Raw genomic sequence first — 57,245 nt, 5'->3', positions numbered from 1 at the left:
TACCAAAATTTCAATAGCAGAAATCACGGACAAGGGAATAAGACCGTTGCCGGAGCATTTTGGCAACTTTGAAAATCTCATTAAAGACTTTTGTGTCCACGTTGGACAAACGATAAAAAGCTCAAAAAAATTGGCAGGGATGATGGCGGGCAAAGCCCGCTTGCTTTCTGATATTATTGAGAAGTCGTTGACCAGTGATGAAGAAAACCAAGAAAACAGTACGCTGAAAGAACAAATGTTGGCTTTCAAGCAGATTCTGATTCACGACATTACACCACAAGGTTTTGCAGACGTTTACGCTCAAACCATTGCTTACGGAATGTTTGCGGCTCGTTTGCACGACCCTACTTTGAACAATTTCAGCAGACAAGAAGCCGCTGAACTGATTCCAAAATCGAATCCGTTTTTGCGAAAACTCTTTGGCTACATTGCAGGACCTGACATTGACGACCGAATTAAATGGGTAGTTGAGAACCTCTCGGAAATCTTTTTGGCGTGTAACGTAGAAGAAATTTTGAAGAACTACGGGAAATCCACCAAAATGGAAGACCCGATCATTCATTTTTACGAAACCTTCCTAAGTGAATACGACCCAAAATTGCGCAAATCCCGTGGCGTATGGTACACACCACAGCCTGTAGTTGATTTTATAGTAAGGGCGGTTGACGATATTCTTAAAACGGAATTTGATTTACCGCAAGGACTTGCCGACACCAGCAAAACAACCATAAAAGTAAACACCCAAACCGCAGACAAGCGTTCTGCAACTGGTTACAAACAGATGGAGCAAGAAGTACACAAAGTGCAGATTCTTGACCCAGCCACAGGAACAGGCACTTTCTTGGCAGAAGTGGTAAAACACATTCACAAAAAGTTTCAAGGACAACAAGGCATTTGGAGCAATTATGTGGAAACGCATTTATTGCCACGCTTAAACGGTTTTGAGTTGCTCATGGCGAGTTACGCAATGGCGCACTTGAAGTTGGATTTGCTTTTGACCGAAACAGGATTTAAACCCACTGTCACTTCGAGCGGAGTCGAGAAGCACCAACGCCTACGCGTGTATTTGACCAACAGTTTGGAAGAACACCACCAAGACACAGGAACGCTGTTTGCCAATTGGTTGAGTACAGAAGCCAATGAAGCCAACCACATTAAACGAGATACACCTGTAATGTGTGTCATTGGAAATCCGCCATACAGCGGTATTTCTTCCAACAATGGCGAATGGATTAGCAATTTGATTGAAGATTACAAATATGTTGATGGCGTTCACTTTAATGAACGCAAGCATTGGCTAAATGACGACTACGTAAAGTTTTTGCGTTACGGTCAGAATTTTATTGAAAAAAACGGAAGTGGTGTTTTGGCGTTTATCAATCCGCACGGATATTTGGACAACCCAACGTTTAGGGGAATGCGTTGGCATTTGCTGAAAACCTATGATAAAATTTATGCAATAGATTTACACGGCAACAGCAAGAAAAAAGAAACGGCACCAGACGGAAGTGCTGATATAAATGTATTTGATATTCAGCAAGGTGTTTCAATCAACATTTTTGTAAAAACAGGAAAAAAGAAAGCCAACGAATTAGGTGAAGTGTTGCATTACGACCTTTATGGGAAAAGAGAAATGAAATATGATTTTTTGGCTGAAAACTCTATCAAAACAGTTGATTTTATCAAGCTAAAGCCTGAAGATCCATTTTACTTCTTCATTCAGAAAAACAAAGAAGGACTCAAAGAGTATAACAATGGATTTAAAATTGACGAACTATTTCCCTTAAATGTAACAGGAGTTGTAACGGCAAGAGATTCTGTAGTTGTAGATTTCAATGCGCAAAGTCTTATAGACAGAATACAAAGGTTTACAAGTAGGGAATTTTCGGATAGTGAGACAAGAAGTTGGCTATTCCCAAAAAAGAAGAATGGAAAATATTTAGCAGGTGATTCCAGGGGTTGGAAACTCGTTGAAGCAAGAGAGAAAATTGCTAATAATCATCATCAAGAATTTATTAAAAACTATGACTACCGTCCATTTGATACTCGCAAAATATATTACTCATCTGATATGGTAGATTGGGGTAGAGAGAAGTATATGTATAACATTATTACAGGGGTGAATTTAAATCTTATTACAGCAAGACAATCGACAGACGTTAATTGGAGTTTAGTCCAAATAACTGAAAATATGATTGACAATCGTTATCATTTTAGCTATAAAGGAATACCATCTCAATTCCCTCTTTACGTATATGCGGTATCTGATGGACAACAAACCATTGATCAATCCACAGAAAGAAAACCAAACCTAAAAGCCGAAATTGTAAATAAAATAGCAGAGAAATTAGGGTTGGCTTTTACCAACGAGCCCTTAGTCTCCGCTCAGGGTTCTCCCAAAACAACTTTTGCCCCAATAGACCTATTGGATTACATCTATGCAGTTCTGCATTCGCCAACGTACCGAGAGAAATACAAGGAGTTTTTAAAAATTGATTTTCCGAGAGTGCCTTACCCAAAAGACCAAGCCACGTTTTGGCAATTGGTAAAGTTGGGCGGAGAAATTCGGCAAATCCATTTATTGGAGAGTCCAAAAGTGGAGCAATACATTACGCAGTACCCTGTTGATGGAGATAACATAATCACTCGAAAAATGTCAAAAACAAGTCCGGGTTATGTACCTTCTGTCACTTCGAGCGCAGTCGAGAAGCCCCAAATGGGCAGAGTTTACATCAACGACACCCAATATTTTGACAACGTGCCATTGGTAGCTTGGGAGTTTTACATTGGTGGCTACCAACCCGCACAAAAATGGCTAAAAGATAGAAAAGACCGAAAATTGGAGTTTGACGATATTTTGCACTATCAGAAAGTATTGGTCGCCCTAAGTGAAACCGACAGGTTGATGAAAGAAATTGATAAAATTGGGATTGAATAAATGACAACCCACGCTGGCGCGAGCGTCACGCTCGTGCCCGGTACTGTGGTGTGTTCCCCACGATGGCGAGAGCGTAACGCTCGTGCCCCGTACGGTTCATACAGATCCGATAGCAGACTTGTAAATGAAATTCTGTGATATATTATCTTGCCTTAAAAAGAAAACAATGGGAAGCTTAACCATATCAAGTAAAATTTTGGACAAGTATTTCGGTTATTTGAAAAATTTGGACATACAGACCAAAAAAAGTCTTATCATTAAATTGACCAAATCAATTGAAACAAAGCCGAAAAAGGAATTCGACCCGAATTCAATTTTTGGTGCGTGGGTTGATAGCAGGACTTCTGACGAGATAATTTCTGATATTAGAAATTCCCGTATTGAAAAAATCAATACCGCAAGTTTGGAATGAAATACCTCTTGGACCCCACGCTGGCGCGAGCGTCACGCTCGTGGCCCGTACGGTTCCTATAAACCGTAATCAAAAGCCAAAAAAAACAGCATCATGAAAAGCAAAGGATTCATAATGGCACTTATTGGAGTAGTAATTATGGGTATCGGCGTAGGATTTAGTTTGTTCAGCGATAATAATTTATGGTTAATATCTTCTTCCGGCATCGGTTGGGTGCTTATACTGTACGGTGCCTACGTGGAATACAAAAAAAAGAAAACCGCCAAGAGGTAAGCCAAGAAAAATAATTCGGTTTGCACAGATGGACTTACATCCTAGGGGGAGATAAAATAGGTAATCAAAACTTGCTTACCCCCACACTGGCGAGAGTCTCACGCTCGTGTCCCGTACTGTGGTGTGTTCCCGATGGGCATCGACCTAAAAAAAAATCGCCCCGGGCCAAAAAGTTGGCCCCAGAAAAGGTTCCATTTTTGTCACGGTGCGGGTGTATTTTGGGGTGATACGGGAACGAACAAAAAAAGCCGGAATGTACATCCCGGCTTTTTTTGGTCTGTTGCTTTGTTACCAGCTTATGGGCACGGCCACCCGGGTGGTGTCCCAGCCCATGACCATGTGTGCGCCCCCGGAGACTTCCTTGAAGGTTATGGAGAATTCTTCCAGTACATTGCCATCCGTGGTGGCCGCCCCTGTGGTCCTGGCCACATCGTTGCCCTCTTTGTAGAAGTAAGAGCCCCATTGGTTTAGGCCGTTGTGCAAGATCACCGTCCACTCACTTTCCCCTGGAATGGTGAGCAGGGCATAGGTGCCGGCCTTTACCTCCTTGTCCCCAAAGGTAACGTCTTGGTAAAAGGTGATCTCGGGCGCCTCATTTGCGCCCGTGCGCCACACTTGTCCCACGGGGGCCAATTCCTCCAGGGAACGATCGTTCAGCTGTGGGCGTCCGTAGGTGATGCGCACCACCTTGTCCGATACTTTGTAATCACTGGGGAAAGCGGCCATGTCCAGTGGGCTTTTGTCCAGTCCGGGGAATTTCTGGGCGTTTAGCCCCGTGCTCAATGCCAAGGCCAATGCGAAGGTGCTGATAGCAAGAATTTTTTTCATTTTTAAAAGGTGTTTTAGTTTTTCCCAAAGCTAATGGGTACGGAGCATAAAGAGAACAAAAAGAGCGTTATTTTTTACCCTACTTACAAACAGTCATATAAATAAAGCTGTTTGCCCTAAAAAAAGAAAAATATTTATCAAAAAACCTATTTATGGTTTTTTATTGTTAGCATATATTTCATATTTGTTTATATATTGAAATAAAAAATTCATCTTTGCCCTTCAATTGTTAAAAACACCAGTTATGTGCGGAATAGTGTGCGCCTTCGATCTTAAGGAAAATGCAGCGGCCCTGAGGCCACAATTATTGAAAATGAGCAAGAAACTCCGGCACCGCGGACCGGACTGGAGCGGTATCCACGCCACGGACAAGGCCATATTGGCTCATGAACGTTTGGCCATTGTGGACCCTGCCTCCGGCAAACAGCCCATACTGAGTCCGCAGGGCAATCTGATCCTCGCCGCAAACGGGGAGATCTACAACCACGCCGAGCTCAGGAAACAATTCGAGGGCCGGTACCTTTTCAAGACCGCGTCCGATTGCGAGGTGATCTTGGCGCTGTACCAGGAAAAGGGCACCTCTTTTTTGGATGAGCTCAACGGTATTTTCGGGTTCTGTATCTACGACACCGAGACCGATGACTATTTTGTGGCCCGCGATCACATGGGCATCATTCCCTTGTACATGGGCTGGGACAAGCACGGCACCTTCTATGTGGCTTCGGAATTAAAGGCGCTGGAGGGCGTCTGCACCACGATAGAACTTTTTCCGCCGGGACACTACCTGCACAGTGCAGACGGTGAACTGAAGCGTTGGTACAGCCGGGATTGGATGGAATACGATGCGGTAAAGGAAAACGAGACCAGCATACGGGCCATTAAGGAGGCCCTGGAGGCGGCCGTGCACAGGCAATTGATGTCAGACGTGCCCTATGGCGTGCTGCTCTCCGGTGGGCTGGACTCTTCCGTCACTTCTGCCATTGCCAAAAAATATGCCCAGAAAAGGGTGGAGAGCGGGGACACCGCCGAGGCCTGGTGGCCGCAGTTGCACTCTTTTTCCGTGGGCTTGGACGGCTCCCCGGACCTGGCCGCTGCCCGTAAGGTGGCAGACCACATAGGCACCGTGCACCACGAGATAAAATTTACCATACAAGAGGGGCTGGATGCCATACGCGACGTCATTTACAACCTGGAGACCTATGACATTACCACCATCAGGGCGTCCACGCCCATGTACCTCATGGCCCGGGTGATCAAGTCCATGGGCATTAAAATGGTCCTGTCCGGGGAGGGCGCGGACGAACTGTTCGGGGGCTACCTCTACTTCCACAAGGCACCCAGTCCAAAGGATTTCCACGAGGAGACCGTTCGCAAGCTGGACAAGCTGCACATGTACGATTGCCTCAGGGCCAACAAATCCCTGGCCGCCTGGGGCATTGAGGGCCGTGTGCCCTTCTTGGACAAGGAGTTCATGGACGTGGCCATGCGGATCAACCCAAAAGATAAAATGATCAACGGGGAGCGCATGGAGAAATGGGTGGTGCGCAAGGCCTTTGAGGACATGTTGCCCGAAAGCGTGGCCTGGCGCCAAAAAGAGCAGTTTTCCGATGGGGTGGGCTACAGTTGGATCGACACCCTGAAGGAAGTGGTGGAAAAAGAGGTCTCCGATGAGCAACTGGCCAACGCGCGGTTCAGGTTTCCATTGCAGACGCCCACGTCCAAGGAGGAGTTCTATTACCGTTCCATATTCGAGGGTCATTTTCCCAGTGATGCCGCTGCCCTCTCCGTTCCCCAGGAACCTTCCGTGGCCTGTAGCACCAAAATAGCCTTGGAGTGGGACGCCGCCTTTAAGAACATGAACGACCCCTCTGGGCGTGCCGTGGCCAATGTGCATGACGATGCTTACGTAAAGGGATAATGCCCGTCCCGTCCCTTTGGGGGCCCCACCCCGTTTTCCGTACAAGGTGCTTCTATCCGAAGCGCCTTTTTTTATGTTGTCTCCACGGCCTTGGCCCGGGGTCTTGCCGGGCCGCTCCAAAGGGTGCCGCCCCGGTCTTTGTGGGTGGCTTTTTCCACAATTTTTGTTGATAACTTAGACTTCCCAAAACCCCATAAACCCCATATTCGGTGGGGTATTGCGTATATTTGTAAGATTGCAAAATCCGAAATGAACACAACCTTATATTTATGAGCGAAGAAGCGAAAAACGAAGAAGGTACCAATGAGGGGAAAAAGGGCGGGAAACAGAAAGATCAGCCCATAAAGAACTACTCTGCGGACAGCATTCAAGCGCTGGAGGGAATGGAACATGTGCGCATGCGCCCCTCCATGTACATTGGTGATGTTGGTGTGCGGGGCTTGCACCACCTGGTCTATGAGGTGGTGGACAACTCCATTGACGAGGCCATGGGAGGGCATTGCGATACCATCAGTGTCACCATTAACGAAGACAACTCCATTACCACCAAGGACAACGGTAGGGGCATCCCGGTGGACATCCACAAGAAGGAGGGTGTGAGCGCCTTGCAGGTGGTCATGACCAAGATCGGTGCCGGGGGAAAGTTTGATAAGGATTCCTACAAGGTCTCCGGCGGGCTCCACGGCGTAGGGGTCTCCTGTGTCAATGCCCTGTCCAGCCATTTGCGGGCCACGGTGTACAAGGATGGCAAGATATGGGAGCAGGAATACGAGCGCGGTAAGGCCCTCTATCCGGTTAAGAGCATCGGGGAAACCACGGAGCGTGGCACCGTGGTCACCTTTAGGCCGGACGAGACCATCTTTACCCAGACCATTGAATACAGTTATGAGACCCTGGCCAACAGGATGAGGGAGCTGTCCTTCCTGAACAAGGGGGTCACCATCAGCATTACCGATAAAAGACGTAAGGACGAGAACGGGGAGTATGTCTCGGAAACCTTTGTGTCCACCGAAGGCCTCAAGGAGTTTGTCCGCTTTTTGGACGGCACCCGGGAGTCCTTGATCAAGGAGGTGATCTCCATGGAGACCGAGAAGAACGGCATTCCCGTGGAGGTGGCCATGATCTACAATACCAGTTACACGGAGAACCTGCATTCTTACGTGAACAACATCAATACCCACGAAGGGGGCACCCATTTGTCCGGTTTTAGGAGGGGCCTTACCACCACCCTGAAGAAGTATGCGGATGCCTCCGGGATGTTGGACAAGTTGAAGTTTGAGATCCAAGGGGACGATTTTAGGGAGGGGCTTACCGCCATTGTGTCCGTAAAAGTGGGAGAGCCCCAATTTGAGGGCCAGACCAAGACCAAGCTCGGCAACCGGGAAGTCTCCTCTGCCGTGAGCCAGGCCGTTTCGGAAATGCTCTCCATTTATCTGGAAGAGCACCCGGATGATGCCAAGACCATTGTGCAAAAGGTGATCCTGGCGGCGCAGGCGCGCCACGCGGCCACCAAGGCCCGTGAAATGGTGCAGCGAAAGACCGTGATGAGCATTGGCGGACTGCCCGGAAAACTGTCTGACTGTTCGGAGCAGGACCCGGCGCTGTGCGAGGTGTTCCTGGTAGAGGGAGATTCTGCCGGCGGAACGGCAAAACAGGGTCGAGACCGAAATTTCCAGGCCATATTGCCGCTTCGCGGAAAAATCCTGAACGTGGAAAAGGCCATGCAGCACAAGGTCTTTGAGAACGAGGAGATCAAAAACATCTATACCGCCCTTGGGGTCACCATTGGCACGGAAGAGGACAGCAAGGCCCTGAACCTGGAAAAGTTGCGATACCACAAGGTGGTGATCATGTGTGATGCCGATGTGGACGGTAGCCACATTGAAACCCTCATTCTCACCTTTTTCTTCAGGTACATGCGCGAGCTCATTGAGGGCGGGCACGTGTACATTGCCACGCCGCCGCTCTATCTGGTAAAAAAAGGCAGCAAAAAACGCTACGCCTGGTCCGATGCGGAACGGGACGAGATTGCGGCCAGCTTCAACGGCAACGTGAGCATACAGCGCTACAAGGGTCTTGGTGAGATGAACGCGGAGCAATTGTGGGACACCACCATGAACCCGCAGTTCAGGACCTTGAGGCAGATCAACATAGAGAACGCCACGGAGACCGATCGTGTCTTCTCCATGCTCATGGGCGATGAAGTGCCCCCAAGAAGGGAGTTCATTGAGAAAAACGCCATTTACGCCAACATCGATACCTGATCATTGGCGCAAGTTTACCCTATGCAACGACCTGTGCCCAAAGCGCGGGTCGTTTTTTTTGTGATGGTTTGCGGGGCCGCTGCCGCAAGGTATTTTGGGTGATACCAGTTCTCTTTTGAAATTCTGCCAAAGAAATTGAATTGTTTTTTTTGGCAGGGCGTAAAAAGAAACCGTTTATCGGCCTATTTTCAATGGGGAAATGGTATAAACCATTAGAGGTCAGTAGATAAATACTTATCAATCAAACAAGGTAATTATTTGATTATAATACGGTTAATAATTTTTACTATTGCCAGTTTGAGCGCTCCCGAAATTTCGGGAGAGAACCATTTGCCATCCAAGGGGAGACTTCGACTGCCTGCCTCGACTACAATTCAGGCGGGCGCTCAGCCTGACATTTAAGCTAGCAACTCGATTTAAAGTAGGTAACTATCTACTGACCTCTATAAAACATAAAGAGCCTGCAAGGATTTCTCCAAACAGACTCTTCCCCATGGCCCTGTAAAATTGGTCACTCTTTTTTGGCCAATAGGCTACCGTTCATGTGGTGCAACTGATCACCGTTTTTGCTCGTTTTCAGGATCAGTTGGTCTTGGGGTTTGTTTTCCAGGCCGTTGTACGTGACCGTGTAAACTTCTTCCTGCTTGGACCAGCTAAAATCGGTCACAATGGTCAACGTGCCGTTCTGCCGTTCGTGGTAGCGGCCCAAGAAAACATCATTGAAGATCCATTCGCGCTGCACCTGCATCCTGGCAGTGCCATCCGTTTCGGTAAGGTCTTGTAACCAAACACCGATCACGGGATCGTTGTTCTCATCTATGCGTGAACAATTCGCCGAAAGAATAATGGCCAGGATGGCCACTACGTAGAGGAATTTTTTCATCATAAGTAGGTTTTTTGCGGAATTTGGGGTTCCACAAACAAAAACGCCAAGGGAACGGTTAATCGTATTATTTTTCGTTGTACGGCATGGTATTTTCAAATTCTTCGTTCAACGGTCAGATTTCATCGATATAGGGTACGGTAGTTAAGAACCTTCATCAAGAATAAATGCCTTTGAACCTTCCTTTTTTAGGTGGATATTGAGTATTTTTGCACCAGTGAAACATCGGCCTAAAATTGGGCCCATGTTGGGAAATAAATCAACGATAATACCATACACATGAAAGTAACAGTAGTAGGAGCCGGAGCAGTGGGAGCGAGCTGCGCAGAGTATATCGCCATAAAGGATTTTGCTTCTGAAGTGGTCCTGTTGGACATCAAGGAAGGATACGCCGAGGGCAAGGCCATGGACCTGATGCAAACGGCCTCTTTGAACGGTTTTGACACCAAGATCGTTGGGAGCACCAATGATTATGCAAAGACCGCCAACAGTGACATTGCGGTGATCACCTCCGGAATCCCCAGAAAGCCCGGGATGACCCGTGAAGAGCTGATCGGCATCAATGCCGGCATAGTCAAGACCGTTTCCTCCAGTTTGTTGGAGCATTCCCCCAATGCCATCATCATTGTGGTGAGCAACCCCATGGACACCATGACCTACCTGGTGCACAAGACCACCAAGCTGCCCAAGCACAAGATCATAGGCATGGGCGGCGCACTGGACAGTGCCCGTTTCAAGTACCGTTTGGCAGAGGCCCTGGAAGCTCCCATCTCCGATGTGGACGGTATGGTCATAGGGGGCCACAGTGATACCGGAATGGTGCCCCTGACCTCCCACGCCACCAGGAACAGCGTCAAGGTGTCCGAATTTCTGGATGCCGATCGCTTGCAGCAAGTGGCGGACGATACCCGTGTGGGCGGAGCCACCCTTACCAAGCTATTGGGCACCAGTGCCTGGTACGCCCCGGGTGCGGCGGTGTCCGCCTTGGTACAGGCCATTGCCTGCGATCAGAAGAAAATGTTCCCGTGCAGCACCTATTTGGAGGGCGAGTACGGTCTGAACGACATCTGTATCGGGGTGCCCGTGATCTTGGGCAAAGGGGGCATTGAGAAGATCGTGGACGTGCCCCTGAGCGATGCCGAGAAAAACAAAATGAAAGAAAGTGCGGCCGGGGTTGCCAAGACCAACGGCCTATTGGAGCTTTAGCGCTCCCTTCCTTTCACAGACCAATGGGCCGGGGGAGAAGATGTGCCAACATCCTCTCCCCCAGCCCTCTTTTCCAAATACCTCAAATATATTGTCAGATCTAGGGGTAAATCATATATTTGCACGCTGTTGCAAAAAGCATTCATATAATAATCGTAACCAATGCAAAACAAAGGACTTATAAGGCTTTTCGCCTTATTGTTTGGGCTAGTGAGTATCTACCAGCTATCCTACACGTTCATTACCAACAAGGTGGAAAAAGATGCCGAGGTATTTGCCCAAAGCCGGGTTTCCGAGTCTGAGGAAAACTACATTTCCAAACTGGAAGAGCTGAAAACCAGGTATTTGGACTCCATTGGGGACGATGCCATTTTAGGTTACACCAGCTATGACGAAGCCAAGAAGAAGGAACTGAACAAGGGGCTGGACCTGAAAGGGGGCATTAACGTTACCTTGCAGATCTCCGTGAAGGATATTCTAAGGGGGTTGGCCAACAACACCAAGAACCCCGTTTTTAACAAAGCCCTTGCCGATGCCGATGCCGCATCAAAAAACAGCGATGAGACCTACTTGGAACTCTTTTTTGACGCTTTTGATGCCATCAAAGGGGAAACCAAACTGGCTTCTCCCGAGATTTTTGCGAACAAGGGGCTTAGCGATGTCATCAATTTTCAGATGTCAGACAGTGAGGTGAAGCCCATCATCCGCCAGAAAATAGACGAGTCCGTGGTTTCCGCCTTTGAGGTGCTTCGCGAGCGTATTGACGGTTTTGGGGTCACCCAGCCCAACATACAGCGTGAGGGCAATTCCGGACGTATTTTGGTGGAGCTGCCCGGTGCCAGGGATATTGCCCGTGCCCAGAGCTTGCTCTCCAGTACGGCCCAATTGGAGTTTTGGGAAACCTACAAGCAGAGCAACCCCAGTTTCAGTACCTTTATTATCCAGGCCAATGAAAAGCTAAAGGAAATTGTGGATGTTGATGTTCCCGATCCCGTAAAGCCCGAGACCGAATTGGATTCCCTGCTGTCTGATGTTGCCCAGGATTCCTTGGACATGGCGTCCCAGGTAAATCCCCTGTTCGATCTATTGATGCCCGCAGACCCCAACAGCAATGCCATGTTCAGGGCCGCCATCCGGGATACGGCCACCATCGGGGCCTATTTGAGAATGCCGGAGATACGCAGGTTGTTGCCCGCCGATATCCAGTTCACCAAATTTGTTTGGGAGCGCCCATCTACCGAAGATGTGGAGATCATTGACCTGTATGCCTTAAAATCCAACCGTGACGGGGTGCCACGCATCAGTGGTGACGTGGTGAGCGATGCCCGATCGGAATTTGATCAGTTTGGGAAACCCGCGGTGTCCATGACCATGAACACCAAAGGGGCAAAGGAGTGGGAGGAGCTCACCGGGGACGCCTACAACAACCAGACGGGCATTGCCATTGTACTGGACAACAAGGTCTATACCGCACCTGGCGTGTCCACAGGGCCCATTTCTGGCGGACGTTCGGAGATTACAGGGAACTTCACCGTAAACGAAACCAAGGATATTTCCAATGTATTGCGAGCAGGGAAGCTGCCCGCCTCGGCAGAGATCATTCAATCCGAGATCGTGGGGCCCTCTCTGGGTCAGGAGGCCATTGACAGTGGTTTTACTTCCTTCTTGATCGCCATGGCCATTGTATTGGTGTGGATGGTCTTCTACTACGGCAAGGCCGGTGCCTTTGCCGATGTGGCACTTTTGTTGAATATCCTGTTGATCTTTGGCGTGCTCACCAGCCTCAATGCCGTGCTTACCTTGCCCGGTATTGCAGGTATTGTCCTTACCATTGGTATGTCCGTGGATGCCAACGTGCTCATTTTTGAGCGCATCAAGGAAGAGTTGGACAAGGGCAAGGGCAAGGCCCTGGCCGTGGCAGACGGTTTTAACAACGCCCTGTCTTCCATTTTGGATGCCAACATCACCACGGGGCTCACGGCCATTATTCTTTTTGTGTTCGGTTCCGGACCCATCAAGGGCTTTGCCACCACCCTGCTCATAGGTATCGTCACCTCCTTGTTCACGGCCATTTTCATTACCCGTTTATTGGTGGATTGGTACATTGCCGGAAGGGGAAGAAAACTCGATTTTTCAACGGCCCTCACCAAGAACCTGTTCAAGGGCTTGCACATAGATTTTTTGGTGAAGCGCAAGATTGCCTACGTCATTTCTGGAATTTTACTGGCCATTGGCATCTTTTCCCTCTTCTTTGGACCCGGTTTGCAGCAGGGAGTGGACTTTGTGGGAGGACGTTCCTACACCGTACGTTTTGAGAAAACGGTGAGCGCCTCTGAAATTGCCTCTGAGCTCAACGATGTCTTTGGTAGCGGCACCAACGTTAAAACCTTTGGGGACGCCAACCAGATCAAGATCACCACGCCCTACAAGGTGGATGTGGAGGGCATAGAGGTGGATGAGGAGATTCAGGACAAACTGTTTACCGCCCTGCAAAAGTATTTGCCGGACGGCACCACCAAAGAACAATTTACCGTGGGCAATGACACCAAGGCCATAGGCATCATGCAGTCCATTAAGGTGGGCCCCACCATTGCAGATGATATCAAGAACAATGCGTTCTTGGCCATATTGGGCTCCTTGGCCGTGGTCTTCCTCTACATTTTGTTGCGTTTCCGTAGGTGGCAATTCTCCTTGGGCGCCGTGGCGGCGGTGTTCCATGATGTATTGATCGTATTGGGCGTCTTCTCCATTTTGGGCAAGATCATGCCCTTTAACATGGAAGTGGACCAAGCCTTTATTGCGGCCATACTTACCGTGATCGGGTACTCCCTGAACGATACCGTGGTGGTGTTTGACCGTATTCGGGAAATCATTGGGGAGAAGGGATGGAAAGGCGGAGACAACATTAACCTCGCCGTGAACAGCACATTGGGAAGAACCCTGAACACCTCGCTCACCACCTTGGTGGTATTGTTGGCCATCTTCATCTTTGGTGGGGAATCCCTGAGGGGCTTTATGTTCGCCATGATCGTTGGGGTCATCATAGGAACTTATTCCTCTGTGTTCATAGCCACCCCCATCATGTTCGATGCTTCCAGTAAAAAATTAACGGAGGGAACCACAAAGAAGGCCTAGTTAGGTCTCCCCAAGCCATAGCATATTGCCATACGTCCTTAAAAAAAGGGGTATGGCAATTTTTTTGCCCACCCGTGGCCCAGGGAACCGCACCCGGGCATTTGGCGCAGCTGCCAAGGGTTCTGCACCGGATCAAGGGGGTGTTGGCCTGGCGGCCCTTGTGCAAATGTGGTGGCATCAAGGCGCCTGGGCTTGTCCCGCTGCGGCCTAATTTAAACCCGATCAAAGGATGCTCCCCACACTTCCTGCCGGGGTCATCTCCAGCGAGAACACCGATCGGGGTTCCAGGCCGGGCTCCTCGCGGTGAGACACAAAAACAATGGCCGTATTGGTCTCCTGGGCCATTTTGTTCACCAGGGCCACAAGTAGGGCAGCGGAGGCATCGTCCATGCCTTCGGTGGGCTCATCCAAGATCAACAAGGGCGGATGTTTTACCATGGCCCTGGCCGTCATCACCACCCGCTGCTCCCCAAGCCCAATGTCTGCAAAAAGGGTGTCTTTCTTATGGTGGAGCCCCAAGAGCTTTAGCCATGCCGCCGCAATTCTTTTCTGTCCCTCCGTGGCCTGGGTGTAGAGGCCAATGGAGTCCAACAGCCCGGAAATGAGCATGTTCTCCAGGGTGTGCCTACCGGCGAACTTGTCGGTCATGGCCGGGGAGTAGTAGCCTATTTTTTGTTTGATCTCCCAAACGCTTTCCCCACTGCCCTTGGCTTTGCCAAAAAGGCAGATGTCCTGCCCGTAGCCTTTGGGGTTGTCGCCAGTGATTATGGACAGCAGGGTGCTCTTGCCACTACCGTTGCTGCCCAACAGTTGCCAAAACTCCCCTTTGCGTATTTTCCAGAAAATGCGGTTTAAAATGGGCCGCTCCCCATAGGAAACGGAAACGTCACGGAAGGCCACCAGGACGTCTTCGTGTTGCTCAATGTGGCCCAAGGGAGGTGGTATGCTCCCCTTTAGGGGCCGTTTGGCGCTCACCCGGACGTCATCCTTCATCGGAGGAGCTTCCAGTATGTTCAAAGCGCCTTCCTGGAGCGCTCCATAACGGGTCATATAAGGAAGGATGTCTTTTCTTCGGTTCACGATCTGTATAAGGGCAACCCTGTGTTGCATCTCCTTCAAATGGGCCATCAACCTCGCCTGGCCTTCAACATCAAGATTGTCAAACGGCCTGTCCAAAAGCAAATACTCGTGCTCGGTTTCCAGGAGGTGGTGCAGCAAGGCCCGTTTTTGTTCCCCACTGGACATGCTCCTCAACAGGCGTCCGCCCGTGTCCAATCCGCTCTCTCCGTGCCGATCTTCCTTTTCCAGAAAACGATCTAGGGCCAATTTTGAGAACACCCCACCCTTTTTACCGGCCAAATGGTGAAAAGGCGATTGGGGGCGGCCCTGTAAAAAAGAACGTACAAACTGCCTGGTGTGCGAATGGTTGTCCGTGAACACGGCCCAATGTTCTAGCATGGCAATGGGGTGTTAATTCTGTAAATATGTACTGGATTGCCTTTGTAGCGCGTTGTGCCGTCCAAACGCATGCCATTTTTTAGGGCCACTTTTTGGGAAGGCAGGTTGTGAATCTGTATGATGGAAATGAGGGAGGGCCACCATTGTCTGGAAAAGGCCACTTCCTTGCATTTTGTGGCGGCCTCAGTGGCCAGGCCCTTTTGCCAATATTGGGGCAGGATGCTATAGGCCACCTCCAGTTCCTTTGCTCCATCCACTACCTGTAGCAAAGGTCCGGCAAGACCTACTAGGTTTCCGTTTTCCTTTAAGGTCAGGGCGTGCAGACCGCCAAGGCCCTTGGCATAGCGTTCAAAGGTCCGCTCAAACTGTTGTTGGCACGCGGTAACGGGGTCTTGGGGCAGGCCTTCCCAATATTGCGAAGAACGGGGGTCTTGGTGAAAAGGGAGCCAAGCGGCAAAATCTGTGGGCGCCAATGGCCTAAACCGCAGTCTTTGCGTTTCTTCGCCTTGCAAGCCGTAGTTCATTTCTCATTCATTTCTAGAAAATGCAATGCGGTCGCCCACATCCAGGGTCCATTTTTCGGCAAGTCCGGCATTCACTTCCAGTACATATTGTATGGGTACCTGGGAAGACAAGCCGTCTTCGCTGTACGGTTGGGCATTCTCCTGGAAGCTGGCAATGTTCAGCTGGTCGTCTATAAAAATGAGGTCCAAGGGAAATTGGGTGTTCTTCATGTAAAAGGAGTGCATGGCCATGTCCGGGAAAATGAAGAGCATGGCTTGGGTGTCCTCCATCCCTTCGCGGTACATGAGACCGGTCTGGGTCTCATAGTCCGTTTCCGCGATCTCAATGTCCAATTGGGCCACAATGCTATCGGTCACAGCCTTTTTAATGGTCAGGGTGCCCTCCTTGGTAAAGGTGACCGGTTCCGTTTTTATCTTGGTAGTGCCACCTTCCTTGCAGCCCATCCCGATTAGGAAGATGCAGCAACACAAAAAAAGGCCTCCGCTGCGCTTGGAAATGTGCATGGTCTAGGCGGTTTTTCTGGGTTTGAACATAAAATAAAGTCCTATGAGGATAAAGGGGATGCTGAGCCACTGTCCGGTGGACAACAGTCCCAAGGACTCCTCAAAGCCGCCCTGGCTCTTTTTCACGAACTCCACAAAGAAGCGAACCGTCCATAGCAGTACCAGGAAAAGGCCAAAAAGGTAGCCCAAGCGGTTTTTCTTTTCCGTTTTCCAATACAGGTAATAGAGCAATATAAAAATAAAGATATAGCAGATGCCCTCATAAAGTTGGGCCGGGTGGCGGTACGGGATCTGGGCCAGGTATTCTGAGAACTCCGGGTTGTTTTCTATGGCATCGTAGGCGGCGTTCAAGGTCTTTTCCTTGGTAACGCCCAAAGCCTTTGAGGGGTGCAGGTCGTCCGAATCCCTGATGAAGCGTGTGGCAAAAACAAAGGATTCATCCACCACTTTCCCGTTGATCTCCGAGTTGAAAAAATTGCCCAGGCGCACAAAAAAGGCGCCAATGGAAAAGGGGATCACCATGCGGTCCAAGATCCACAGCACGTTGAACTCCCGATACTTGCGGGTGTAGAGGTACATGCCCACGATCACCCCAATGGTGGCCCCGTGGCTGGCCAGGCCCGTAAAGCCGGTAAATTGGTAGCCTTCTATGAGGCCAAAGAGGATGCTGCCAGAATCGCTCTCCCTTATGGGCAAAAGAATCTCCAGCAAGTGGTCCTTGTAATAGGCCCAATCATAAAAAAACACGTGGCCCAAACGCGCGCCCAACATGGTGCCCAGCACGGTATGGATAAAGAGGGAATCCAACTGTTCCACGGACTTCTTCTCGTTGTCAAAAATCCGCTTCATGATGTACCATCCCACAACAAAGGCAAGGATCCATAACAGATTGTAGTATTTGACCTGTATAAAACCAATGTTAAAAAGGGTTTCGTTGGGGTTCCAGGTAATTCCTAAAAAGTGCATTTGCGTTTTTTTATCGGGCTAAGATAAGAAAATACCAAGGTACCCTGCCTTCACCGGGTCTAAAATAAACACTTTTTAAGGGTTTGGCACTGTAGGTGGGCGGCTGTTCCAGGGATAGGGGCCGCCCGGCGGTAACCCTGGCTCACGGCACCGGGTCGTACCCTTTTCCGCCCCACGGATGGCAGCTGAATATCCGTTTTACGGCAAGCCAGCCGCCCTTGAAAAGCCCGTGTTTTTTTAGGGCTTCCAGGGTGTATTGCGAACAGGTGGGGGCGTACCGGCAACTGGCCGGGGTGTAGGGAGATATGGCCACTTGGTAAAAGCGTACCAAGAGTACCAGCGGGGCGATCAAGATCGTTTTTAAGCTGCCCATGGGCGGTCTGTCCTCATTTTTCACGGATAGGGAAAGGTGTCAGAGCACACTGAAGGTAGTGCCCTCTTTCCCGTCCTTTAGTTGAATTCCCAGGGCGGCCAGCTCATCCCGAATGCGGTCCGAGGTGGCAAAGTCCTTGTTCTCCCGGGCGGTCTTTCGCAGGGCAATGAGCAATTCCACCACGCCGCCGAGTTTCTCGGTGCTGGCCGGGTCGGTATTGTTTTGCTCCAATCCCAAGACATCAAAAACAAAGGACTCCATGGTCTCCACAAGTGTTTCCTTGTCTTTTTGGGTCATGGATGCCTTTCCTTCTTTTGTTAGGTTGATGTGCTTCACGGCATCAAACAGCTTGGCAATGAGGATGGGGGTGTTAAAGTCATCGTTCATGGCGTCGTAGCAGCTTTGTCTCCAAGCGGCAACATCAAAGCTGGAAGCGTTCCCCACGGGAAGTTGCTTGAGCTGGGTCATGGCTTCCATTAATTTGTTGAAACCTTTTTCCGAGGCCAAAAGGGCATCGTTGCTCATGTCCAGGATACTGGTGTAGTGGGCCTGCATCATAAAGAAGCGGACCATGGCGGGGGTAAAGGGCTTGCTAAAAATGGCATTTTCCCCTGAGAAGATTTCCCCGGGCAGCACGCTGTTGCCAGTGGACTTGGCCATTTTCTTGCCGTTCAGGGTCAGCATGTTGGCATGCAGCCAATAGCGTACCGGTGGTTTGCCGTTACTGGCTTCGGCCTGGGCGATCTCGCATTCATGGTGGGGAAATTTAAGGTCCATTCCCCCGCCGTGGATATCAAACGTCTCGCCCAAATATTTGGTGCTCATGGCGGTACATTCCAGGTGCCAGCCGGGAAAGCCATCTCCCCAAGGGGAGGGCCAGCGCATGATGTGCTGGGGTTCGGCCCTTTTCCAAAGGGCAAAGTCCTGTGGGTTCCTTTTCTCGTCCTGGGCGGTGAGTTGGCGGGTATTGGCGATCATGTCCTCCAATTTTCTGCCGCTGAGCTTCCCGTAGGTATGTACTTTGTTAAACTTGGCTACATCAAAATATATGGAACCATTTTTTTCATAGGCAAAGCCCTTGTCCAGAATATCGCGGATGATCTCTATCTGTTCTATGATATGGCCCGTTGCCGTGGGCTCTATGCTCGGTGGCAGAAAATTGAACTTTTCAAGAATGTTGTGGAAATCCACCGTGTAGCGCTGCACCACTTCCATGGGCTCCAGTTGCTCCAGGCGGGCCTTTTTGGCTATTTTGTCCTCGCCGTCCTCGGCATCGTCCACCAAATGGCCGGCATCGGTAATGTTGCGCACGTAGCGCACCTTGTAGCCCAGGTGCTTAAAGTAGCGGAACATCATGTCAAAGGACATGAAGGTGCGGCAATTGCCCAAGTGCACGTTGCTGTACACGGTGGGCCCACAGACGTACATGCCAATATGGCCGGTATTCAGGGGCTCAAAGATCTCTTTTTTGCCGCTCAGGGAATTGTGAACACGAAGGGTATGTTGCTCGTACAGGGGCATAGGGTGCTGGGATTAAAATTTGGTGTCCAGGTTCAGGTAGTCCAAGAATTCCCTGCGCACCTGTTCTTCCTTGAATTTGCCACCGTACTCCGCCGTTACCGTACTGCTCTCTATGTCACGGATGCCGCGTGAATTTACACAAAGGTGCTTGGCGTCTATGACACAGGCCACGTCCTCGGTGCCCAAAACGGACTGCAGTTCCCTGACTATTTGCAGGTTAAGGCGTTCTTGCACCTGGGGCCTCTTGGCATAATAGTCCACAATGCGGTTCATCTTGGAGAGCCCCACTACGCTTCCGTTGGAAATATAGGCCACGTGGGCCTTGCCCACAATGGGCAAGAGATGGTGCTCACAAGTGGAGTAGAGCGTAATGTTCTTTTCCACCAACATTTCACCGTACTTATATTTGTTGTCAAAGGTGGATGATTTTGGTTTACGGTCCGGATGCAGACCACCAAAGATTTCGTTCACGAACATCTTGGCCACCCTGTTGGGCGTTCCCTTAAGGCTGTCGTCTTCCAGGTCAAGGCCAAGGGTGAGCATGATCTCCCTAACGTTTTCGCGTATCCTTGCTATTTTTTCGGCATCGTCCAGTACAAATGCATCCTCCCTCAGTGGGGTCTCCTCCGCGGCCGAAACGTGGTCATTTCCAAGTTCTTCAAAGGGATCTTCCAATGTGCCTTCAATTTTCATTAACCATTCATTTTACAGGCCGCAAAGATAGACATTATATGGCACTTTATGGCAGGTATGGGATTTGGGCGCGCTTAAATACGCGTTGGGCCAGGCCCCGCGCCAACCTTGGGAAAGTCCAGGGCCAAAGACCATGCTCTTGTGTTTTTCAACCCTTTTTCCGGGCCACCCAGGGGCTTGCCTTTGCCCCAAGACGGTAGGGGCAAGCGCTGGGAAGCCAAAGGGAGGTGAAGGTTTCCCCCCTTCGGGTCCATGACCGGGGTGGCAACGGAGCGGTGCATGGTGGGGCGGGAGGGTTTCGTGGCACTCGCCCCAATGGTGTCGTAGGGCGGTGGGAACAGCAATACGGCCCCACTTTTTTAGTTAGGCCGATGCGCCCCTGGTATTTCATCGATTAAGTGCACTAAAAACCCGATGTAGCATACTAAAAGAACAAGGCTTTAGTTATTCATTATGGTAGTAAATGCCAAAAGCCCCATTTTTTATGCGAACACTCCTTTGTGCCCTGTGCTGCCTATTGCTGTATTCCGGGCACACCTACGCCCAAAATTCCGCAGATTGTAGAACGGCCATCCCCGTATGTGCGGACGTGCCCATTATGGGCATTGCCGATGGCACTGGAGACATTGACGATTTTGATCCCGAGGTCATTACCCAGACGGGCTGTTTGGAGAAGGGCAGTGGGGTTTCGGCAAACATTGAGAACAATACTTCCTGGTACGTGTTCAGGGCGGGTACCGATGGGCAGTTGGGCTTTGATATTGAAGCGCTGCCCGCCATTGGCGGCACAACGGTCACGGCCGAGTGGGACTTTGCGGTTTATGGCCCTTTTGATGAAAGTGCAGGGGGCAACTTTTGCTCCATTGTGGGTGCCGGCGGGGCCGAGCCCATTCGCTGCAACTACGAGGTGAACAATACGGCATTCACCGGGATCGGGACCAATCCGGAAAATGGCCAGGAGGGCGCACCTTTTGTCATAGGGAGCCAGAACACCTATGACGAGTGGTTGGATGTACGGGCCGGGGAACTTTACTACATCTTCGTTAACAACTACAACACCAATTTCAATGGCGACCCGGAGCCCTATATGCTCACCTTTACGGGAACCTCCGTGCAGGCCGATCAGAATACGGCTTTGGACTGTACGCTGCGCGACGAGTTTTTGGGCCTGGACAAGATCGCCTGTGAGGGAGACCCCGCCATTGTCCTGAGCGCGCAGAACTCCCCGGCCGGGCCGGATATTGTGAACGTTACCTGGTCCGTGGATTATGGGGACGATGGCACCTTGGACAACGCCAACCTCCTGAGCGGTGCCACGGCCACCCAATTGGATGTTGCCACGGTTCAGGGCAGCTCTGGAAGGTATTTTGTGAACATTGAGACCAGTGTGGGCAACATTTTGGACGATGTGCTGGTCACCATCTACGGGGAGCCCGTTCTGGACCGGGTGGAAATTCTGGACAGCAACCTCTCCATAGACCCCGATCGCAACAACGTCCAGTTTTTTGTGGAGGGCAACGGCAGCTATGAATTTGCCATAAACGGCGGGGAATTCCAGGACGATCCCGTGTTCAATGACATTCCGCCAGGGCTCAATACGGTGGTGATCAACGATAAGAACGGCTGCGGCACCACGGCGCCCATAGAATTTTTAATGGTGGCCTATCCCAAATTCTTCACCCCAAATGCGGACGGCATCAACGATCTTTGGAACGTCAGGGGCATTGAGCAGCTCAACGATCCCGTGGTATTCGTGTTTGATCGCTACGGGAAGCTCTTGAAGCAATTGGGTGTTGGCGGCGGATGGGACGGTACCTTTAACGGAAGGCCCATGCCCGCAACCGATTATTGGTTCCGTTTTGAATACGGGGAGGAGGAAACCTCCGGAGTCTTTGTGGCCAAGACCCGAAAAACCCATTTCACCTTGAAAAGATAGGGCAGGGGCGCCCTGTTCCCCAGCATTGTTTTCCCGCCAAGAAGGTGTTTTGCCACAACCATGGCAGGGGCCATGCCACTGGTTGTCTTCCCTGCCGCAAAGGCTGCGGCAACGGTTTTGCTTCCCGCCACAGTTTGGGTCGGGGCCAAAAAAAAAGACCTGTGCGGAACAGGCCTTTGCTTTTCTGGATCAATGTGCGTTCTAAAAGTTCAGGGTATAGGTCAAGGTTACATTGGTGTTTACCCCGTTGATGAAAGCCGGGGCGTTGATGCCGGTATCAAAAAAGCGCTGGTTTCGCTCCTGTTCGGACCGCACCAGGGACAGGTCTAGGGAACTGCCGCCAAAATTATAGCCCAAGCCACCGGAAATGGCGTTTAAATCGCCCACGGTGACCCCGTTGTTAAACGGACTTTGCTGGTACCGATAGCCACCCCTTAAGCTAAAGCGCTCTATTCTGTATTCACCACCGATGCGCAAGGTGGAGACCGCTCCCAGATTATTGCTTATGTCGGTGTTCACCGACTGAAAAGCCGGGTCCGTGGTGGGACGCAATTGGGATTGTGAAAAATCTTGGTAACTGTAGTCCAGGCTCAGCAACCCTTTTTTGGCAAAGACCAGGGCCAGACTACCGTTGAGCTTGCCGGGTGTCTTGATGCGGTAGGGCTCAAAGAGGTTCACTTGGTTCAGGTCTATGAAGCCAATGTCATTATCGGCATCATCGGAATCAATGCGCTGGGAGAAATCTTCGGTGAGTCGGTACCAAGTGGGCGATTGGTAGCTGGCGCCCACGCGCACCATATCATTTAGCCGGGCAATGGCCCCGAGATTAAAGGAAAATCCGGACCCGGTGGTGCGCAGTAAATTGTCAAAGATGGTGCGCTGCACCGGCCCCGCATCATAGCCAGTTTCCGTGAACTCGTCAAAACGGTCGAAGAGCACCGAGTGGAAGTTGGCACTTGCTCCGAGGAAGATTTTGTCCTTGTACTGTGAGGCCGTGTTCACGGTAAATTTGCTGTTGTAGCCCGAGGTGGTGCTCACAAAATCCTGGTTCACGGTGCTGTACTGCACATTGCTGCTGTAATCCGTATTGTCCGGGTCATCTGGGTCGGCCACGTTGATCACCCCTCCGTAATAGCCCAAGAAGGCCTGTTGGGGGCCAAAGCCCTCCACCGCTCCAATGTCCAGGTAGGCATCTTCCAAAAATTCATCGTCCTGTCTCGCAATGGACCCGAACGGGACCCCCTGGGCAAAGTTCAGGAAATAATTGTCTATGCCTTCATTGCTGTTTCCGGAAGCAAAGACCCTTTGGTCAAAATTCTGGACCATGTCATAGTTGAAGGCCAGGGTGAATTTGCGCCAATCGGACTCCGTATTGGTGTTTTTGAAGACAAGGGCCACGCCCGCTTGGTTCAGCTCAAAGTCATTGGTGGATGCCTCGGTTGGGGTGCCAAAGTAGCGGGCATCATTGCTTACATTGTAATTGCCCATGGAGATGGCCATGAGGCTGTTGGCAAACACCGCCGACCCGGCGGGATTTACGTTTATGGCAGAGAAGTCCCCGCCCAGTGCCCCAAAAGCACCGCCCATGGCCTGAAATCTGGCCGTTCCCTGGGTGCCTTCGGTACCGTATCTAAGGGCGTCATTTATATTTTGGGCTTGGCCCACGGCACAAAGGGCCATGAGAATTAGCAGTGCAATTCTTTTCATTTCGTTGTTGTTAATGGGTAAATAACCAGTGATCATCCTCTTCCGCGGCCTCCGCTTCGTCCGCCACCACCGGAGCTCCTGGAGCTACCGCCGGAACTTCTGAAACTTCCGGAACTTCTGGAGCTACCGCCAGAACTTCTGTAGCCGGAGCTTCTGGAGCTGCTTCCCGAGCTTCTGTAGCCCGAGCTCCTGGAGGAGCTGCGACCTGAACTTCTATATCCAGAGCTCCTGGAAGATCTGCCACTGCTTCTATAGGTGCCCGACGGCGAGGTGCGGGAACTTCTGTACCCAGAGTTTCTGCTGCTGGTGTACCCCGGACGTCCGGATCGGTAGTTGCCCGTCCTGTTCGTGCCCCTATTGTAGGTGCTTCCGCTCCTGGTGGAACTATAGGTGCGTGGTGTTGCCCTGGTGCTTCTGCTGGTTCTGTAGGCCCGGTTGCGGTCCACGCCCACGGCACGCCGTTGTGCGGCATCATCTCCCCGATAGGTCTGTCCCACCCGGTTCCTGCTGTTGGATCTGGCCACCGCACCGTCCCTACTGCCGGCCGTGCGGCTCGCGCTGCTCCTATACCTGGAAGCGGTGCCCCTGGAATCTATGTTTCTGCTGCCCCTTAAGGAACGGGCAATGTTGTTGTTGGTTCTGGCCGCGCCATAGTAGCCACGGCGGGTCTGGTTCACGGCAAAATTCCTGTTGCCCCAGTAGTTGCCGCCCCAGCCCCAGTTGTTCCAGCCAAGGCCACCGCCCCAGCCCCAGCCGCCGCCCCAGCCCCAGCCGAGACCACCGCCCCAGCCCCAGCCAAGACCACCGCCCCAGCCCCAGCCGAGACCACCGCCCCAGCCCCAGCCGCCGCCCCAGCCGAAGCGGTTCCAGCGCCAAGGGTTGTTCCAGCCCCAGCCCCAGCCGCCGCCCCAGCCCCAGCCGAGACCACCGCCCCATAACCAGGGGTCGTTGAAGCCCCAGCCCATACCTCCCCAACCGTTGTTGTGGAAGTTGATGTTCACATTGGTGGCATTGTCGCCCCAACCGCCATAACCAAGGTAGTCGTTGGCGTTGTTGTCATATACGGCAAGCTGGTCTTCGTTTATGTTGGCATTGACGTCATTGCTGCTGTAGCCTTCCACATCGGTGAAGATCTCGCTGTCCAGGATTTCACCGTACTGATTGGCCTTCTGGCCAAAATAGTCGGCATAGGTGTTTTCCTCTCCCTGGGGGCGTACCTCCACACGGGTCACGGGTCCCTCTTCCACGATGCGCGCCCTGCCATCGGCATAAATGCCATCGTTGTCATAGTAGGATGCCTGTTGGTAAGACCCACAGGAAACGACCAGTAGCGGAAGGATGCCCAGGGCCAGCAGGCTTCTCAATTTCTTATTATCTTTTCTATATATCATAGCAGCAATATTTATTGTTCCACGTATTAAAAATAATTAGTTTTACCGAATTATTTATCAAAAAGGTACAAGTTTTGTGCCAAACTTATGATTAATGGGAAAAAATATAAGTAAGCGAAGCGATGACTACTCCAAATGGTACAACGATCTGGTGGTGCAGGCCGATCTTGCCGAAAATTCTGGGGTCAGGGGCTGTATGGTCATAAAGCCCTATGGTTTTGCCATTTGGGAAAAGATGCAGGCGGCACTGGACAAGATGTTCAAGGACACGGGGCACCAAAACGCTTATTTTCCCCTCTTCATCCCAAAATCCTACCTGAGCAAAGAGGCAAGCCACGTAGAGGGTTTTGCCAAGGAGTGCGCCGTGGTAACCCATTACAGGCTTAAAAATGCCGAAGATGGGAGTGGCATTGTGGTGGATCCGGAGGCCAAATTGGAGGAGGAGCTCATTGTTAGGCCCACTTCGGAGACCATTATTTGGGACACCTACAGAAAATGGATACAGTCTTACCGGGACCTTCCCTTATTGATCAACCAGTGGGCCAATGTGGTGCGTTGGGAAATGAGGACACGCTTGTTTCTGCGCACGGCAGAGTTTCTTTGGCAGGAAGGCCATACGGCCCATGCCACGGAGGAGGAGGCGATGAAGGAGGCCGAACTGATGATGAACGTTTATGCCCAATTTGCCGAGGAGCACATGGCCATGCCGGTGATCAAGGGCACCAAGACCGAGAGCGAGCGTTTTGCCGGTGCGGTGGAGACTTTTTGCATAGAGGCCCTGATGCAGGACGGAAAAGCCCTGCAAGCGGGTACTTCCCACTTTTTGGGTCAGAATTTTGCCAAGGCCTTTGACGTTAAATTTGCCACCAAGGAAGGAAAGCAAGCGTATGTTTGGGCCACTTCTTGGGGCGTTTCCACAAGGTTAATGGGCGCCCTGATCATGACCCACAGCGATGACAACGGTCTGGTGCTGCCCCCAAAACTGGCCCCCATACAGGTGGTGATCGTTCCCATTTACAAGGGCTTGGAGCAGTTGGAGGCCATTGCCGGGCACATTGCGCCCCTGTTGGCGGAACTGCGCAAAAAGGGCATCAGTGTAAAGTTTGATGATCGCGATACCCACAAACCGGGCTTTAAGTTCAATGAATACGAGCTCAAGGGCGTTCCGGTGCGCTTGGCCATTGGCAAGCGCGATATGGACAACGGGACCTATGAAGTGGCCCGTAGGGACACCCTCACCAAAGAGGTTGTGGCCGCGGACGCTGTGGTAGATCACATTGTGTCCCTTTTGGAGGCCATTCAGGAGAACATTTATAAGAAGGCCTTGGCACATCGGGAGGCCCATATTACGGAAGTGGACGACTATGATACCTTCAAGGACATCTTAAAGACCAAGGGAGGGTTCGTATCGGCGCACTGGGACGGAACGGCCGCGACCGAAGAGCGCATCAAACAGGATACCAAGGCCACCATAAGGTGCATCCCCATGGATGCCCCTGGGGAGCAGGGGAGCTGTGTGCTAACGGGCAGGCCCTCGGCACGGAGGGTTCTTTTTGCCAAGGCCTATTAATGGACATGGCCAGCCGCAGGCCAATTTGGATGTTTTTTTTGTGGGATAAGGATGTTGCCGTTGGAATGCTGGGCACGCAAAGCACCAACATTGCCACGGGCTGCCCCTTGGAAAAGGGTTGGTTCCAAGATGGGGGCAAACCATGTTTGCCCGGCCAAGGTGCCGTGCCGTGCAGCATTGGGAAACCAACGGCACCCCATGGCCCCAAGATGCCGGAAAAGGCAACAACAACGCCTGTTTGGTTAAATAATCAAAAAAAAATAGGGTGGGGTTGCACTAGTAAAAAATAATTGTATTTTTGCATCCGCATTTAAGTAAAATAATGGCCCGTTCGTCTAGGGGTTAGGACGCCAGGTTTTCATCCTGGTAACAGGGGTTCGATTCCCCTACGGGCTACGAAAAAGAAACAGTGTCGTTTGGCTAGCGCACTGTGGCAATGTCCCATTTTGGGGCATACAATGATATTTTGGCCCGTTCGTCTAGGGGTTAGGACGCCAGGTTTTCATCCTGGTAACAGGGGTTCGATTCCCCTACGGGCTACAAGACAAGGGTAACGGCCCTGTAAAGAAATTAAACAAATTGTTAAGATGGCAAATCACAAATCGGCATTAAAGAGGATCAGAAGAAATGAGGCGGTTCGTTTGCGCAACAGGTATCAGCACAAGACCACCCGAAACGCCATAAGGAAACTTAGGGCCGAAGAGAACAAGAAAGATGCCGAGGCACAGTTGCCCGGTGTGGTGAGCATGATAGACCGCTTGGCCAAGCGCAACATCATCCACTCCAACAAAGCGGCCAACCTAAAGAGTAAATTGGCCAAGCACGTGGCAGCCCTTTGATCTGTTCCCAGAGCACAAAAAATCAAAGCCCCTTCATTTAGGGGCTTTTTTTATGGCCCTATCTCAGCGAAAGTACCTTTTTCCACTGACCACAAAGCCCACGCACAGCACCCCTTGCGTCAGGGCAATGAGCAGTCTTAGCACCAGTCTCAAATGGTAGGTTTCCCATAGCTCGGGAAAGAGATAGCCCGTTGGGAACAGCACGGCAAATGGGGCGTGAAAGAGCAAAAGAAAGAAAGCCACCCAAAACATGAGGTTGTGGCGGTCCCGTGACCAAGTGAAGATGATCCGCCGTTCATAAAAATAGTGCACGGCCATTCCCGCCAGGGTCAAGGAAGCCAACGAAGTGCTCCAATAGAGACTGATCAAGAAGGGATCTTGGTAAAAACAGCTTATGATGTAGCTGGCCAGAACGGCCAAAGAGCAAAAGAACAACCACTTTTTGGCCGTACCGTTCTTGCTGAGCCTCCAAAAGAGCACATAGAAAAATCCGTAGTGGAAGAGGTCATAGACATTGTAGAGGATGTCGTTTGCAAACTGCTTCCCCTCCAAAAGCACAAAATCTGGCGAATACCGGATAAAACTGCCCAAAAGCTCATTGAACAGGGTGTAGGCCAGGATAAGGGGCAAATATTTTAAGGGCGTGTCAAAGTATTTGCGATAATAGCGCAGGGACAGCAAAAAGGTAAGGGCGTAGCACAATAGGAAAAAATTGTGCTGCAGCAGTGGTCCCATCTGGTCCATCATTGTCAAAAATCGGTATGTGGGGGCGGGCCGGAGTGGCCGCGGTTAAGGGCAAGGCTCTTGCCTCCCTGGGGCGGCATTGCGCTCTTTGCCGTGGGGAACCACCCGGCGTGCGCCTTTTTGTCCGTTTTGTTGCCGTGATTTTTTCCCAGTCCGTTTGGGGAGACGGCATTGCTTTTCCGTATGGGCGCCGCCTTTCCGTTGGCATCGATGTAAAAGCCTTGTTCCCGGCCGTTATGTACCATGGTCGGGACAATGAAAATGGTGTTTTTTCCCGTTTGGCCCGCTTTTTCCCCTTTGGCTAGTTCACCGTTTTCCGGATAGTTGGCAAAATAGTGGCGTAAGGAGGTAATTTCCTTTACCCCTGCCTTCCGGGCCTCCTGTTCCACATATTCCATGTACTGTTTTAAGGTGGCATAGTCAAAATCCACGAAACGGGCAGGTTCAAAGGTGTTTTCCGCGGATCGTTGTTCTGCTTCATAAGCCGTTATGGGCACTGCCCGGTGCTCGGAATAATTGGTGTACAAGACTTGGGCCTCGGCAAGGGAGATGATGTCCTTGGGGGCGGGAACGATCTCCCCGTCGGTGGGGTTCGCCCCATTTCCCTTGTCCTTTTCGGAGGCTTGTTTACAGGCTGTGGGCAAGAGGGTCAGTAGGCCCAAAATGAGGGCGTGGAAAGTGGATTTCATAGAGCGGGGTATTGGTTTTGAGGCCATTGGCGACTCTTAAAGGTAGCTTTTTTTTTGTGGCCCACAAAAAAAAGCCCCGAAGAAGTCCTCGGGGCTTTGTTGGGTGCTTGGCGTTGCTTATTGGTTCATGGTCAATAAAAACTCTTCATTGTTCTTGGTCTGCTTAAAGCGCTGCTCAATGAACTCCATGGCCTCTACCGGGTTCATGTCTGCCAAATACTTGCGCATGATCCACATACGCTGCAGTGTATTTTCATCCAAGAGAAGGTCGTCCCTTCTTGTGCTTGATGAGGTAAGGTCAATGGCCGGGAAGATCCTGCGGTTGGCAATTTTACGGTCCAGTTGAAGTTCCATGTTGCCGGTGCCCTTAAATTCCTCAAAGATCACCTCGTCCATTTTGGAACCTGTTTCCGTCAAGGCGGTGGCGATAATGGATAGGGATCCGCCGCCTTCAATGTTCCTGGCCGCCCCAAAGAAACGCTTTGGTTTGTGCAGTGCGTTTGCGTCCACCCCGCCGCTAAGTACCTTTCCGGAGGCCGGTTGTACGGTATTGTAGGCCCTTGCCAAACGGGTAATGGAATCCAGGAGGATCACCACATCGTGCCCACATTCCACCAAACGTTTGGCCTTTTCCAGCACAATGTTGGCCACCCTTACGTGCTCCGTGGCTTCCTTGTCAAAAGTGGAGGCCACCACTTCCCCGCGTACGTTGCGCTGCATGTCCGTGACCTCTTCGGGTCGTTCATCAATGAGCAGTATGATCTGGTACACTTCCGGGTGGTTGGCGGCAATGCCGTTGGCAATGTCCTTTAAAAGCATGGTCTTTCCCGTTTTGGGCTGGGAAACGATCATGCCCCGCTGCCCTTTCCCAATGGGGGAAAACAGGTCAATGATACGGGTGGATATGGTGCTCTGTCTTTCGGCCAAATTGAATTTCTCCTGTGGAAAGAGCGGTGTCAGGTGCTCAAAGGAGACCCTGTCCCTGACAATTTGTGGGTCTATGCCGTTGATCTTGCTCACTTTAATGAGCGGAAAGTATTTTTCGCCCTCCTTGGGTGGCCTTACATGGCCCAATACGGTGTCGCCCGTTTTCAGTCCAAACAAACGTATTTGCGACTGGGACACATAAATGTCGTCCGGGGAGGAGAGGTAGTTATAGTCAGATGAGCGCAAAAAACCGTAACCATCTTGCATGATGTCCAGCACGCCCTCGCTGGCAATGATGCTGTCAAATTCATATTCCGGTTCCTTGTACCGGTTCTTCAGGTCCTTATCAAAATTGCTTTTGTCGTAATTGCTGCTCTTGGCCCCAATCTGTTTCTTGTTCTGGTGCTTGTGGGTGGGCTGGTTTTTCTGGTGCTCCTTCTTTGGGGGCCCTTGGTTGGGGGCCTCCGGTCTGGGGCGCGGTTTTCTTACCTCCTCGTTGTCCTTTCGCTCCGGTCGCTCCGGCTTTTGCTCTTTTTGGCCGGGCTTGGGCCGCTCTTGGACGTCCGTGTTTTTTTCGGCGGTCCTTTTCTCCGGCCGTTTGGTCTCCGGTTTTTTATCGTCGGCTTGTTCTGCCTTGCGCACCAGGCGCTTTCTGGGTTTGGGCGTTGGGTTCTCCTTGGCCGGGGCCACGGCGGCCGCTACTTGTGGGTTGGCTGCCTGGACATCCAGTATTTGATAGACCAGGTCTAATTTTTTTAGGTATTTGTACTTGGGTACATTGAGCTCTTTGGCTATTTCCTGCAATTCAGGTAGCTTTTTCGATTTTAAATCTGAAATCTCGAACATTAAATAGAAGAATAGTTTATTTGTAAATGATACTGATAAGCAGTAAATGAATGCGTTGGGCTTTAATTGGAATATGAGATATCCGGGAAGAGCTACGCCAACGGTGCAGCAATGATACAAATAATTTTAAAGAAATGGGGCATAAATTTTAAAAAGACCTGTATTTTTGTGCCCTTAGATGCCATTGGTAAGATGATACAACGGATACAGAGCATATACTTGGTCATTGTGGGCTTGCTCACGGGGGTATTGCCCTTTTTTGTGAATCTCTGGTCCGATGCACGGGGCAATGAGGTCTATGCGGAGAATGAGGTTATGGTCTCCATTGTTTTTTATGTCTCGGCCCTTTTGGCGCTGTGGGCGGTGCTCACTTTCAAGAATAGAAAAAAGCAGTTTGTGATAAACAGGCTGAACATGATATTGAATCTTTTTTTACTGGGATTTTTCGTTTATCGATCGCTAAACTTATCCGGAGGGGCCACGGTCTCGGAGAAGGGTATTGGGATGTTGATTCCTGTATTTTCTATCGTTTTTTTGGTGCTGGCAAACAGGGCCATAAAGAAGGATGAAGATCTTGTAAAATCTGTGGATCGCTTGCGTTAAACCGGTTATCTTAGTTGTATTAGTGCGTTAAACCCGGGGTAGTTCCCGGGTTTTTTTATCCGCGCTTTCCCAGTTCCACCACTTCAAGGTCCTGGATGTTGCTTCCATCCACGCTAAAACGGAGCATGGTGCGCATTTGGTGAAAACCGTGCCTGCCGCAGGCCCCGGGGTTCATGTGCAGCACGCCCAGGTCTTTGTCCCATATGACCTTGAGGATATGGGAGTGCCCACAAATGAACAGTTTGGGCGGGTTGGCCCTTACCAAGGCCCTGGTGCGGGCATTGTATTTGGGTGGGTAACCGCCAATGTGGGTCATGTACACGGGCACGTTCTCACAACGAAAGCGGAGGTCCAAGGGATGTTCCTTTTGCATGGCGGCATCATCTATATTGCCGTGCACCGCCCTGAGGGCCCCCATTTTTTTTAAGGTGTCCGTTACCTCAAAGCTGCCTATGTCGCCGGCATGCCAAATTTCATCGGCCTGTTGGGCATATTTTAAAATTACATCGTCCAAATGGGAGTGGGTGTCTGACAATAGTAGGATCTTGGTCATAAAAAGTATGGCATTTAAAAGGGACAAAAGGCATCGCCCCGGCACTTTGTGCTATCTTTGCACTCTACGAAATTAGGGGTTAATCTTGAGATATTTCATACGGTTTTCTTATTTCGGTACGGCCTATCACGGATGGCAAAGGCAGCCCAATGCCCCAACGGTGCAGGCCGTGTTGGAGGATGCCCTCTCCAAATTGCTGGGCGCCCCAACGGAGGTGGTGGCCGCCGGCAGAACGGACGCCGGGGTGCACGCAGAGGCCATGTACGCCCATCTGGACGTTCCCGAAGCACTGGATACCGGCCTTTTGGTGCCAAGGCTCAATGCCTTCCTGCCCATGGACATTGCCGTAGCACAGATCCTTCCCGTACGGCCCCAGGCCCACGCCCGCTTTGATGCCGTGGCCCGATCGTACCGCTACCAGATCGTCCAGGTCAAGGACCCCTTTTCCATGAACGGCGCACATTACGTAAAACGGCCCTTGGACGTAGCGGCCATGAACCAGGCAGCGGAACATCTTTTGGGAAGGCAGGATTTTAAGTGTTTTTCCAAAAGCAACACGGATGTAAAGACTTTTTTCTGTGATGTGTCCAAGGCGGAATGGACGGTTAACGGGAACGCATGCACCTTTGAGATCACCGCGGACCGGTTTCTTAGAAACATGGTCAGGGCGGTGGTGGGCACCTTGTTGCAAGTGGGCCTGCACCAGCATGCACCCGCCCATGTTAAGACGGTCATAAAAAGTGGCAACCGTTCCCAGGCCGGGCCCTCGGTCCCTGCAAAAGGGTTATATTTGGCCGCGATCACCTACCCAAAAAGTATCTTTTTAGATGGATAAGGAAACCGGCAAGGCTTTTGATACCCGTTTGTTTAGACGTTTGTTAAGGCACACCCGTCCCTACAGGGCCATTTTTTACGGCGTGGCCCTGGCGGCCATTTTGCTTTCCGGTTTTGCCGTGCTCACGCCCATTATCCTAAAGGAAATCATAGACAAAGCCATTAAGGGGGCGCAGCCGGAGCTGTTGCTGCAGCTTACCCTGGCCATGTTGGTGGTGCTCCTGGGGCAGGTCATTAGTCAGCTGTGCTTTAACTATTACGCCAATTGGCTGGGAGAGAGTGTCATCAGGGACATACGCATCCGGCTCTTCAGGAAGATGCTGGGGTTTAAGATGACGTATTTTGACAATTCTTCCCTGGGAGTTCTGGTGACCCGCACGGTGGCGGACATGCAGCGCATTGGGGAAATCTTTAGCCAAGGCTTTTTTACCATTGTCGCAGATCTGCTAAAGATGGTGGTGGCAGCGGCAGTGATGCTGTTCTTTAACTGGAAACTGGCCCTTATCGTTTTTGCCCTGCTTCCCATTATCCTGTATGCCACCCGGCTCTTTCAAAAGGCCATGAAACAGGCCTTTACCGAGGTGCGGGCGCAGGTGTCCAACCTGAACTCCTTTGTGCAGGAGCGCTTAACGGGCATGAAAATAGTGCAATTGTTTACCCGTGAGGCCCTGGAAAGCCGCAAGTTCAGGGAAATAAACACCAAGCACAAGGAGGCCTGGTTAAAGACGGTGTGGTACAACTCCATCTTCTTTCCCATTGCGGAAATTGTTTCCTCCCTGGCCGTGGGGCTCATTGTATGGTACGGGGGCTTACAGAACGTGGCCGGGATCACGGATGACGTGGCCGGGACGGTTTTTGCCTTTATCATGCTCATTGAAATGCTCTTTAGGCCCTTGCGGCAAATTGCGGATAAGTTCAATACCCTGCAAATGGGGATGGTGGCCGCCAACAGGGTGTTCAGGATTTTGGATACGGAAAGTACCATAGAAGACACGGGCACCATCCAGGATAGAACCATTAAGGGAGACATTCTCTTTGAGGACGTGCACTTTGGTTATGTAAAGGATGTGGAGGTGCTGCACGGCATATCCTTCCAAGTGCAAGCGGGCGAAACCGTGGCCATTGTCGGGGCCACGGGGGCAGGAAAATCTACCATCATCAATCTCTTGAACCGCTTTTATGAAATTGACTCAGGCCGTATTTTGGTGGACGGAAGCTCTATTGCCGAGTACCGTTTGGCCGACTTAAGGGCCCAAATTGCCGTGGTTTTGCAAGATGTGTTTTTGTTTGCCGATACCATTGCCAACAATATCTCCCTAAAGGATGACGCCATTTCCATGGAGGAAATTCAGGCTGCCGCCAAGGCCATTGGAGTGGACGAATTTGTGGCCAGCCTGCCCGGCGGTTTTGCTTACAATGTAAAGGAGCGGGGCACCATGCTCTCCAGCGGGCAACGGCAGCTCATTGCCTTTTTGCGGGCCTATGTGAGCAACCCCAGCATTCTGATCTTGGACGAGGCCACCTCTTCCATAGACACCCATTCGGAACAATTGATCCAGAAAGCCACCGAGAAGATAACCCGCGATCGCACCTCCATTGTCATTGCCCACCGATTGGCCACGGTAAAAAAGGCAGACAAGATCATAGTGATGGATGCGGGCAAGATCGTGGAGATCGGCACCCATGACGAACTCCTTAAAAAGGGAGGGTACTACGGCAAGCTCTACGAGGCCCAGTTCATGGCAGAGGAATTGGTGTAGCGCCGGGACATTGACCGATCAAAAATGTGTGGCGGCCGTGTGACGTGACCTTAGAAACTTTCCAAATCTTCCCTTAGTATTTTATTGAGATCCCCGATATGGCCATAGGACACAAATTCCCCGTTTTTCACATAGGTAATGCCCCCCGTTTCCTCGCTCACCACCAGGGCCAGGGCATCGGTTTTTTCGGTAATGCCAATGGCCGCGCGGTGCCGCAGCCCATAGCGCAGGGGAATGTTTCTTTCGTTGGATACCGGTAAAATGACCCGGGTGGCCACAATGAAGTTGTCCGTGATCACGGCCGCACCGTCATGCAAGGGGCTGTTTCGGTAAAAAATGCTCTCTATGATCGGCTGGTTTATTTCAATGCGCATGCGATCCCCTGAAGATTTTACAAAATCCAGGGAGGTGTTTCGTTCGATCACCAGTAAGGCCCCTGTCTTGGTGCCGGCCATTTTTTTGCAGGCGCGCAGAATGGCATCAACGTTTACATTGGTGCCCATACCATCCGGTTTCAGGAACTTAAAACGTTTCAGAAAGCGCTGTTTGTTGGCAAAATTGGTAGAGCCCACCATTAATAAAAATTTGCGTATTTCCTGCTGAAAGACAATGATAAGGGCAATGAGCCCCACTTGCATAAAGGCCCCCACCATACTGCTGATCATTTCCATTTCAAGAAGTTCCGTCAACTTCCAAAACGCCCAGATAATGACAATGCCAATAAAAATATTGATGGCCACCGAGCCCCGGACCAGTTTGTAGATGTAGTAGAGCAGCACGGCCACCAGCACAATATCCAGCACATCGGTGATCTTAAACTCAATAAAATTCAAAAAATCCAAGGGCTATGGTTTTGGTAAATGTAACAAAAATTGGATTAGGGCCTGTGGGCCACCTCTGGGTAAAGGGACAGGTACAGATGCACACATTCCACCGCTTCCTTTACGTCATGTGCCCTAAGGATATTGGCCCCTTTTTGCAGGGCCACCATGTGCAGGGCCGTGGTGCCGTTCAGCGCATCCTGGGCGCTGCTGCCCAATACCTTGTATATCATGGATTTTCTGCTTATTCCGGCCAGAATGGGCCTCTCGGCCATTTTCAGGATATCCATGTCCCGCAGTAGCCCGTAGTTTTGTTCCAAGGTTTTTGCAAAGCCAAAGCCGGGGTCCAGGACAAGGTCATGGACCCCATGGGCCACGGCCCGCTGTATCCGTTGGGAAAAATAGTGCATGATTTCCTTCATCAGGTTTTGGTAGTCCGTACGCTGTTGCATGTCCTGTGGGGTGCCCCGCATGTGCATCATCACGTAGGGCAGTTTCAGTTTGCCCATGGTGGGCAGCATGGCCTGGTCCAGGGCTCCGGCAGAGATATCGTTGATCATGGCCGCGCCCCGATCGGCGCAGGCTTGGGCCACCACGGCCCGGAAGGTGTCTATGGAGAGATTGGCTTCGGGGAAATGGCGAACCAATAGCTCCACTATGGGCGTAATGCGTTTCAGCTCTTCGGTGGGCGTCACCTCTTTGGCCCCAGGGCGGGAGCTGTAGGCGCCAACGTCCACAAAGGTGGCCCCTTGGGCAAGCATGGCCTCCACTTGGGCCAGGATATCTTTTTCGTCCTTATATTTGCCACCATCGTAAAAAGAATCGGGGGTAATGTTCAAAATGCCCATTACCTTTGGTTTTGTTAGGTCAATGAGGCTTCCTCTGCAGTTTATGGTCATGAAATAAACACTTTGGCGCCGCGTTTGGACCGTGGGCCTTGATGGTTAACGAATTTTAATCGAAATTTACACAAATTAGCGCGAAGTACATGCAAAATACCTTGGAACAATACAATGGGGTCATCCAGGAGTGCAGGGACCTTTTTGTAAAAAAAATGATGGATTATGGCTGTGCTTGGCGCATTTTGCGCTTGCCCTCACTAACGGACCAGTTGTTCATAAAGGCCCAGCGCATAAGGGGATTGCAGCAGAACGATGTGCGAAAGGTGGACGAGGGCGAGCGGTCCGAGTTCATTGGCATCATCAACTACAGCGTCATGGCCCTGGTGCAATTGGAGCTTGGCGTGGTGGACCAACCGGATATGGGCCCGGAGCAGGCCATGGCCCACTACGATGCCCAGATCGCAGGGACCAGGCAGCTCATGGAGGACAAAAACCACGATTACGGAGAGGCCTGGCGGGACATGCGCATAAGCTCGCTGACCGACCTTATCCTGCAAAAACTCTTGCGGGTAAAGTCCATTGAGGACAACCAAGGGAAGACCGTGGCCAGTGAAGGAGTGGCGGCCAATTATCAGGATATGGTGAACTATGCCGTCTTTGCCATGATCCATCTAAACAACAAGGACCATCAAGATCCGGTGGGGGCGTGAAGGACCAACACCGCACCACATAAAATGGAATGGGGAAAACCGGGTACCTTGGGTGTCCATGAGCCCCTAAAACAAAAAAAACGGGAATGAAATATGTAATTGGAGCAGCACGGATTTTTGTAGGGGTTTTGTTCATTGTAAGCGGGTTCATAAAGCTCAACGATCCCATGGGCTTTTCCTTTAAACTGGAGGAGTATTTCAGTCCCAGTGTGCTGGACCTGGAATTTTTTACCCCTTATGCCTTGACCATCAGCATCATTGTGGTGGTGGTGGAGGTCATTTTGGGGGTCATGCTCCTGTTGGGCTTCAAGACCAAGTTTACCCTTTGGAGCCTGTTGGCCATGATCGTTTTCTTTACCTTTCTCACCTTTTACTCGGCCTATTTCAATAAGGTGACGGACTGTGGGTGCTTTGGGGACGCCATTAAGCTCACCCCCTGGGAGTCCTTTACCAAAGATGTTGTGCTGCTGGTACTCATTGTACTGCTTTTCTATGGGATGAAGTACATTAAGCCCCTCTTTTCCCCACTGGTGGGCAAAGTAGTGTTGGGCGTCTCCCTTTTGGCATCCGCAGCTTACGCCCACCATGTGCTTAACCACTTGCCCGTACTGGACTTTAGGCCCTATGAAATTGGAAAGAACCTGGAAGAGGGCATGGGCATACCCGAAGGGGCCCCCAAGCCCATATTTGAATATGAATGGATGTTTGATGTCAATGGCAAGGAAGAGGTGTACGTAACCAATGGCGATTACCCCAATGTGGACGGGGAATTCATTGGTGTGGAAACCACTGAGATCCAAAAGGGATATGAACCTCCCATTCACGATTTCACCATAGAGCAAGAAGGTGTGGACCATGCCGAAGCCCTGTTGCGGGAGCCCAAACTGGTGATGGTGGTGGCCTACGACCTCCGCAAGGCCGATCGGCCCCAGTTCCAGGCCATTAAAACGGTGACCGATGACGCCTTGCAGAACGGCTACAAGGTCATTGGGATGTCTGCCTCTTCCAGCGAACAGACCAAGGAGCTCAAGGCGGAGTACAACTTGAATTTCGATTTTTATTTCACCGATGAGACCACCCTCAAGACCATAGTGCGCTCCAATCCCGGGGTTTTGGTCTTGGAAAGGGGAACCGTGGTACAAAAGGTGCATTACAACGATTTGGATGAGCTAACCTGGTAAGGGTCACCCAAGGCCGGTGAACGGTTGGCGGTTAGGGTCTGGTCCAGGACGCTTTAAGATCCAATGGGCGGGGCAAGGCCCTCACGGGGATATGGGCCATTTGGCCCAATGTTCTTCCCAAACAAGATAAGAACCAATAATTAAACAAGAAATATGAGAAGCAAGATTGTTGCCGGAAACTGGAAAATGAACAAAAATTTGGAGGAGACCCTGGTGCTGTTGGCCCAATTGTCCGCTAAAATGGGGGAAACCGATGCCGAGGTCATGGTGGCGCCCACCTTTGTGAACCTGGCCCAGGCCGTGCAGGCCGTAAAGGGCAGCCCCATTGAGGTCATGGCCCAGAACATGCACTTTGCCGAGAGCGGTGCCTATACGGGAGAGATATCGGCAGACATGCTGTTGGGCGTTGGTATCAAAACCGTCATTATTGGCCACTCCGAGCGTCGTGCCTATTTTGGGGAAACCGATGCCATTCTGGAAAAAAAGGTAAAGGCCGCCCTGGCCAAGAACCTAAGGGTCATGTTCTGCTTTGGCGAGGAACTCAAGGACCGTAAGGAAGGCAACCACTTTAACCTGGTGGAAAGCCAGTTGAAAAATGCCCTTTTCTCCCTGGACGCCGGCGCCTGGAAGCATTTGGTGCTGGCCTATGAGCCCGTATGGGCCATAGGTACGGGAGAGACCGCCTCTCCGGGGCAGGCCCAGGAAATGCACGCCTTTATTCGCAAGACCATAGCCAATGCCTATGGAGCGGACATTGCCAATGGGGTCTCCATTCTCTACGGCGGTAGCGTAAAGCCCGGCAATGCCGCGGAAATCTTCTCAAAGGCAGACGTGGACGGTGGTCTCATTGGTGGCGCCTCTTTGGTGGCCGATGATTTCAACGCCATTATCCAGGCCATTTAAACGAAACACAAGGATTCTAGCACAGCCCGTTTGGAAAACCAAATCATTTATCTGGAGTACCGTTTTACGGTGGCTCCCCTGCAGCCCGCCGCCGACATCCTGATGGCCGAACTGGGAGCCGCCGGATTCGAAAGCTTTGTGGAAGAGGATTGGGGCATTTTGGCCTATATCAACAAGGCTGCCTGGCAGCCGGACATCCTGTCTGGCATCAGCAGTCTGGACAGTGGCCTTTGGTCCATTGCCCATACCGTGAAGGAAATTGAACAGCAAAACTGGAATGCCACTTGGGAAGAGAATTTCCATCCCATTCTGGTCGATGGTCGTTGCCGGGTACGGGCGCCCTTTCACGATCGGGAAGCGGTGGAACACGACATTGTCATTGCGCCAAAGATGAGTTTCGGTACCGGGCACCATGAAACCACCCACATGATGTTGCAGCACATCCTGGAGCTGCCCCTCCGGGGCACATCCGTTTTGGACATGGGCAGTGGCACCGGTGTACTGGCCATTTTGGCCGCGATGCGCGGTGCCAAGCCCGTTACGGCGGTGGACGTGGACCATTGGTGCTACCTGAACGCGAGGGAAAACGTGGAAAGGAACGGGTTCCCCTGGATCCAGGTAAAGGAAGGTGATGTCACCGTTTTGGCCGCGGAAACCTACGGCGCGATCTTTGCCAACATTAACCGAAATGTACTCCTGCACGATATTCCCCTCTACGTGGGCCGTTTGGAAAAAGGGGGCACACTTTTGTTGAGCGGCTTCTATGAAGAAGACCTGGAAAGGATAGACGAAGTATGCGTGGGCGCTGGCCTGGCGTTTGTAAAAAAATTCACAAAAAACAATTGGGTCTCGGCAAAATATGTATTTTAGTGAAAGAGTAAAACCAGGAAGATGAGTACCAAAGAAGAGATTTCCGAAGAGCTGTTGTTGGATGAAGAGACCGTAAAGCAAAATGAAATCGTGCTCTTCAATGACGAGGTCAATACCTTTGATCATGTCATCAACACCTTGGTGGCCGTGTGCGAACACAGCCCCGAGCAGGCCGAACAATGCTCGCTGATCGTACATTACAAGGGCAAGTGCACCGTTAAAACGGGCGAGTATGAGGACTTAAAGCCCCGCTGTTCCAAATTGTTGCAGGCGGGCCTTAGCGCGGAAATTGTTTAGTGCGGAAGTTTGTCCATTAAAAGCCCGTACACAAAGGTTCCCAGTACGGCCGCCGCGATGACCAAGAGCATGGACCAGACCCCCGTGCCCACCAAAATGTACATGGGGCCGGGGCACGCCCCCGCCAGTGCCCAACCCAAACCAAAAAGGCTGCCCCCCAACAGATAGCGCACCATACCTTTTCCTTTGTCCGGAAGTCCAATGGGTGCCCCATCGATGTTTTTTAAACCGCTTTTTTTCATTAAGAACAGACCCAGTGCACCCAGCGCCACGGCAGAGCCTATGATGCCGTACATATGAAAGGATTGGAACTGGAACATCTCAAAGATCCGGTACCAGGATACCGCCTCGGATTTTACCAGGACAATCCCAAAAAAGACACCGACCAAAACATATTTAACAAAGCGCATTATTTAAAAAATTAAGGGTAGAATAAAATGGGTCATTAAAAGACCTCCAATAAAAAATCCAATAACGGCGATCAGGGACGGCAGTTGCAAATTGCTGAGCCCGGTAATGGCATGGCCAGAGGTGCAGCCACCAGCATAACGTGTGCCAAAGCCCACCAAAAAGCCCCCAACGGCAAGAATGGAAAAGCCTTTCCAGGTAAACACATTTTCCCAGGCGTAGAGTTCGGGGGGCAAGAGGTGCGCCCCAACACCACTGAAACCAAAGGCCTCCAGATCGGTCACGGTTTCCGGATTTAGGGCTATGGCCACTTCATTGGAAAGGAAATGGGAGGCAATGAAACCACCCAAAACGGCCCCCAGAAGCACGGCCAGGTTCCACTTTTGCGTGTGCCAATTGAACCTGAAGAAGGCGGCGTGCCTGCCCGCCCCCGCCAGGGTGCAGAACGTGCGCAGGTTGCTGGACACGCCAAAGCTCTTGCCAAAGAAAACCAGTACCAGAAGCACGGTGGCGATCAAGGGCCCGGACACGTACCAGGGCCAAGGGTCTAAAAGATGTTCCATAATCATTGTTCTTTAAAGAGGCCTATGTTGGTGCAGCACCATGGTTGTTTTTTATGTGCCCGGGTGCCCTCCAAAAGAGGTGAAACCGGGAATGGGAAAAACCGGAACGTAAAGTACGGGAACCACGTAGGGAACGGGCCAAGGGAAAAAACGGAACCTACCCCAAAGGGTATGGTTTCCTTGTTCGTTCAGGGTTGCGCCCTTACAATTGGAGGTTTCCGGTTTGCCAAATCCGTTATAAAAGGTGAAAGTAAATGATATAAAAAGAAATGGCAAAGCAAAGACCGGCCAGTACATGCAGGCCATACCTGTCTATAACGGACCATATACGGCGCAGAAGACCCCATTCCATACGGCTGCGTTTGTTTTTGTCGTTCATAAATTAAAAATTTGGCGAGGGAATGCGCGGTGGCACCGTTGTTGCCCAAGCCTTTTTTGCGTTGGTTGATTTTAATAGTGGCAAGGACAGAAATTTCTTATCCCGTTGTGCCCAGTAAAGGTAATAAAAAACCCCTCATTGGAGGGGTTTTGTTGTATTCTGACGACCCTGAGGCAACCTTTTCGGTAATTTTGGGAAAGGTGCGCTACACTAAGGGCACCCCATTTAACCGTTTTTCAATTTTCTTTTTCTTGACCGTAAGACGTTTCATAACATCCATAAGGTTTTCATCTTTTGTCTCTTTATAGATCTCATTGATGCTCAGTATTAAATCCTTGGCCTCCCTAGATGCCTCAACCCTGTCACTGGTGGACATGTTGCTCATCTTCCGAGTTTCAAATTCTTGGGCTCTTTCCAGTAACTCCATATTCTTTTTTTTCAAAGTTAACATAAAAAACAAATTTTCCAATTCTTTCTCAATTGATGTTCATTATAACACAATATGTTCCCTATATTTTTATCTTTCTTAACAAATGGTATGGCTTTTATACCTTTGAGGGTGAGCAAGATGTACCTTGTTTTTGGTCGCCGCCCACATCCGCATTTGGTATGGCGCCAAAGGGCCACCTTCCGCCAAAGGCGGTACCCCGTATGAAGGTAGAAAAATACGTAAAATCTTACAAAGAGGATGAGGTCAGCGTATTTTCCCACTCTTTTCTGGCCATTGAACAATTTTTATGGGGCCCAATTTAGATGGCCCGGCTTGGTAGTACAGCCGTTCTGGGTAGTTTCTTTGATGTGCCGTGGGAAAAATCCGGTCGTGTGGGGGCTCAAGTTGAAATAGCGTTGTGGTCGGGACCGCTGGGGTTTTACACGGGGTATCCGTGGCCAATGCTGCGTGGGGTGCAACAAGTTTAGTATCTTGGCCGCATGCAGCCCTTGAACCGAAAACAGCGGGGTATTTCCAAGGCTCCTCCCATAAAAGTGCTTCAATTTGGGGAGGGCAATTTTTTGCGCGCCTTTGTGGGGCAGGCCTTTCAGCGATTGAATTCGCACGCCGGTTTCCACGGTGGCATCGCGGTGGTACAGCCCATTCCTCAGGGTAAGGTGGCCCAACTCAAGGCGCAAGAAGGGCTGTACACGCTCTTTACGCAGGGCATTGGGCAAGGCGAGCGCGTGAACCGTTGGGAACTCATCACCAATATGGCTTCGGCCGTAAATCCCCATACCCATTTCAATGATTTTTTGGGGCTGGCCCGGGAGCGGGAGCTGCAGTTCATCATCAGTAACACCACAGAGTCCGGCATCGCGTTCGTGGATACCGATGGATTGCAAATGGAACCGCCTACTTCCTTTCCGGCAAAATTGACCCGTTTTCTATGGGAGCGGTTTGTGCACTGCAATGGGGCGCCGAGCATGGGGGTGGCCGTGCTGCCCTGTGAGCTCATTGATCGCAATGCGGACCGGTTAAGGCAGTTCGTGTTGGACTATGTGGCCCTTTGGGAACTGCCCAAGGCATTTGTGACCTGGCTGGAAGGGTCCTGTACCTTTCACAATACCCTGGTAGATCGCATAGTGCCTGGATATCCCAGGGATAACGTGCAGCACTATGCCGCACAGTTGCCCTATGCTGATGCGTTAATGGTGACCGCGGAGCCATTTTTTCTGTGGGTGATTGAGGGCGATGAAACCCTGGGCCAAAAACTGCCCTTCGCGAAAACGGAGATGGATGTACGCCTAGTTCAGGATCTGCAGCCCTACCGGACCCAAAAGGTACGGATCTTGAACGGGGCCCATACTGCCATGGTGCCTGTGGCCCTGATGCACGGAAACACCACGGTACGGCAAACCCTTGAAGATGATTTTATGGGTGATTTTGTTCGCTCCCTCCTTTTTAAAGAGGTACTGCCCACCCTGCCCATGCCCAAGGAGCAGCTCATGCGCTATGCGGATGCCGTTCTGGAGCGCTTTGGGAATCCCTATCTTGAGCATCAATTGGGCAGTATAGCCCTAAATTCTGTCAGTAAGTTCAAGGTTAGGGTGTTGCCCAGTCTTTTGGCCCATCAGAAAATGAACGGGCAGCTTCCGGTTCATCTCCTGTATGCCTTTGCCGCCCTGCTGCGTTTTTACCAGGGCCACTGGAAAGAGCGCGGGCTCCCCGTACAGGACGGCGCTTCGGTCATGGACGAAATGAAGCAGGCTTGGCGGTTGGCCAGCCTGCCCCAGACGGTTGCCCACATCCTGGAAAAAGTTCATTTTTGGGGGCAAGACCTGAGCTTGGTGCCACAACTTGGCCAAACCTTGGTCTTGGCGCTTGGGGATATGGAGCAGTACGGCATCGCCAAGGGCTTTCATCAATTTAAAACAAGACAGCAATGATACAACAGAAGACGCTAATCAAGGTACATCCCCAAGACAATGTGGCCATTGCCTTAACGGATCTGCCCCAGGGAAGGCAAGTGATCGAGGGAGGGGAATTGGAATTAAAACAGGCCACCAAGGCCAAACACAAGGTGACCTTGACCGATCTTGCCGTGGGAGATCCCATTACCATGTACGGGGTTTTGGTGGGCACCGCCATTTTGCCCCTGCCAAAGGGCACCCTGCTGAGCACCGTAAACGTAAGGCACCAGAGTGCCCCCGTGAGCGCACGGACTGGATCTCCGGCCTGGCAACCGCCCAATGTGGAAGCCTGGAAAGACCGGACCTTTATGGGCTATCACCGGCCCGATGGGCAGGTGGGCACCCAGAACATCTGGTTGTTCTTTCCGTTGGTGTTTTGCGAGAACCGGAACATTGCCGTGTTAAAAGAGGTGTTTGAACAGGAATTCGCGGTATCCCAGATCAACCCGCAGCAACGGTTGCTGCGCAGTCTCATGTACGGTAATGGTGGTGGGCAGGCCAAGGCCGATGTTGTTTCCAAAACCCACCCCTACCACAACGTACAGGTAAAGTTCCTGTCGCACCAGGGCGGCTGTGGTGGGGTGCCCGAAGATTCGGAGAGCTTGGCCAGGCTCTTGGCCGGGTATGTCAAAAATCCCAATGTGGCCGGGGCAACGGTGCTCAGTCTAGGGTGCCAACATTTACAGGTACATCTTTTTAAAGCCGCTTTGGACCGTTTGGACCCTGATTTAAAAAAACCGGTCTTGATCTACGAACAACAGCAGATGGGCACCGTGGAACAGATGCTCAACACCATTGTAAAGGAGAGTTTTGAGGGCATTGCAAAGGCCAATGCCATTCCCCGGAAGCCCGCCCCGCTTTCCAAACTGAAACTGGGTCTGGAGTGTGGGGGTTCGGATGGGTTTTCGGGCATTTCTGCCAATCCTGCCCTTGGCTATGTTTCCGATGTGTTGGCAGCCCTGGGCGGTTCTCCCATACTGTCCGAATTTCCGGAGCTCTGTGGGGTGGAGCAGGAGCTGGTGAACCGTTGTGTGGACGATGAAACGGCCACCCGGTTCATGGCATTGATGCAGGCCTATGAGAAACGGGCCCTGGCCGTGGGTTCCGGATTTGATATGAACCCATCCCCGGGGAACATCAAGGACGGCCTGATCACGGACGCGATGAAATCGGCCGGGGCGGCCAAAAAGGGCGGGACCTCGCCCATTACGGCGGTGTTGGACTATGGGGACTATGTGACCCAACCGGGGCTTAACCTGCTCTGCACCCCGGGCAATGATGTGGAAAGCACCACTGGGATGGTGGGCTCCGGCGCCAATGTGGTGGTCTTCACCACCGGCTTGGGCACGCCCACCGGAAACCCCATTGCCCCGGTCATAAAAGTGGCCACCAATACCGTGATGGCAGAACGCATGCCCGATATCATTGATGTGGACACGGGGGCCGTGATCCGCGGTGAGAAGGGCATTCCCGAGATGGGCCAGGAACTGCTGGAGTTCATAGTGCAGGTGGCCAGTGGCACCATAACCACCAAGGCCGATCGGTTGGGACAGGACGATTTTATCCCTTGGAAACGCGGGGTATCGCTCTAGGGCATCCCCAAACGGGTCCCCGAGCTCGGGAAAAAGGGTTTTCGCAGAAGGCAGTGTGGGCGCGTGGCCTGGGAACAAACCCTTCGATGTTTTGTGCGACCCCTACAGAAATGGGGAGGTAAGCCGTACCAGCCGTTCCCAAATGTGCAAATACTTGGGGCGGGCCAGCCAGGCCTCCGCATCCATTTTTGTCGCGTTTTCCAGATCATTGGAGAAGGCCTGTCCAAGCTCCGCTGCCAGCCGTTTCCCGTAGATGATGGCGTTCACCTCAAAATTAAGGTCAAAACTGCGATAATCCATATTGGCCGTGCCCACAATGGCCAGGTCATCATCCACCACCATCGTCTTGGCGTGCACAAACCCCTTGTTGTACCGGTAGATGGCCACCCCGTGCCGCAAGAGTTCCGTATAGTAGGCTTGGGCGGCGGCGTTTACCAACCGGGAATCGGAGGTGCCGGGCACCAAGATCTGTATGTGCACGCCGGCTTCGGCCGCAATGATCAGGGCGTCCATAAGGCTTTCCCCCGGAATGAAATAGGGACTGGTAATGAGGATGCTTTTTTTGGCATTGCCCACGGCCTCCAGCAGGGAATACAAAATGGTGGGCAGTTCGGAGTCGGGGCCGGAGGCCACCATCTGCACCACCTCACCGGCAATGGGCAGGGTCTTGTCCCTTGGCGGAAACAGATGGGTGCTGTAGCCCGCCTTGTGCTGGCTACAGAAATTCCAATCGCACAGAAACACATATTGCAGGTAGTAACTGGCCACCCCATCCAATCTGAGGTGGGTGTCCCGCCAAAAGAGGCTGTCCTTGGCCAGGGCGTCATTTCGGTAGCGGTCGCTCATATTGATCCCGCCCACAAAGCTGGTACGGCCATCGATCACAATGATCTTTCTGTGGTTTCGGTAATTGATCCTATTGGCCAGGGCCAAGATGTTTATTTTGTAAAAGGGTGCCGTTTGTACCCCGGCCTCCTCCAGGCGTTGCAGAAAGCGTTTGCCCAGGGCATTGCTGCCAAAGTCATCGTACAGAAAGCGCACGGCCACGCCCTGCCGGGCCTTTTCCATTAAGACACCGGCAATTTCTTCGCCCGTGGCATCGTCCTCATAAATGTAATACTCCATGTGGATGTGGTGCTTGGCCGCCCTGAGGGCCCGCAGCACCTCCGGAAACTTTTCCTCCCCATTGATCAGCAAGCGCACCCCGTTGTTGGCGGTGAGCGGACTTTTGGCCGCATGGTGTATAAAACGGATCAGGTTGCCGTGGCGGTCTTCCAGGCCCGTTTTCTCCAGTACCTTCCGGGAATAGGAACGTACCCCTTGCCGGAGCACTTGCCTAAGATCATCGTCCTGTATCAGTTTTTTGCTGTACAGCTTTCGTTTTCTGTAGTTGGTGCCAAAGGCAAAATAGAAGCCCATGCCAATAAGGGGCACAAACACAATGAAGAGGATGTAGGCCAGGGCCTTGGTCTCGCTCCGGGTATCGTACAGCACCCTTAGGATCACCAAAAACAGGACGATCACGTACATGATCTGTGCGATCACCAGCCCGCTCATAATGGTCTGTTTTTAGGTCGATTTTCTTTTGTGCCGTGTTCCATTGGGGGAATTTACCAAAAAGCCGGGGAAGTGCCTGCCCTTGCCCAAGGGAAAACGCAGCAATCCCGGGCCAATTTTCCCTGGCCCAACGGAGCGCGGTTCAGTGCGATGTCATTTCCCGTTCCATCTCCTCCATCAAGGCCTCGTACCGCTCGTGCAGCTGGGCAGATATCTTTTTTCGGTTCTTGTGCACCTTTCGGAGCTGCAGGGCAAAGAGGATGCTGAAACCCCCTGTGAACAAAAAACTTAGCCCCACGAGGAACACCACGCCCATCCCGGCAAAGATGGGATTCCACAACAGAATGAAGGAGAACAGCACCCCCAAGATGCCAAGGGCCAAAAGGCTGCCCCAGGCCCGGCCGCCATAGCGTTTTATGTCCAACGAAAAGCTAATGGCCGCCACGGAGCGGAACAGGACCACAAAACCAATGTAAAAGGCCAGGGTGGTCATGGAGAGCGTTGGGTTCAGGAAGAGCAGCACCCCCACCACAAAGGTAAAAATGCCAAAGGCCAGGGACCAGCCCCAATTTTCCATCACCTGCCTATTGCCCAGGGAAAAAAGGATCTCTGAAATGCCGCCAAAGACAAAGCCCAGGCTAAAGAGCAGGCCCAGGGCCAGAAAGGACTCCTCGGGCGCCGTAAAGGCCACCAGGCCCACGATGATGAAGAACAGCCCCACCAACAAGGGAAGGTACCAATACTTTACCACGTTTTTAAGGGATTTCAGGTAAAAGGTGCTCATAACGGTAATGTTTAGGTTAAAGGTTCTGTTTGCCCAGCGGTTGCAAACGCCGCGGCTGCACTTGGCCATGGGACGGTTCCCACGCCCCAGGGCGGTGGCCAATGTACGGAAAAAGGGCCACCGGGCAAGGTTGCGGCCACTTTTGGGGAACAGGCTGTTCCTAGTCGCGCACCACGCTAAGCACCTTGCCGGTGGTGGTGTACACGATCTTGATCTCTTCGTTCCAGCTTTTTTCCAGTTCCACCTCATAGGTGGTCTGGCCGTCCTTTTCAATGGATTCCACACTGTCTATTTTATGGTCCGGATAATCCCGTTCAATGATGTCCAACAGGCCAGCGGGCATTCGGGCCGTGGTAATTTCCTTTTCCACCCTCACGTGTTTTCCGTCCTTGTTGAACCAGATTTCATGCTCCATTCGGCCCACATGAAACTCCACCTTGTAGTCCGTCCCGTTTCGTTCCCATTCTATGTCCCGGGCCTCGGGGTACATTTTTTTCAATCCGTCCGTAAAGCTTTGGGGCACTTCATTGGGGCCCAGGTCTTGCGCATTCATTGTGGCCGCGGCCAAAAGGGCCATGACCGTTGTTTTCAGTGTTTTCATCATCATTATTGTTTTTTAGTTCATTTGGGTCTGCTTCAAAATTCAAACCCGATACCACAAGATGGCCTATTTCCAGTCCGTGGGCGTTTCTTTTCGAACAAAAAAATACCTCGTTAAACCTCCACTTTTGGTTTCGCCGCAACCGGGTTTCAAAGGACCCCGGTTCCACCGGCAACTGTGTCCGGATCCCAGGGGCATGGTGTTGGCATACGGCGGTGATTTTTTTCAAGCATGTTCGCCGGCCTCAGACCCTTAACCGGCCCTCAATGAATTGGAACAGCTCGGATTTTAAGCCGTTCAGTTTTTTCTGAAGGATTTCATAGGACCGCACCAGGGCCAGGTGCTCCCTTTTCCGTACGGTCCATAGGCTTTCATCGGCCTTGGGGCATACGGCGCCCAGCTCCTGTTCCTGTACCACGATATGGTGGGACAGCGTGTTCAGTTCTTCCTGCCACTGGGTGAGTTGGGCCAGATATCCCTGTATCCTCTCAAAGGTGTTGGGAACGTTCTTATCAAAAATGGGCGCCTTTAGCACTTGAACGTAAAATTGACTTTCGCTCTTTAAGTGCGGCAGCATGGCCTTCATGCCCTGCAATTGGTAGTGCATGGTCTCCATGGTTTTTGCACGGGCTGCAGGCGTCCCTTCCTTTTGCATTTCAAAAGATGTTGTCCCGATGTGTTTTGTCCCGTTTTTCATGACCTTGTGTTTAGGTTAAACCCAGATGAAGCAATGGAAATTCCATTACGATGGTAAATCCCTGTAAAATGCATCCGTTCTTGAGTGATGGCTGTGTCTTTCGCAACACTTTTGTGGGCGTGTTTGCGCCCAACCCGGCGCCGATCAAGATGCGGTGTCCCGCAACACCAGCACGGGCACCTCGCTATGGTAGCCCAGCTCCTGTACCAAGGGTTTGGAGAACAGGCGTTTAAAAAAGCTGGGTTTTTGGTGCATAAAGGCGATGATCGCCTTTTTTCTTCCTTTCATGAACTCCTGTATGCCCTTTTGGGCAACTTTGTGCTGCACTTCGCAATAGTCATGGGCATAATTCTGCAAGATCCGGCCCAGGAGGGCTTTGTTGGTTTGTTGGGCGGCGTTGAGCCGGTCCAGTTTCCCCACGTGCAGCACCCGGATGGTGAGCCCGTGCATCTCGGCAATGTGCAGCATGTACTTTAGTTTCCGGCGCTTGAAGGGGGTCTTGAAATCGGTGGGGAACACCACTTCCTCCAGGGGCCCAAACCCCAGGTTCTCCGGAATGGCCAGAACGGGACAGCAATCCAGATCTTCCATCATATTCATGGTATTGGTGCCAAAGATCACGGTTCGGGCGCCGGTCATCCCCTTGGTGCCCATGATCACCATGTCCATGTCCTCCTTGGCAATGGCCTCCTGGGCGGCCTCGTAGAGCGGTAGGTTGCTCCCCAGGGTCTCGAAGGTGTGGTTGGGGTTTTCCGGCCTCAATTTGATCATGGCCAGCAATTTGGCGAAGGCCTCATCCGTTTTCTGTTGCTCCAGTTCATAGGCCCGTTCCCCCGGTTGCGGCCTGTAGGCGGCCCCGTCTATGCTAAAACCGCTCACCTGGTACACGTGCAGCAGATAAAAGGTGCACTTTCTCGTGGCATAGAGCTCCATGGCGTAATGGATGGCGTTCAGCGAATTTTTGGAAAAGTCGGTGGGCAATAGAATCCGTTTGTCCATGTTCTTTATGATTTGGTTCCACATTTTTTTTGGCCCCTCCCGGTGCAGGTGTGCGCCACCTTGCGAACAGGTCCTGGGAGACAGGACAAAGGTAGCGCGGGGGGTTGCCGGGCACAATGACGTGGGTCAGTTCGCGGTCCGGATGTGCCCGGGGCACCGGGGTGGGCCGCGCAGCGTTGCCCTTGGCCACTATGGCTCGCTTTTTGGGGCCACTTGATAGGGCAGCACCATAAAGGGAATGGAGATGTGCAGCCCCAGTTTTTTTATCACCGGTTCTATGAACAGCCGCTCAAAGAAGGTGTGTTTGTTGCGCACCATGGCCAGGAGCTGTATGGGGTACTTTTCCTGAAAGCCGTTTATGGCGGTAATGAGGTCCTGGTCCGGCAGTTCTTCCATGGCATGGTCGGTCTGGGAGAGCCTTGCAGCCAAGGCGGCCCGGTGTTCTTTTTGTGCCTCCGTTTTTGGGTGTCCCGAGGACACGTGCATCACGGTAAGCCTTGCACCCTGCGTTTGGCAGATGTCCAGCAAGAGGTCCAGCGGTGTGGATGCGTAGTCTATCTCAAAATCCGTGGGGAAGAGGATGTGCTCCAGCGGTGCCATTTCATATTTGGAGGGCACGGCAATGACCGGGCAACCGCTTTTTTGGATGGCCTGCACCGTATGGGAGCCAAAGAGGATTTCCGTGGCCCCGGTGGCGCCCTGGGTGCCCATGACCACCAAATGAACCTTTTCCCGTTTGGCCATGGCGGCAATTTCCTCGGCCAGGCCATTGAAGGCGGCGCGAAGGCTAAACTGGTGCTGGGGATCGGCCAGCTCCCTTACCACCCGCTCCTTGAGCTCTTTGAGTCGCTCGGTGGCCCTCACCTTTTGGTCATCGCCCAGGCCAATGTGCCCCGGGCTGCCCATGATGTAGGCCGCGTGGAACACCGGTGGGGTATAGGTGTGCAAAAGATAAAAGTGTGCCGGTTTGCCACGGAAGAGTTGTATCGCGTACTGGATGGCATGGTAGGCGTTCTCGGAGAAATCGGTGGGCAAAAGGACTCGTGTCATGTCAATGGACTTTATTGTTCACAGGGAAGATAGTACACGCATCAAAGAAGTAAAATGACATACATCAGTTCCTGTGGGTCCAGGTTTCAGACCGCCCTACTGATCTCGGTCATGGCACCCTGGGTGTGGGTGCCCTACCTTCGTCCATCAATCTTAAAAATCAGCCTAAAAATGAAGAAGACAATGGTTGTTACGGGAGCTGCGGGGGGCATTGGCACCGCCTGCGCCAAAATGTTCAAGGAGCATACCTTGGTGCTCACCGATTATTCAGGGGCCCTGGTGGAAAAGACCGTGGCGACATTCCGTGAAGAGGGGTACACCGCCGTGGGGCAGGCTTGCGATATTACCAAGGCAGACCAGGTACGGGCCCTGAGGGATTTTGCCCTGGCACAGGGCACTTTTGGGGGGCTGGTGCATACCGCCGGTGTAAGTGGCAGCGCCAAGGACGTAAAAAAGGTGTACGACATAGACCTGGTGGGCACGGACATCGTTGTCCATGTTTTTCGGGAGGCGGCCACCGAGGGCTCGGCCGTGGTGCTCATGGCCTCGATGATGGGCCACACGGTGGCGGCCGATGCCAAAAGGGACCACGCCCTGGTGCACCCGCGGGAAGAAGGATCCTTTGCCCTGGTACAGCGTTTTGTGAATGGAGATGCGGATCTGATGTACAATGTGGCCAAACGGGGCGTGCAGCTGCTCTGCCGTGCGCATGCGCCAAGCTACGGGGCCCGGGGAGCGCGCATCCTTTCGGTGTCCCCAGGGGTGATCATGACGCCCATGGCCCAAAAAGCGGCGGAGGAGCATCCTGAGCGCATGCGCCAAATGCGGGAAATGACGCCCATGGGCCGCAACGGTACGCCCGGGGACATTGCCCAAGTGGTGCAATTTTTGGTGGGCCACGGGGCCAGCTTCATCACCGGCTGCGATCTTTTGGTAGATGGTGGCCTGGTGGGGCAACTGACCCAGGGTACCTGAGCGGTGCGGGGCCCAAGGCCAGAAAAGCAAATAAACCCAGATTAAGCAATAGAAATTCCCCGCCTGAAAGGAACGGGCAGGTATTACGGCTGCAAATCCCTTCAAAATCAATCGTTGCACTGACTTTTGCTCACTCACTGTAGCGATGGCTACCTGCCCGACTGAGTCATTCAGGCGGGCGCCTCAATCGCAAAAGTCTTGATTTTATTGGGCTTTACACCCTCATCCCGAAAGTCCAGTGCATAATCTGGGATAGATCGCTTTGGTCCGTTTCCAAAAGAAAACGGGAAAACAGCACTTGGGCAAAAAGGCACCTGGTGCACAACTTCCCCAAAACACTACCTTTGTCCCTAAAAAATGGCGTCGGGATTTTTTGCATTGTTGGATGATATTGCCGCCCTGATGGACGATGTGGTGGTCATGAGCAAGGTAGCGGCTAAGAAGACCGCCGGCATCTTGGGAGACGATCTGGCCGTGAACGCCGAAAAGGCATCCGGTTTTGTTTCTTCGCGCGAGATTCCGGTGCTCTGGGCCATTACCAAGGGCTCTTTTGTGAACAAGCTGATCATTCTCCCCATCGCTTTTTTGCTCAGTGCCTTCCTCCCCTTGGCCGTGAAGGTCATTTTGGTGCTGGGCGCACTGTACCTGGCCTATGAGGGGGCCGAGAAGGTCTATGCGGCCCTGCGCCCCCATCACCCTAAAAAGCCCAGTGTGCTCACCCAGAAACTGTCCAAGGAAGCCATCCTTGCCTTGGAAAAGGACAAGATACGATCGGCCATACGCACAGATTTTATCCTCAGCATTGAGATCGTGATCATTGCCCTTGGCACCGTGGTCAATGAGACCTTGCCCACCCAAATCCTGGTGGTCTCCATCATTGCCCTCATTGCCACCGTGGGCGTTTATGGCATTGTGGCCCTCATAGTGCGGATGGACGATTTTGGCCTGGCCCTCATTAACCTGAACGAACGTACCAACAGCCTCTCGGACGCCGTTGGCCGTTTTCTGATCCGCGCCCTGCCCGTGGTGGTCAGGGGCCTTGGGGTGATCGGTACCCTGGCCCTGCTCTTGGTGGCCGGGGGCATTTTTGTGCACAACATTACCTTCTTCCATGACCTGGTGCACGCCCTGCCCGCCGTGGTGGGCGAGTTTCTGGTGGGGCTGGCCCTCGGGGCGGCGGTGCTGCTCTTGGTCCAGGGCACTGTGCTTGCCCGAAAAAAACTGCGCTCCAACTGAGCCGTGGCGGGCCGCGCATGCTGCGCGTTGCCAGGGATGCGCCACGGCCACAATGCCACTTTTTTTGGGAACACCTAAAGCCCAGACGATGCATTAAAGATGCCCCGCCATGACCGAGGGCCCAGGCCCTTGGACCGGTGTTATGGCCGCCCATACCGCCAAAACCGATGGCTGCGCCCACCTTGGCCCAACCCCCCCCCCGGAACGGCCCCTGTTTTCATCGCAAAAGGCGCGTGGCTTTTCGGGCTTGCCCCCTGCTGGTGAAACTGCAAAACATCATCCGGGTCAAAGCAAGGAGGGGGACATCCTCGTCCATTAAGGCGTTATGATCCATGATCCTGCTGCCGGCCCCTTTGGCCTGACCTGCATCATTGCCACCCTGGCCCCCGGCCCTTACCTTAGGGGCATCACCTAAAAAACAGCGGACATGGCATTGATGACAAAACCTGAATTGGAACAACTGGGCAAGACCCGCGGCACGCCCTGCATATCAATATATATCCCCACCCACCGGGCGGGGGCGGCCGTTTTGGAGGGAAAGGATGCCCTGGAACTGAAGAACCAGCTAAAAAAGCTCCGGCACGGTCTGGATGCCCAAGGGATGGATTCCAGGGCCGTGGCCGCCTTGCTGGCACCGATCCAGGAACTGCTCACCAAGGGCGATTTTTGGCGGCACCGCTCAGACGGATTGGCCATTTTCCGCACCGCCAAAGTCTTTGGGGTGCACACCTTGCCCCTGTCTTTTGAAGCCTTTTGCCATGTGGGCCCCAGGTTTCATCTAAAGCCCTTGATGCCGTTGTTCCACGGAGACGGCAAGTTTTTTGTGCTGGGGCTGGAAAAAGCCTACGTCCGGTTGTATGAAATGACCCGCCACAGTTGGGCCGAGGTGCCCGTGCAGGATCTGGTGCCCGGCCGGCTCAACGAGGCCGTGGAACGGGACTACCGGCCCAAAGGCCTGCAGTTTAGGAGTGGGGCAGACGGCCAGGGCAGGGCCATGTACCACGGCCATGCAGAGGCAGACCGCAACCACAAGGTAGCCTTGGGCCAATTCTGCCGGGCGGTGTCCAAGGGGCTCGGGCCCCTCTTACGGGAAGAAAAGGCCCCATTGTTGCTGGTCTGTCAGGAAATGCTCTTTCCCATTTACCAAAAGGAAAATGGGTACGCCCACCTTTTGGACACCTTTTTGGATCAAAGTCCGGCTTCCCTTTCGCCCCAGGCGCTGCACCAAATGGCCTGGGAGCGGCTGGCCCCCGTTTTTAAGCGGGAACGCGCCGCCAAGCACCGCCAATTTCTGGAGGCGCAGGGCAGGGGCAGGACCGCCACGGACCTGGGCGATGTGCTCGCAGCGGCCCATAGTGGGCTCATAGACACCCTCTTTATAAGGAAAGGGGCCCATGTCTGGGGCACTTATGATGCCGATAAAAGGACCTTGCAATTGCACCCTGCACCGCAGCCCAACAGTGTTTCGCTCACGGATCGGGCGGCCATGAGCACCTTTTTAAAGGGCGGCAAGGTGTATTTGGTGGAAGCGGCCCAGATGCCCCACGGCCGCACAAAAATGAATGCCCTCTTCCGTTTTTGAGGAGCCGCGCCCCCGCTCCCGTGGCCGGCCCGGGAGCGGGTTAGATTGTTGTGTAACCCCGTAAAACCCCAAGCTATGAGACCCCTGTATCTATTTGTAACCATCTGTTGCTTGCTGGCCGGTTGGTCTTGCCGGCCCGGAATTGTCTTTGGTGAACCGCAGCCGGCGGAATTACCCGCCCTGGGGGAGATCCCAAGGGCCTACCACGGCACCTTTTGGTGTGCCGCGGAGGCTGCGTCCCTGAAAATAGACCGCAGCGCAATGGTACGGCGCAAGGAGCTGCCCATCCGTTTGCACAAGGATGAGGTGGCCCAAGACCAAAGGCTGGCCTATGCCAATGGCCGCTTGCAGGTGCTGGACTGGGAGGCCGATTTTCCCGCGCAGATGCTGGGAGACACCCTGGTGGCCACCGTGGTGCTGCGCGATACCGTCTTTGCCCTGGGCGGGCACCAGGTGCTGAAAGGGGCGCAGGGGCATTTGGTGCTCAATGCCCCCCTGGACCATGGGGCTTGGGCGGTAACCGTGGCTTCCCTGACCACATGGGGCCGCCTTAGCTTTTCCCGGGCCTCCCTACCGGAAGACCTGGAGCGGTTAAAGGACATTGTGCCCCTGGATTCCGTTTCCCACCTGGGCCAACGGGAAACCCAGGTGCTGATCAGGCCCACCAGGGCACAGTTCTTCCGGCTGTTGCAAGAAGGGGTGCTCTTCACCGGAGATTGCACCCAATACGAGCGTGTGGCGCCCCTAGATCCGGCCCACCTGTAAGAATTTTTGGGCCCTTGGCGCCACAAGGAAAAAAGGGGGCGTTTCCGTGGGAGGGAGCCCCCGGGGCACCCGGCTGATCCAGGTCATTTGTTCGATCCCGGAACGGGGCTACCTTGGCCCTAACGTAACACCTATTGTTTCACCTAAAATCCTATGATTATGTCACTTGTAACATTCGATCGCAGTCCTTTTGGGGACCTTTTCAAGGAAGACTTCCATCAGTTGGACCATTTTATGGACCATGATTGGATAAGGAACAGGTTTCCCGAACCCTTTTGGAACAGCAAGGGGCGCATGCCCGCCCTGAACATCAAGGAGCACAAAGACCATTTTGAAGTGGAGCTTGCCGCCCCGGGTTTTGACAAGGACAATTTTGAGGTTACCCTGGACAACGGTTGCCTCCACATCACGGCCAAGAAAGAGGAGTTGGCCTCGGGAGAGGAGCAGCACTACACCCGCAGGGAATTTGGCTACCACGCCTTTCAGCGCTCGTTGCAGTTGCCGGAGAACGTAAGGGAAGACGCCATCGCGGCGCGGTACAAAGACGGCATCCTCAGCTTTAAGCTGCACAAGAAGGAAGACGCCCGGAAAACCCCGCCCAAAAAAGTGGCCATTTCCTAACCCAACAAGCAGCCAGATGCCCCTTTGCCCCAACCCCTATGCGTCCATGTAAAAAGGTTGGGCCTAGGGGCATCCTTGTATCCGTTCCCAAGGAAAAAAAGCGGTAATGCCCAGGCTCTGGGAGCGGGGGAGGGGCAAAAACGGGTGCAGGTACGCCTGTTTGGGCGTTCCCTGCGGGCCGGGCTATGCGCTGCAAGTCCGCGCTCGTACCTCGCTGTGGGCTTTTCGCTCCTATCCCTAACGCGGGCCCGGGGCCTGCCAGGTGCCCGGGGTCCTACGGAACACTTTCGGTGTTGCTGTGCGGGCCATCCCTAGTGCTTGGTTGGGCCAAGATGCCACAGGGACCATGGGAAGGGATGCCAAAAGGGCCCACGGCGGCAGCACGAACACCAAAAGTTTTGTTATCTTGTGCGTATAATGGGTATATGATCAATGATCATATACCTACGTTAGCTACAATTAATTGTCTTTAAGTATTCGTCAACTATACTGGCTTCGTGTTCGTCTGAAAACCATTTACCACCCCAATCAGAATGCCATTTTTTAAAGCCAATTAACAGTTCACGTTGTTGGCTAACATCAGGTATAGAGCAGTTTTTTACTATGTCAAGTAATAATTTTGCTTCGTTTACCGTAATTAAAATACCTTCTTGATAATTCCAGCTTGCAGCGTCTAAATCTTCTTCATTATCTAAGGCAAAATCTATACTGCCTTGTAGTCTTTTTGTAAGTTTTTCTATACTCATAATTTATCGTTATTTAATCCGTAAAAAACCGACTCCATACCCAAACCGTTAGCTGCAAGCTCAAGAATGAAATTAGTTTTCTCCATAAAAATCTTTTTTTTTGCGCTACTTAGTAATGCACAATCCAATCAGACTATGCTTTTATCCGAAAACGAAAAAAAAGCATTACTTGGAATTGTAGAGGATTTGATGAAAGAAGCCAGTGTCGAAATCAGAGACACTTGGAATGGTTGGCTAGGCTTTAATGAAAGCTACCCTGTCTTCGTAGTATTCAAAACTAGGGATTTCCAATCATTGTTGTTGATGTTCATGTCGTGTTGAAATGTGGGTATCTCTTTTTTGAGATATCCATATTTCAATGCGAAGCG

At 52.1% G+C, this 57,245-nt stretch carries 52 protein-coding genes and 2 tRNA genes (1 of these 54 running past the window's edge); 27 read left to right on the top strand and 27 right to left on the bottom strand.

Translation table 11 applies throughout. The features are described 5' to 3' along the window. From ACKWCC_RS11000 to ACKWCC_RS10990, 3 genes are all read left to right on the top strand, one after another. Positions 1-2,938, top strand: the 3' portion of a protein-coding gene (locus ACKWCC_RS11000; protein WP_413995985.1) for a type ISP restriction/modification enzyme. It extends 347 nt beyond the left edge of the window; the window shows 2,938 of its 3,285 coding nt (coding positions 348-3,285); its start codon lies off the left edge, out of view; the stop codon is at positions 2,936-2,938. Positions 2,939-3,104: 166 nt separating this feature from the next. Further along, entirely contained in the window at positions 3,105-3,350 is a 246-nt protein-coding gene (locus ACKWCC_RS10995) for a hypothetical protein (protein WP_413995984.1), read from the top strand. 93 nt (positions 3,351-3,443) lie between these two features. After that, on the top strand, positions 3,444-3,623 hold the full coding sequence (locus ACKWCC_RS10990) for a hypothetical protein (RefSeq protein ID WP_413995983.1): 180 nt from the start codon (positions 3,444-3,446) through the stop codon (positions 3,621-3,623). A gap of 288 nt (positions 3,624-3,911) precedes the next feature. On the opposite strand, the gene ACKWCC_RS10985 is transcribed toward ACKWCC_RS10990, so the two are convergent. Further along, a complete protein-coding gene (locus ACKWCC_RS10985) occupies positions 3,912-4,451 on the bottom strand; it encodes a DUF2911 domain-containing protein (protein ID WP_413995982.1) in 540 nt (179 codons plus the stop codon). A 244-nt stretch (positions 4,452-4,695) separates the two neighbouring features. Between ACKWCC_RS10985 and asnB the strand changes: the two genes are divergently transcribed. Together asnB and gyrB are read left to right on the top strand one after the other, a co-directional pair. Next, positions 4,696-6,369 (top strand): asparagine synthase B, encoded by a 1,674-nt coding sequence (gene asnB, locus ACKWCC_RS10980; RefSeq protein WP_413995981.1) that lies wholly within the window; start codon positions 4,696-4,698, stop codon positions 6,367-6,369. Positions 6,370-6,638: 269 nt separating this feature from the next. Then, positions 6,639-8,633, top strand: a complete 1,995-nt coding sequence (gyrB, locus tag ACKWCC_RS10975) for a DNA topoisomerase (ATP-hydrolyzing) subunit B (protein ID WP_413995980.1) — start codon at positions 6,639-6,641, stop codon at positions 8,631-8,633. A gap of 511 nt (positions 8,634-9,144) precedes the next feature. Here gyrB and ACKWCC_RS10970 read toward each other — a convergent pair. Then, positions 9,145-9,519, bottom strand: a complete 375-nt coding sequence (locus ACKWCC_RS10970) for a hypothetical protein (RefSeq protein WP_413995979.1) — start codon at positions 9,517-9,519, stop codon at positions 9,145-9,147. 276 nt (positions 9,520-9,795) lie between these two features. Between ACKWCC_RS10970 and ACKWCC_RS10965 the strand changes: the two genes are divergently transcribed. After that, on the top strand, positions 9,796-10,722 hold the full coding sequence (locus ACKWCC_RS10965) for a malate dehydrogenase (protein WP_413995978.1): 927 nt from the start codon (positions 9,796-9,798) through the stop codon (positions 10,720-10,722). 162 nt (positions 10,723-10,884) lie between these two features. Further along, positions 10,885-13,857 (top strand): protein translocase subunit SecDF, encoded by a 2,973-nt coding sequence (secDF, locus tag ACKWCC_RS10960; RefSeq protein WP_413995977.1) that lies wholly within the window; start codon positions 10,885-10,887, stop codon positions 13,855-13,857. A 222-nt stretch (positions 13,858-14,079) separates the two neighbouring features. Here secDF and ACKWCC_RS10955 read toward each other — a convergent pair whose 3' ends face one another. The 7 genes from ACKWCC_RS10955 to folE form a co-directional block, all read right to left on the bottom strand. Further along, positions 14,080-15,315 carry an ATP-binding cassette domain-containing protein gene (locus ACKWCC_RS10955; RefSeq protein WP_413995976.1) on the bottom strand — a complete coding sequence of 412 codons (1,236 nt, stop codon included), beginning with the start codon at positions 15,313-15,315 and terminating at the stop codon, positions 14,080-14,082. Beyond that, positions 15,309-15,839: a GNAT family N-acetyltransferase gene (locus ACKWCC_RS10950; RefSeq protein WP_413995975.1), complete on the bottom strand. Its 531-nt coding sequence runs from the start codon at positions 15,837-15,839 to the stop codon at positions 15,309-15,311. The genes ACKWCC_RS10955 and ACKWCC_RS10950 overlap by 7 nt, the downstream gene beginning before the upstream one ends. Positions 15,840-15,842: 3 nt before the next feature. Beyond that, the gene (locus ACKWCC_RS10945; RefSeq protein ID WP_413995974.1) at positions 15,843-16,343 is read right to left on the bottom strand and encodes a DUF192 domain-containing protein; all 501 of its coding nucleotides are present in this window, start codon (positions 16,341-16,343) and stop codon (positions 15,843-15,845) included. 3 nt (positions 16,344-16,346) lie between these two features. Next, positions 16,347-17,309, bottom strand: a complete 963-nt coding sequence (lgt, locus tag ACKWCC_RS10940; protein WP_413995973.1) for a prolipoprotein diacylglyceryl transferase — start codon at positions 17,307-17,309, stop codon at positions 16,347-16,349. A gap of 142 nt (positions 17,310-17,451) precedes the next feature. Further along, on the bottom strand, positions 17,452-17,682 hold the full coding sequence (gene yidD, locus ACKWCC_RS10935; protein ID WP_413995972.1) for a membrane protein insertion efficiency factor YidD: 231 nt from the start codon (positions 17,680-17,682) through the stop codon (positions 17,452-17,454). Between the two features lie 39 nt (positions 17,683-17,721). Further along, positions 17,722-19,203 (bottom strand): cysteine--tRNA ligase, encoded by a 1,482-nt coding sequence (cysS, locus tag ACKWCC_RS10930; protein WP_413995971.1) that lies wholly within the window; start codon positions 19,201-19,203, stop codon positions 17,722-17,724. 12 nt (positions 19,204-19,215) lie between these two features. Then, on the bottom strand, positions 19,216-19,896 hold the full coding sequence (folE, locus tag ACKWCC_RS10925; RefSeq protein WP_413995970.1) for a GTP cyclohydrolase I FolE: 681 nt from the start codon (positions 19,894-19,896) through the stop codon (positions 19,216-19,218). A gap of 484 nt (positions 19,897-20,380) precedes the next feature. Between folE and ACKWCC_RS10920 the strand changes: the two genes are divergently transcribed. Continuing rightward, on the top strand, positions 20,381-21,832 hold the full coding sequence (locus tag ACKWCC_RS10920) for a T9SS type B sorting domain-containing protein (protein WP_413995969.1): 1,452 nt from the start codon (positions 20,381-20,383) through the stop codon (positions 21,830-21,832). Between the two features lie 201 nt (positions 21,833-22,033). Here the strand turns inward: ACKWCC_RS10920 and ACKWCC_RS10915 are convergent, their stop codons facing one another. Beyond that, positions 22,034-23,539, bottom strand: a complete 1,506-nt coding sequence (locus ACKWCC_RS10915) for an OmpP1/FadL family transporter (protein ID WP_413995968.1) — start codon at positions 23,537-23,539, stop codon at positions 22,034-22,036. Positions 23,540-23,571: 32 nt separating this feature from the next. Next, entirely contained in the window at positions 23,572-24,930 is a 1,359-nt protein-coding gene (locus ACKWCC_RS10910; RefSeq protein ID WP_413995967.1) for a hypothetical protein, read from the bottom strand. Positions 24,931-25,024: 94 nt separating this feature from the next. Between ACKWCC_RS10910 and proS the strand changes: the two genes are divergently transcribed. The 4 genes from proS to rpsT all read left to right on the top strand — a co-directional run bounded on the left by proS (position 25,025) and on the right by rpsT (position 27,339). After that, a complete protein-coding gene (gene proS / locus ACKWCC_RS10905; protein WP_413995966.1) occupies positions 25,025-26,500 on the top strand; it encodes a proline--tRNA ligase in 1,476 nt (491 codons plus the stop codon). Between the two features lie 324 nt (positions 26,501-26,824). Next, positions 26,825-26,896: transfer RNA gene (locus ACKWCC_RS10900), tRNA-Glu, on the top strand. 72 nt (positions 26,897-26,968) lie between these two features. Beyond that, positions 26,969-27,040, top strand: a tRNA-Glu gene (locus ACKWCC_RS10895). Positions 27,041-27,087: 47 nt separating this feature from the next. After that, positions 27,088-27,339 (top strand): 30S ribosomal protein S20, encoded by a 252-nt coding sequence (gene rpsT, locus ACKWCC_RS10890; RefSeq protein WP_413995965.1) that lies wholly within the window; start codon positions 27,088-27,090, stop codon positions 27,337-27,339. Between the two features lie 63 nt (positions 27,340-27,402). Here the strand turns inward: rpsT and ACKWCC_RS10885 are convergent, their stop codons facing one another. From ACKWCC_RS10885 to rho, 3 genes are all read right to left on the bottom strand, one after another. Continuing rightward, entirely contained in the window at positions 27,403-28,074 is a 672-nt protein-coding gene (locus ACKWCC_RS10885) for a hypothetical protein (RefSeq protein ID WP_413995964.1), read from the bottom strand. 14 nt (positions 28,075-28,088) lie between these two features. Further along, positions 28,089-28,772: a hypothetical protein gene (locus ACKWCC_RS10880; protein ID WP_413995963.1), complete on the bottom strand. Its 684-nt coding sequence runs from the start codon at positions 28,770-28,772 to the stop codon at positions 28,089-28,091. 117 nt (positions 28,773-28,889) lie between these two features. After that, positions 28,890-30,545: a transcription termination factor Rho gene (gene rho, locus ACKWCC_RS10875; RefSeq protein ID WP_413995962.1), complete on the bottom strand. Its 1,656-nt coding sequence runs from the start codon at positions 30,543-30,545 to the stop codon at positions 28,890-28,892. Between the two features lie 192 nt (positions 30,546-30,737). Here rho and ACKWCC_RS10870 point away from each other — a divergent pair, with 192 nt between their 5' ends. Continuing rightward, positions 30,738-31,148, top strand: coding sequence for a DUF4293 domain-containing protein (locus tag ACKWCC_RS10870; protein ID WP_413996030.1), 411 nt, complete (start codon positions 30,738-30,740; stop codon positions 31,146-31,148). 55 nt (positions 31,149-31,203) lie between these two features. On the opposite strand, the gene ACKWCC_RS10865 is transcribed toward ACKWCC_RS10870, so the two are convergent. After that, the gene (locus ACKWCC_RS10865; RefSeq protein ID WP_413995961.1) at positions 31,204-31,701 is read right to left on the bottom strand and encodes a metallophosphoesterase family protein; all 498 of its coding nucleotides are present in this window, start codon (positions 31,699-31,701) and stop codon (positions 31,204-31,206) included. A gap of 85 nt (positions 31,702-31,786) precedes the next feature. Between ACKWCC_RS10865 and truA the strand changes: the two genes are divergently transcribed. Continuing rightward, complete coding sequence (gene truA, locus ACKWCC_RS10860; RefSeq protein ID WP_413995960.1) at positions 31,787-32,536, top strand: tRNA pseudouridine(38-40) synthase TruA; 750 nt, start codon at positions 31,787-31,789, stop codon at positions 32,534-32,536. Further along, the gene (locus tag ACKWCC_RS10855) at positions 32,529-34,295 is read left to right on the top strand and encodes an ABC transporter ATP-binding protein (protein WP_413995959.1); all 1,767 of its coding nucleotides are present in this window, start codon (positions 32,529-32,531) and stop codon (positions 34,293-34,295) included. The genes truA and ACKWCC_RS10855 overlap by 8 nt, the downstream gene beginning before the upstream one ends. A 50-nt stretch (positions 34,296-34,345) precedes the next feature. Here ACKWCC_RS10855 and ACKWCC_RS10850 read toward each other — a convergent pair whose 3' ends face one another. Together ACKWCC_RS10850 and folP are read right to left on the bottom strand one after the other, a co-directional pair. Then, complete coding sequence (locus ACKWCC_RS10850; RefSeq protein WP_413995958.1) at positions 34,346-35,137, bottom strand: diadenylate cyclase; 792 nt, start codon at positions 35,135-35,137, stop codon at positions 34,346-34,348. A gap of 35 nt (positions 35,138-35,172) precedes the next feature. Then, positions 35,173-36,015 carry a dihydropteroate synthase gene (gene folP, locus ACKWCC_RS10845; RefSeq protein WP_413995957.1) on the bottom strand — a complete coding sequence of 281 codons (843 nt, stop codon included), beginning with the start codon at positions 36,013-36,015 and terminating at the stop codon, positions 35,173-35,175. Between the two features lie 89 nt (positions 36,016-36,104). Between folP and ACKWCC_RS10840 the strand changes: the two genes are divergently transcribed. From ACKWCC_RS10840 to ACKWCC_RS10820, 5 genes are all read left to right on the top strand, one after another. Next, on the top strand, positions 36,105-36,668 hold the full coding sequence (locus ACKWCC_RS10840; RefSeq protein WP_413995956.1) for a DUF1599 domain-containing protein: 564 nt from the start codon (positions 36,105-36,107) through the stop codon (positions 36,666-36,668). Positions 36,669-36,754: 86 nt separating this feature from the next. Next, positions 36,755-37,849: a BT_3928 family protein gene (locus ACKWCC_RS10835; protein WP_413995955.1), complete on the top strand. Its 1,095-nt coding sequence runs from the start codon at positions 36,755-36,757 to the stop codon at positions 37,847-37,849. 153 nt (positions 37,850-38,002) lie between these two features. After that, entirely contained in the window at positions 38,003-38,752 is a 750-nt protein-coding gene (gene tpiA, locus ACKWCC_RS10830; RefSeq protein ID WP_413995954.1) for a triose-phosphate isomerase, read from the top strand. 30 nt (positions 38,753-38,782) lie between these two features. After that, on the top strand, positions 38,783-39,622 hold the full coding sequence (prmA, locus tag ACKWCC_RS10825) for a 50S ribosomal protein L11 methyltransferase (RefSeq protein WP_413995953.1): 840 nt from the start codon (positions 38,783-38,785) through the stop codon (positions 39,620-39,622). A gap of 21 nt (positions 39,623-39,643) precedes the next feature. Then, positions 39,644-39,919: an ATP-dependent Clp protease adaptor ClpS gene (locus ACKWCC_RS10820; protein WP_413995952.1), complete on the top strand. Its 276-nt coding sequence runs from the start codon at positions 39,644-39,646 to the stop codon at positions 39,917-39,919. Here ACKWCC_RS10820 and ACKWCC_RS10815 read toward each other — a convergent pair. The 3 genes from ACKWCC_RS10815 to ACKWCC_RS10805 form a co-directional block, all read right to left on the bottom strand. Then, the gene (locus tag ACKWCC_RS10815; protein ID WP_413995951.1) at positions 39,916-40,329 is read right to left on the bottom strand and encodes a DUF6691 family protein; all 414 of its coding nucleotides are present in this window, start codon (positions 40,327-40,329) and stop codon (positions 39,916-39,918) included. The genes ACKWCC_RS10820 and ACKWCC_RS10815 overlap by 4 nt on opposite strands. A gap of 3 nt (positions 40,330-40,332) precedes the next feature. Further along, entirely contained in the window at positions 40,333-40,890 is a 558-nt protein-coding gene (locus tag ACKWCC_RS10810) for a YeeE/YedE family protein (protein WP_413995950.1), read from the bottom strand. Between the two features lie 584 nt (positions 40,891-41,474). After that, complete coding sequence (locus ACKWCC_RS10805) at positions 41,475-41,696, bottom strand: hypothetical protein (RefSeq protein WP_413995949.1); 222 nt, start codon at positions 41,694-41,696, stop codon at positions 41,475-41,477. Positions 41,697-42,199: 503 nt separating this feature from the next. Here ACKWCC_RS10805 and ACKWCC_RS10800 point away from each other — a divergent pair. Both ACKWCC_RS10800 and ACKWCC_RS10795 read left to right on the top strand, forming a co-directional pair. Continuing rightward, positions 42,200-43,648 carry a tagaturonate reductase gene (locus ACKWCC_RS10800; RefSeq protein ID WP_413995948.1) on the top strand — a complete coding sequence of 483 codons (1,449 nt, stop codon included), beginning with the start codon at positions 42,200-42,202 and terminating at the stop codon, positions 43,646-43,648. Then, positions 43,645-45,264 (top strand): UxaA family hydrolase, encoded by a 1,620-nt coding sequence (locus tag ACKWCC_RS10795; RefSeq protein ID WP_413995947.1) that lies wholly within the window; start codon positions 43,645-43,647, stop codon positions 45,262-45,264. Before ACKWCC_RS10800 ends, ACKWCC_RS10795 begins: the two co-directional genes overlap by 4 nt. 102 nt (positions 45,265-45,366) lie before the next feature. Here the strand turns inward: ACKWCC_RS10795 and cls are convergent, their stop codons facing one another. From cls to ACKWCC_RS10765, 6 genes are all read right to left on the bottom strand, one after another. Further along, complete coding sequence (gene cls / locus ACKWCC_RS10790) at positions 45,367-46,821, bottom strand: cardiolipin synthase (protein ID WP_413995946.1); 1,455 nt, start codon at positions 46,819-46,821, stop codon at positions 45,367-45,369. 142 nt (positions 46,822-46,963) lie between these two features. Next, the gene (locus ACKWCC_RS10785; protein ID WP_413995945.1) at positions 46,964-47,605 is read right to left on the bottom strand and encodes an HdeD family acid-resistance protein; all 642 of its coding nucleotides are present in this window, start codon (positions 47,603-47,605) and stop codon (positions 46,964-46,966) included. Between the two features lie 160 nt (positions 47,606-47,765). Then, positions 47,766-48,206, bottom strand: a complete 441-nt coding sequence (locus ACKWCC_RS10780; RefSeq protein WP_413995944.1) for a PepSY-like domain-containing protein — start codon at positions 48,204-48,206, stop codon at positions 47,766-47,768. A gap of 244 nt (positions 48,207-48,450) precedes the next feature. After that, positions 48,451-48,903 (bottom strand): hypothetical protein, encoded by a 453-nt coding sequence (locus ACKWCC_RS10775; RefSeq protein WP_413995943.1) that lies wholly within the window; start codon positions 48,901-48,903, stop codon positions 48,451-48,453. A 144-nt stretch (positions 48,904-49,047) separates the two neighbouring features. Beyond that, complete coding sequence (locus ACKWCC_RS10770) at positions 49,048-49,926, bottom strand: universal stress protein (RefSeq protein ID WP_413995942.1); 879 nt, start codon at positions 49,924-49,926, stop codon at positions 49,048-49,050. A 165-nt stretch (positions 49,927-50,091) separates the two neighbouring features. Beyond that, the gene (locus tag ACKWCC_RS10765) at positions 50,092-50,952 is read right to left on the bottom strand and encodes a universal stress protein (protein WP_413995941.1); all 861 of its coding nucleotides are present in this window, start codon (positions 50,950-50,952) and stop codon (positions 50,092-50,094) included. Positions 50,953-51,123: 171 nt separating this feature from the next. Here ACKWCC_RS10765 and ACKWCC_RS10760 point away from each other — a divergent pair, with 171 nt between their 5' ends. The 5 genes from ACKWCC_RS10760 (at position 51,124) to ACKWCC_RS10740 (ending at position 56,131) form a co-directional block, all read left to right on the top strand. Continuing rightward, positions 51,124-51,927, top strand: a complete 804-nt coding sequence (locus tag ACKWCC_RS10760) for an SDR family oxidoreductase (protein ID WP_413995940.1) — start codon at positions 51,124-51,126, stop codon at positions 51,925-51,927. A gap of 357 nt (positions 51,928-52,284) precedes the next feature. Continuing rightward, entirely contained in the window at positions 52,285-53,163 is an 879-nt protein-coding gene (locus ACKWCC_RS10755; RefSeq protein WP_413995939.1) for a DUF808 domain-containing protein, read from the top strand. Positions 53,164-53,590: 427 nt separating this feature from the next. Continuing rightward, positions 53,591-54,745, top strand: a complete 1,155-nt coding sequence (locus ACKWCC_RS10750; RefSeq protein WP_413995938.1) for a baeRF3 domain-containing protein — start codon at positions 53,591-53,593, stop codon at positions 54,743-54,745. Between the two features lie 75 nt (positions 54,746-54,820). Next, complete coding sequence (locus ACKWCC_RS10745; RefSeq protein ID WP_413995937.1) at positions 54,821-55,510, top strand: hypothetical protein; 690 nt, start codon at positions 54,821-54,823, stop codon at positions 55,508-55,510. Positions 55,511-55,669: 159 nt separating this feature from the next. Continuing rightward, the gene (locus ACKWCC_RS10740; protein WP_413995936.1) at positions 55,670-56,131 is read left to right on the top strand and encodes an Hsp20/alpha crystallin family protein; all 462 of its coding nucleotides are present in this window, start codon (positions 55,670-55,672) and stop codon (positions 56,129-56,131) included. A 449-nt stretch (positions 56,132-56,580) separates the two neighbouring features. On the opposite strand, the gene ACKWCC_RS10735 is transcribed toward ACKWCC_RS10740, so the two are convergent. Next, a complete protein-coding gene (locus ACKWCC_RS10735) occupies positions 56,581-56,877 on the bottom strand; it encodes a hypothetical protein (RefSeq protein ID WP_413995935.1) in 297 nt (98 codons plus the stop codon). Positions 56,878-57,245: the final 368 nt, after the last annotated feature.

Origin of the sequence: Maribacter aquimarinus (assembly GCF_047345505.1) — a bacterium.
In the GTDB taxonomy this organism is placed as follows: Bacteria; Bacteroidota; Bacteroidia; order Flavobacteriales; family Flavobacteriaceae; genus Maribacter.
Note: the sequence above shows the minus strand (reverse complement) of the source record. Positions and strands in the feature narration are given on the sequence as shown.

Bases quoted from the DNA above. Each gene is read 5' to 3' on its own strand.
- ACKWCC_RS10995 (WP_413995984.1), top strand. From the start codon at position 3,105: ATGGGAAGCTTAACCATATCAAGTAAAATTTTGGACAAGTATTTCGGT.
- ACKWCC_RS10990 (WP_413995983.1), top strand. From the start codon at position 3,444: ATGAAAAGCAAAGGATTCATAATGGCACTTATTGGAGTAGTAATTATG.
- ACKWCC_RS10985 (WP_413995982.1), bottom strand. From the start codon at position 4,451: ATGAAAAAAATTCTTGCTATCAGCACCTTCGCATTGGCCTTGGCATTG.
- asnB (WP_413995981.1), top strand. From the start codon at position 4,696: ATGTGCGGAATAGTGTGCGCCTTCGATCTTAAGGAAAATGCAGCGGCC.
- gyrB (WP_413995980.1), top strand. From the start codon at position 6,639: ATGAGCGAAGAAGCGAAAAACGAAGAAGGTACCAATGAGGGGAAAAAG.
- ACKWCC_RS10970 (WP_413995979.1), bottom strand. From the start codon at position 9,519: ATGATGAAAAAATTCCTCTACGTAGTGGCCATCCTGGCCATTATTCTT.
- ACKWCC_RS10965 (WP_413995978.1), top strand. From the start codon at position 9,796: ATGAAAGTAACAGTAGTAGGAGCCGGAGCAGTGGGAGCGAGCTGCGCA.
- secDF (WP_413995977.1), top strand. From the start codon at position 10,885: ATGCAAAACAAAGGACTTATAAGGCTTTTCGCCTTATTGTTTGGGCTA.
- ACKWCC_RS10955 (WP_413995976.1), bottom strand. From the start codon at position 15,315: ATGCTAGAACATTGGGCCGTGTTCACGGACAACCATTCGCACACCAGG.
- ACKWCC_RS10950 (WP_413995975.1), bottom strand. From the start codon at position 15,839: ATGAACTACGGCTTGCAAGGCGAAGAAACGCAAAGACTGCGGTTTAGG.
- ACKWCC_RS10945 (WP_413995974.1), bottom strand. From the start codon at position 16,343: ATGCACATTTCCAAGCGCAGCGGAGGCCTTTTTTTGTGTTGCTGCATC.
- lgt (WP_413995973.1), bottom strand. From the start codon at position 17,309: ATGCACTTTTTAGGAATTACCTGGAACCCCAACGAAACCCTTTTTAAC.
- yidD (WP_413995972.1), bottom strand. From the start codon at position 17,682: ATGGGCAGCTTAAAAACGATCTTGATCGCCCCGCTGGTACTCTTGGTA.
- cysS (WP_413995971.1), bottom strand. From the start codon at position 19,203: ATGCCCCTGTACGAGCAACATACCCTTCGTGTTCACAATTCCCTGAGC.
- folE (WP_413995970.1), bottom strand. From the start codon at position 19,896: ATGAAAATTGAAGGCACATTGGAAGATCCCTTTGAAGAACTTGGAAAT.
- ACKWCC_RS10920 (WP_413995969.1), top strand. From the start codon at position 20,381: ATGCGAACACTCCTTTGTGCCCTGTGCTGCCTATTGCTGTATTCCGGG.
- ACKWCC_RS10915 (WP_413995968.1), bottom strand. From the start codon at position 23,539: ATGAAAAGAATTGCACTGCTAATTCTCATGGCCCTTTGTGCCGTGGGC.
- ACKWCC_RS10910 (WP_413995967.1), bottom strand. From the start codon at position 24,930: ATGATATATAGAAAAGATAATAAGAAATTGAGAAGCCTGCTGGCCCTG.
- proS (WP_413995966.1), top strand. From the start codon at position 25,025: ATGGGAAAAAATATAAGTAAGCGAAGCGATGACTACTCCAAATGGTAC.
- rpsT (WP_413995965.1), top strand. From the start codon at position 27,088: ATGGCAAATCACAAATCGGCATTAAAGAGGATCAGAAGAAATGAGGCG.
- ACKWCC_RS10885 (WP_413995964.1), bottom strand. From the start codon at position 28,074: ATGGGACCACTGCTGCAGCACAATTTTTTCCTATTGTGCTACGCCCTT.
- ACKWCC_RS10880 (WP_413995963.1), bottom strand. From the start codon at position 28,772: ATGAAATCCACTTTCCACGCCCTCATTTTGGGCCTACTGACCCTCTTG.
- rho (WP_413995962.1), bottom strand. From the start codon at position 30,545: ATGTTCGAGATTTCAGATTTAAAATCGAAAAAGCTACCTGAATTGCAG.
- ACKWCC_RS10870 (WP_413996030.1), top strand. From the start codon at position 30,738: ATGATACAACGGATACAGAGCATATACTTGGTCATTGTGGGCTTGCTC.
- ACKWCC_RS10865 (WP_413995961.1), bottom strand. From the start codon at position 31,701: ATGACCAAGATCCTACTATTGTCAGACACCCACTCCCATTTGGACGAT.
- ACKWCC_RS10855 (WP_413995959.1), top strand. From the start codon at position 32,529: ATGGATAAGGAAACCGGCAAGGCTTTTGATACCCGTTTGTTTAGACGT.
- folP (WP_413995957.1), bottom strand. From the start codon at position 36,015: ATGACCATAAACTGCAGAGGAAGCCTCATTGACCTAACAAAACCAAAG.
- ACKWCC_RS10840 (WP_413995956.1), top strand. From the start codon at position 36,105: ATGCAAAATACCTTGGAACAATACAATGGGGTCATCCAGGAGTGCAGG.
- ACKWCC_RS10835 (WP_413995955.1), top strand. From the start codon at position 36,755: ATGAAATATGTAATTGGAGCAGCACGGATTTTTGTAGGGGTTTTGTTC.
- tpiA (WP_413995954.1), top strand. From the start codon at position 38,003: ATGAGAAGCAAGATTGTTGCCGGAAACTGGAAAATGAACAAAAATTTG.
- ACKWCC_RS10820 (WP_413995952.1), top strand. From the start codon at position 39,644: ATGAGTACCAAAGAAGAGATTTCCGAAGAGCTGTTGTTGGATGAAGAG.
- ACKWCC_RS10815 (WP_413995951.1), bottom strand. From the start codon at position 40,329: ATGCGCTTTGTTAAATATGTTTTGGTCGGTGTCTTTTTTGGGATTGTC.
- ACKWCC_RS10810 (WP_413995950.1), bottom strand. From the start codon at position 40,890: ATGGAACATCTTTTAGACCCTTGGCCCTGGTACGTGTCCGGGCCCTTG.
- ACKWCC_RS10805 (WP_413995949.1), bottom strand. From the start codon at position 41,696: ATGGAGTTACTGGAAAGAGCCCAAGAATTTGAAACTCGGAAGATGAGC.
- ACKWCC_RS10800 (WP_413995948.1), top strand. From the start codon at position 42,200: ATGCAGCCCTTGAACCGAAAACAGCGGGGTATTTCCAAGGCTCCTCCC.
- ACKWCC_RS10795 (WP_413995947.1), top strand. From the start codon at position 43,645: ATGATACAACAGAAGACGCTAATCAAGGTACATCCCCAAGACAATGTG.
- cls (WP_413995946.1), bottom strand. From the start codon at position 46,821: ATGAGCGGGCTGGTGATCGCACAGATCATGTACGTGATCGTCCTGTTT.
- ACKWCC_RS10785 (WP_413995945.1), bottom strand. From the start codon at position 47,605: ATGAGCACCTTTTACCTGAAATCCCTTAAAAACGTGGTAAAGTATTGG.
- ACKWCC_RS10780 (WP_413995944.1), bottom strand. From the start codon at position 48,206: ATGAAAACACTGAAAACAACGGTCATGGCCCTTTTGGCCGCGGCCACA.
- ACKWCC_RS10775 (WP_413995943.1), bottom strand. From the start codon at position 48,903: ATGAAAAACGGGACAAAACACATCGGGACAACATCTTTTGAAATGCAA.
- ACKWCC_RS10770 (WP_413995942.1), bottom strand. From the start codon at position 49,926: ATGTGGAACCAAATCATAAAGAACATGGACAAACGGATTCTATTGCCC.
- ACKWCC_RS10765 (WP_413995941.1), bottom strand. From the start codon at position 50,952: ATGACACGAGTCCTTTTGCCCACCGATTTCTCCGAGAACGCCTACCAT.
- ACKWCC_RS10760 (WP_413995940.1), top strand. From the start codon at position 51,124: ATGAAGAAGACAATGGTTGTTACGGGAGCTGCGGGGGGCATTGGCACC.
- ACKWCC_RS10755 (WP_413995939.1), top strand. From the start codon at position 52,285: ATGGCGTCGGGATTTTTTGCATTGTTGGATGATATTGCCGCCCTGATG.
- ACKWCC_RS10750 (WP_413995938.1), top strand. From the start codon at position 53,591: ATGGCATTGATGACAAAACCTGAATTGGAACAACTGGGCAAGACCCGC.
- ACKWCC_RS10745 (WP_413995937.1), top strand. From the start codon at position 54,821: ATGAGACCCCTGTATCTATTTGTAACCATCTGTTGCTTGCTGGCCGGT.
- ACKWCC_RS10740 (WP_413995936.1), top strand. From the start codon at position 55,670: ATGTCACTTGTAACATTCGATCGCAGTCCTTTTGGGGACCTTTTCAAG.
- ACKWCC_RS10735 (WP_413995935.1), bottom strand. From the start codon at position 56,877: ATGAGTATAGAAAAACTTACAAAAAGACTACAAGGCAGTATAGATTTT.